Annotated in this window: 53 protein-coding genes (1 of these 53 only partly in view); 24 read left to right on the plus strand and 29 right to left on the minus strand. The window is 61.8% G+C overall.

From position 1 onward, the window contains the following. The 6 genes in view from NKT35_RS17195 to NKT35_RS17220 are tightly spaced (at most 44 nt apart) and all read left to right on the plus strand, a layout consistent with a single transcriptional unit that may run on beyond the window. Positions 1–935 carry the final stretch of a chemotaxis protein CheA gene (locus NKT35_RS17195; RefSeq protein WP_254295254.1) on the plus strand. 1,255 nt of this gene lie to the left of the window's left edge, so 935 of the gene's 2,190 nt are visible here — the last part of the coding sequence; its start codon lies beyond the left edge, outside the window; its stop codon occupies positions 933–935. A gap of 44 nt (positions 936–979) precedes the next feature. Beyond that, positions 980–2,644 (plus strand): methyl-accepting chemotaxis protein, encoded by a 1,665-nt coding sequence (locus NKT35_RS17200; RefSeq protein ID WP_254295256.1) that lies wholly within the window; start codon positions 980–982, stop codon positions 2,642–2,644. Positions 2,645–2,656: 12 nt separating this feature from the next. Next, positions 2,657–3,196 carry a chemotaxis protein CheW gene (locus tag NKT35_RS17205; RefSeq protein ID WP_254295258.1) on the plus strand — a complete coding sequence of 180 codons (540 nt, stop codon included), beginning with the start codon at positions 2,657–2,659 and terminating at the stop codon, positions 3,194–3,196. 17 nt (positions 3,197–3,213) lie between these two features. After that, entirely contained in the window at positions 3,214–4,056 is an 843-nt protein-coding gene (locus NKT35_RS17210) for a CheR family methyltransferase (protein ID WP_254295260.1), read from the plus strand. Continuing rightward, positions 4,053–5,135 (plus strand): protein-glutamate methylesterase/protein-glutamine glutaminase, encoded by a 1,083-nt coding sequence (locus NKT35_RS17215; protein WP_254295262.1) that lies wholly within the window; start codon positions 4,053–4,055, stop codon positions 5,133–5,135. The genes NKT35_RS17210 and NKT35_RS17215 overlap by 4 nt, the downstream gene beginning before the upstream one ends. Before the next feature lie 3 nt (positions 5,136–5,138). After that, positions 5,139–6,347 (plus strand): EAL domain-containing response regulator, encoded by a 1,209-nt coding sequence (locus NKT35_RS17220; protein WP_254295264.1) that lies wholly within the window; start codon positions 5,139–5,141, stop codon positions 6,345–6,347. Positions 6,348–6,404: 57 nt separating this feature from the next. On the opposite strand, the gene sodB is transcribed toward NKT35_RS17220, so the two are convergent. Then, on the minus strand, positions 6,405–6,986 hold the full coding sequence (gene sodB / locus NKT35_RS17225; protein ID WP_254295266.1) for a superoxide dismutase [Fe]: 582 nt from the start codon (positions 6,984–6,986) through the stop codon (positions 6,405–6,407). A 109-nt stretch (positions 6,987–7,095) separates the two neighbouring features. Between sodB and NKT35_RS17230 the strand changes: the two genes are divergently transcribed. Further along, complete coding sequence (locus tag NKT35_RS17230) at positions 7,096–8,271, plus strand: BaiN/RdsA family NAD(P)/FAD-dependent oxidoreductase (RefSeq protein WP_254295268.1); 1,176 nt, start codon at positions 7,096–7,098, stop codon at positions 8,269–8,271. Positions 8,272–8,385: 114 nt separating this feature from the next. Here NKT35_RS17230 and NKT35_RS17235 read toward each other — a convergent pair whose 3' ends face one another. Beyond that, on the minus strand, positions 8,386–9,087 hold the full coding sequence (locus NKT35_RS17235; protein WP_254295270.1) for an aspartate/glutamate racemase family protein: 702 nt from the start codon (positions 9,085–9,087) through the stop codon (positions 8,386–8,388). 179 nt (positions 9,088–9,266) lie between these two features. Between NKT35_RS17235 and dnaB the strand changes: the two genes are divergently transcribed. The 6 genes from dnaB to NKT35_RS17265 all read left to right on the plus strand — a co-directional run bounded on the left by dnaB (position 9,267) and on the right by NKT35_RS17265 (position 16,570). Further along, positions 9,267–10,676 (plus strand): replicative DNA helicase, encoded by a 1,410-nt coding sequence (gene dnaB / locus NKT35_RS17240; protein ID WP_254295272.1) that lies wholly within the window; start codon positions 9,267–9,269, stop codon positions 10,674–10,676. Between the two features lie 13 nt (positions 10,677–10,689). Then, entirely contained in the window at positions 10,690–10,998 is a 309-nt protein-coding gene (locus NKT35_RS17245) for a (2Fe-2S) ferredoxin domain-containing protein (RefSeq protein ID WP_254295274.1), read from the plus strand. After that, positions 10,998–11,606: an alpha/beta hydrolase gene (locus NKT35_RS17250; protein ID WP_254295276.1), complete on the plus strand. Its 609-nt coding sequence runs from the start codon at positions 10,998–11,000 to the stop codon at positions 11,604–11,606. The genes NKT35_RS17245 and NKT35_RS17250 overlap by 1 nt, the downstream gene beginning before the upstream one ends. A gap of 55 nt (positions 11,607–11,661) precedes the next feature. Then, positions 11,662–12,237 (plus strand): HD domain-containing protein, encoded by a 576-nt coding sequence (locus NKT35_RS17255; protein WP_254295278.1) that lies wholly within the window; start codon positions 11,662–11,664, stop codon positions 12,235–12,237. Positions 12,238–12,380: 143 nt separating this feature from the next. Continuing rightward, on the plus strand, positions 12,381–15,461 hold the full coding sequence (locus NKT35_RS17260; RefSeq protein ID WP_254295280.1) for a response regulator: 3,081 nt from the start codon (positions 12,381–12,383) through the stop codon (positions 15,459–15,461). Then, positions 15,458–16,570 carry an HD-GYP domain-containing protein gene (locus NKT35_RS17265; protein WP_254295282.1) on the plus strand — a complete coding sequence of 371 codons (1,113 nt, stop codon included), beginning with the start codon at positions 15,458–15,460 and terminating at the stop codon, positions 16,568–16,570. Before NKT35_RS17260 ends, NKT35_RS17265 begins: the two co-directional genes overlap by 4 nt. Before the next feature lie 8 nt (positions 16,571–16,578). Here the strand turns inward: NKT35_RS17265 and rnk are convergent, their stop codons facing one another. From rnk to NKT35_RS17285, 4 genes are all read right to left on the minus strand, one after another. Beyond that, on the minus strand, positions 16,579–16,983 hold the full coding sequence (gene rnk, locus NKT35_RS17270; protein WP_254295284.1) for a nucleoside diphosphate kinase regulator: 405 nt from the start codon (positions 16,981–16,983) through the stop codon (positions 16,579–16,581). A gap of 171 nt (positions 16,984–17,154) precedes the next feature. Further along, entirely contained in the window at positions 17,155–18,012 is an 858-nt protein-coding gene (locus NKT35_RS17275) for a flagellin N-terminal helical domain-containing protein (protein ID WP_254295286.1), read from the minus strand. A gap of 154 nt (positions 18,013–18,166) precedes the next feature. After that, a complete protein-coding gene (gene map / locus NKT35_RS17280; protein ID WP_254295288.1) occupies positions 18,167–18,964 on the minus strand; it encodes a type I methionyl aminopeptidase in 798 nt (265 codons plus the stop codon). A gap of 76 nt (positions 18,965–19,040) precedes the next feature. Beyond that, positions 19,041–19,820: a response regulator gene (locus NKT35_RS17285; RefSeq protein ID WP_254295290.1), complete on the minus strand. Its 780-nt coding sequence runs from the start codon at positions 19,818–19,820 to the stop codon at positions 19,041–19,043. Positions 19,821–19,964: 144 nt separating this feature from the next. Here NKT35_RS17285 and NKT35_RS17290 point away from each other — a divergent pair, with 144 nt between their 5' ends. Further along, positions 19,965–21,086 (plus strand): response regulator, encoded by a 1,122-nt coding sequence (locus NKT35_RS17290; protein WP_254295292.1) that lies wholly within the window; start codon positions 19,965–19,967, stop codon positions 21,084–21,086. 19 nt (positions 21,087–21,105) lie between these two features. Here the strand turns inward: NKT35_RS17290 and NKT35_RS17295 are convergent, their stop codons facing one another. After that, positions 21,106–22,371: an Hsp70 family protein gene (locus NKT35_RS17295; RefSeq protein WP_254295294.1), complete on the minus strand. Its 1,266-nt coding sequence runs from the start codon at positions 22,369–22,371 to the stop codon at positions 21,106–21,108. A 138-nt stretch (positions 22,372–22,509) separates the two neighbouring features. Here NKT35_RS17295 and NKT35_RS17300 point away from each other — a divergent pair, with 138 nt between their 5' ends. Together NKT35_RS17300 and NKT35_RS17305 are read left to right on the plus strand one after the other, a co-directional pair. Further along, entirely contained in the window at positions 22,510–22,851 is a 342-nt protein-coding gene (locus NKT35_RS17300) for a hypothetical protein (protein ID WP_254295295.1), read from the plus strand. Positions 22,852–23,263: 412 nt separating this feature from the next. Continuing rightward, positions 23,264–23,485, plus strand: a complete 222-nt coding sequence (locus NKT35_RS17305) for a hypothetical protein (RefSeq protein ID WP_254295297.1) — start codon at positions 23,264–23,266, stop codon at positions 23,483–23,485. A 372-nt stretch (positions 23,486–23,857) separates the two neighbouring features. Here NKT35_RS17305 and NKT35_RS17310 read toward each other — a convergent pair whose 3' ends face one another. The 6 genes from NKT35_RS17310 to trxB form a co-directional block, all read right to left on the minus strand. Further along, positions 23,858–25,120, minus strand: coding sequence for a Y-family DNA polymerase (locus NKT35_RS17310; protein ID WP_254295299.1), 1,263 nt, complete (start codon positions 25,118–25,120; stop codon positions 23,858–23,860). Beyond that, entirely contained in the window at positions 25,117–25,542 is a 426-nt protein-coding gene (locus tag NKT35_RS17315) for a LexA family protein (RefSeq protein ID WP_254295301.1), read from the minus strand. Before NKT35_RS17315 ends, NKT35_RS17310 begins: the two co-directional genes overlap by 4 nt. 128 nt (positions 25,543–25,670) lie before the next feature. Next, the gene (locus NKT35_RS17320; RefSeq protein WP_254295303.1) at positions 25,671–27,074 is read right to left on the minus strand and encodes a PhoH family protein; all 1,404 of its coding nucleotides are present in this window, start codon (positions 27,072–27,074) and stop codon (positions 25,671–25,673) included. Between the two features lie 58 nt (positions 27,075–27,132). Then, positions 27,133–27,585: a peroxiredoxin gene (locus NKT35_RS17325; protein WP_254295305.1), complete on the minus strand. Its 453-nt coding sequence runs from the start codon at positions 27,583–27,585 to the stop codon at positions 27,133–27,135. An 80-nt stretch (positions 27,586–27,665) separates the two neighbouring features. Further along, entirely contained in the window at positions 27,666–28,298 is a 633-nt protein-coding gene (locus NKT35_RS17330) for a Smr/MutS family protein (RefSeq protein ID WP_254295307.1), read from the minus strand. Positions 28,299–28,314: 16 nt separating this feature from the next. Continuing rightward, positions 28,315–29,268: a thioredoxin-disulfide reductase gene (gene trxB, locus NKT35_RS17335; RefSeq protein WP_254295309.1), complete on the minus strand. Its 954-nt coding sequence runs from the start codon at positions 29,266–29,268 to the stop codon at positions 28,315–28,317. Between the two features lie 124 nt (positions 29,269–29,392). Here trxB and NKT35_RS17340 point away from each other — a divergent pair, with 124 nt between their 5' ends. Beyond that, positions 29,393–29,581, plus strand: coding sequence for a putative motility protein (locus tag NKT35_RS17340; protein ID WP_254295311.1), 189 nt, complete (start codon positions 29,393–29,395; stop codon positions 29,579–29,581). 120 nt (positions 29,582–29,701) lie between these two features. Then, on the plus strand, positions 29,702–30,481 hold the full coding sequence (locus tag NKT35_RS17345; RefSeq protein WP_254295313.1) for a class I SAM-dependent methyltransferase: 780 nt from the start codon (positions 29,702–29,704) through the stop codon (positions 30,479–30,481). A gap of 32 nt (positions 30,482–30,513) precedes the next feature. Here the strand turns inward: NKT35_RS17345 and NKT35_RS17350 are convergent, their stop codons facing one another. From NKT35_RS17350 to glnE, 13 genes are all read right to left on the minus strand, one after another. Beyond that, positions 30,514–31,506 (minus strand): hypothetical protein, encoded by a 993-nt coding sequence (locus NKT35_RS17350; protein WP_254295315.1) that lies wholly within the window; start codon positions 31,504–31,506, stop codon positions 30,514–30,516. Positions 31,507–32,239: 733 nt separating this feature from the next. Then, positions 32,240–33,181 (minus strand): thioredoxin domain-containing protein, encoded by a 942-nt coding sequence (locus tag NKT35_RS17355; RefSeq protein ID WP_254295317.1) that lies wholly within the window; start codon positions 33,179–33,181, stop codon positions 32,240–32,242. Positions 33,182–33,303: 122 nt separating this feature from the next. Further along, complete coding sequence (locus NKT35_RS17360) at positions 33,304–33,990, minus strand: SOS response-associated peptidase (RefSeq protein ID WP_254295318.1); 687 nt, start codon at positions 33,988–33,990, stop codon at positions 33,304–33,306. A 92-nt stretch (positions 33,991–34,082) separates the two neighbouring features. After that, positions 34,083–34,892, minus strand: coding sequence for a MetQ/NlpA family ABC transporter substrate-binding protein (locus NKT35_RS17365; RefSeq protein WP_254295319.1), 810 nt, complete (start codon positions 34,890–34,892; stop codon positions 34,083–34,085). Between the two features lie 34 nt (positions 34,893–34,926). Next, entirely contained in the window at positions 34,927–35,613 is a 687-nt protein-coding gene (locus NKT35_RS17370; protein WP_254295320.1) for a methionine ABC transporter permease, read from the minus strand. After that, positions 35,614–36,351, minus strand: coding sequence for a methionine ABC transporter ATP-binding protein (locus tag NKT35_RS17375; protein ID WP_254295321.1), 738 nt, complete (start codon positions 36,349–36,351; stop codon positions 35,614–35,616). Between the two features lie 331 nt (positions 36,352–36,682). Continuing rightward, complete coding sequence (locus NKT35_RS17380; protein ID WP_371926374.1) at positions 36,683–37,432, minus strand: endonuclease/exonuclease/phosphatase family protein; 750 nt, start codon at positions 37,430–37,432, stop codon at positions 36,683–36,685. Positions 37,433–37,764: 332 nt separating this feature from the next. Next, positions 37,765–38,457 (minus strand): hypothetical protein, encoded by a 693-nt coding sequence (locus NKT35_RS17385; RefSeq protein WP_254295323.1) that lies wholly within the window; start codon positions 38,455–38,457, stop codon positions 37,765–37,767. A gap of 57 nt (positions 38,458–38,514) precedes the next feature. Continuing rightward, a complete protein-coding gene (locus NKT35_RS17390; protein ID WP_254295324.1) occupies positions 38,515–39,120 on the minus strand; it encodes a TetR/AcrR family transcriptional regulator in 606 nt (201 codons plus the stop codon). Next, complete coding sequence (gene waaF, locus NKT35_RS17395) at positions 39,117–40,160, minus strand: lipopolysaccharide heptosyltransferase II (RefSeq protein WP_254295325.1); 1,044 nt, start codon at positions 40,158–40,160, stop codon at positions 39,117–39,119. The genes NKT35_RS17390 and waaF overlap by 4 nt, the downstream gene beginning before the upstream one ends. Before the next feature lie 116 nt (positions 40,161–40,276). Beyond that, the gene (locus tag NKT35_RS17400; protein WP_254295326.1) at positions 40,277–40,477 is read right to left on the minus strand and encodes a zinc-finger domain-containing protein; all 201 of its coding nucleotides are present in this window, start codon (positions 40,475–40,477) and stop codon (positions 40,277–40,279) included. Between the two features lie 99 nt (positions 40,478–40,576). Then, positions 40,577–41,500, minus strand: coding sequence for a branched-chain amino acid transaminase (locus NKT35_RS17405; RefSeq protein WP_254295327.1), 924 nt, complete (start codon positions 41,498–41,500; stop codon positions 40,577–40,579). 111 nt (positions 41,501–41,611) lie between these two features. Further along, positions 41,612–44,308, minus strand: a complete 2,697-nt coding sequence (gene glnE, locus NKT35_RS17410) for a bifunctional [glutamate--ammonia ligase]-adenylyl-L-tyrosine phosphorylase/[glutamate--ammonia-ligase] adenylyltransferase (protein ID WP_254295328.1) — start codon at positions 44,306–44,308, stop codon at positions 41,612–41,614. 108 nt (positions 44,309–44,416) lie between these two features. Between glnE and NKT35_RS17415 the strand changes: the two genes are divergently transcribed. The 3 genes from NKT35_RS17415 to tldD are packed head-to-tail and all read left to right on the plus strand — an operon-like array spanning position 44,417 to position 50,509. Continuing rightward, positions 44,417–48,250: a YhdP family protein gene (locus tag NKT35_RS17415; protein ID WP_254295334.1), complete on the plus strand. Its 3,834-nt coding sequence runs from the start codon at positions 44,417–44,419 to the stop codon at positions 48,248–48,250. Further along, complete coding sequence (locus tag NKT35_RS17420; protein WP_254295341.1) at positions 48,247–49,056, plus strand: carbon-nitrogen hydrolase family protein; 810 nt, start codon at positions 48,247–48,249, stop codon at positions 49,054–49,056. Before NKT35_RS17415 ends, NKT35_RS17420 begins: the two co-directional genes overlap by 4 nt. Positions 49,057–49,066: 10 nt before the next feature. Next, on the plus strand, positions 49,067–50,509 hold the full coding sequence (gene tldD / locus NKT35_RS17425) for a metalloprotease TldD (RefSeq protein ID WP_254301408.1): 1,443 nt from the start codon (positions 49,067–49,069) through the stop codon (positions 50,507–50,509). Between the two features lie 56 nt (positions 50,510–50,565). Here tldD and NKT35_RS17430 read toward each other — a convergent pair whose 3' ends face one another. Beyond that, on the minus strand, positions 50,566–51,126 hold the full coding sequence (locus NKT35_RS17430) for an ATP phosphoribosyltransferase regulatory subunit (protein WP_254301409.1): 561 nt from the start codon (positions 51,124–51,126) through the stop codon (positions 50,566–50,568). Positions 51,127–51,259: 133 nt separating this feature from the next. Continuing rightward, entirely contained in the window at positions 51,260–52,225 is a 966-nt protein-coding gene (locus NKT35_RS17435; RefSeq protein WP_254293992.1) for an IS1595 family transposase, read from the minus strand. Between the two features lie 438 nt (positions 52,226–52,663). Between NKT35_RS17435 and NKT35_RS17440 the strand changes: the two genes are divergently transcribed. After that, positions 52,664–53,176 (plus strand): PraA/PraB family alkane oxidation protein activator, encoded by a 513-nt coding sequence (locus NKT35_RS17440; protein WP_254295343.1) that lies wholly within the window; start codon positions 52,664–52,666, stop codon positions 53,174–53,176. Between the two features lie 25 nt (positions 53,177–53,201). Here NKT35_RS17440 and NKT35_RS17445 read toward each other — a convergent pair whose 3' ends face one another. Next, positions 53,202–53,585: a P-loop NTPase family protein gene (locus tag NKT35_RS17445; RefSeq protein WP_254295345.1), complete on the minus strand. Its 384-nt coding sequence runs from the start codon at positions 53,583–53,585 to the stop codon at positions 53,202–53,204. Between the two features lie 287 nt (positions 53,586–53,872). Here NKT35_RS17445 and cysC point away from each other — a divergent pair, with 287 nt between their 5' ends. Beyond that, the gene (gene cysC, locus NKT35_RS17450; RefSeq protein ID WP_254295347.1) at positions 53,873–54,568 is read left to right on the plus strand and encodes an adenylyl-sulfate kinase; all 696 of its coding nucleotides are present in this window, start codon (positions 53,873–53,875) and stop codon (positions 54,566–54,568) included. Next, a complete protein-coding gene (locus NKT35_RS17455; RefSeq protein ID WP_254295348.1) occupies positions 54,552–55,628 on the plus strand; it encodes a sulfotransferase family protein in 1,077 nt (358 codons plus the stop codon). Before cysC ends, NKT35_RS17455 begins: the two co-directional genes overlap by 17 nt. Positions 55,629–55,677 lie beyond the last annotated feature (49 nt).

Raw genomic sequence — 55,677 nt, forward strand, 5'->3', positions numbered from 1 at the left:
GCAAGGCTATCCAGCTGGAAGTCTTGGGCGGCGACACTGAAATCGACAAATCCATGGTGGAAAAGCTGACCGACCCCTTGATGCACATCGTCCGCAATGCGGTGGACCATGGACTGGAGTCGGCCGAGAAGCGTTTGGCGGCCGGCAAGCCCGAGCAAGGCACGGTCACGCTGAACGCCTATCACGACGCCGGCTCGGTGGTGGTGGAGGTGCGGGACGACGGCGGCGGCATCAGCCGCGAGAAAGTGCTGGCCAAGGCGGTGGAGCGCGGGCTGGTGGCGGAAGGGCGGCTGCTCAGCGATCAGGACACCTTGCAGCTGATCTTTCTGCCCGGCTTCTCCACCGCGGACAAGGTCAGCGATCTGTCCGGCCGCGGCGTGGGCATGGATGTGGTCAAGCGCAATATCGAGGCGCTGCGAGGCGAGATCGAAATCCATTCTATAGAGGGCAAGGGCTCCACCTTCCGCCTGCGGCTGCCGCTCACGCTGGCCATCATCGACGGCTTCCGGGTGGAGGTGGACGATTCCGCCCTGGTGATGCCGCTGGACATGATGATCGAGTGCGTGGACATGCCGCATGACGCGATGAACCAGCATACCCGGCAGGTGAACCTGCGCGGCGACTGGCTGCCCTTTGTCTCGCTGCGCGAATTGTTTGGGCTGCCGCCGGCACAGGGCGCGGAATATGTGGTGATCGTCCATTACGGCGACAATCGCGCCGGCATCGTGGTGGACCGGTTGATGGGCGAGGTGCAGGCAGTGATCAAGCCCTTGGGCGAGATTTTCAAATCCTTGCGCGGCATCAGCGGCTCTACCATCTTGGGCAACGGCAAGCCGGCGCTGGTGCTGGATATCCCGCAGTTGATCCATCACGCCTGCCGCCGCGAGCGAAGGCTGATACGGCAAAGCGCCGAAGCGGTTTTACAAAAGGGCTGATTGTCTGAGCCTGCTTTCCCTTTTCTTTGCGAATGAGGTTTGCCATGAGCTGGTTTCATACTCTGCAGGTCCGGACCAAGCTGCTGCTGAGTTTCGGCGTATTGATGGTGTTGTTGGTGGCCATGGGGATTGTGGGATATCAGGCCAGCGCGCGGGTAAACGCGGGGCTTGAGGATTTATTCACCAATCAGTTCAGTCCCTTGGTTGGCATCAGCAATGCGCGCGTCTCGGCCATGACGCATAACAGAGCGCTGTATCGGTACTTGGCGGAAATGGACAAGGCCAAGATGGAGGAGGCGGCAACGCATATGGACGGGTATGACAAGGACTTGTTTGCCCAAATGAAAATTGAGCTTAGCTCTACGATGGAGCCTGAGGAGGCGGAGGCGAACCGGCGTTGGCAGACCCAGTGGCCTATTTATCTAAGCGCAGCCAAAGAGGCGATGAAGCTGGCTTATGAGGATAGTGGGAATGGCGAGGGGCGGAGGAAGGCGCTGGATATTGTTCGAAGCAAGGCCAGGCCGGCGTTTGATATCGTTGAGCAGTCACTGGCGACTGTGAAAGAGACCAATGAGAAAGTGGCGGAGCGAACGCATACGCTGGGGCAGGAAACCTATGCCAGCACCACTCGCGAGGTGATCGGCCTGTCCTTGGTGTCTTTGTTCATGTGCGGTCTTTTGTCTCTTTTGGTCACTCGCAGCATTTTGCGGCAGTTGGGCGGAGATCCTTCATACGCGATGCTGGTGGTGTCCAAAGTGGCGGATGGGGACTTGGCGGTGCCGATCAAGTTGCGCGACGGCGATTCGTCCAGCCTATTGTTTTCGATTCGTGAAATGGCCCACCGTTTGTCCGACACCATGTCCGAAGTCAGCTCCATGTCGGAGTCGATAGGCTCCGCCTCCGAGCAGGTGGCCTCTACCGCCAGTTCCCTGGCGCAGACGGCTTCCGAATTGGCGTCCAGCGTGGAGGAAACCAGCGCTTCCGTGGAGGAGATGGCTTCCACCGTCACGCAAAACGCCGACAACGCCCGAGTGACGGACGGCATCGCCACCAAATCGGCCAGCAGCGCCAGCGAAAGCGGCAAGGCGGTAGGCGATATGGTGCATGCGATGAAGGAAATCGCCTCCAAGATCACGGCGATCAACGATATCGCCAACAAAACCGACCTGCTGGCGATCAACGCCGCCATCGAAGCGGCGCGCGCCGGCGAGCACGGCAAGGGCTTCGCCACCGTGGCGGTGGAAGTGCGCAAGTTGGCGGAGCGTTCCCAGGTGGCGGCTAGAGAGATCGGCGATCTGGCCGGGCGTTCGGTCGGCGTGGCGGAAAGGGCCGGCGTGTTGCTGCAGGAAATGCTGCCCGGCATTGATCAGACCGCCTCGCTGGTGCAGGAAATCTCCGCCGCCTCGCGCGAGCAGCGCACCGGCATCGACCAGATCAATACGGCGGTGACCCAGATCAGCACCGGCATGCAGACCTCGGCTTCGTCGGCGGAGGAGCTGAGCTCCACCTCGGAAGAGCTCAGTTCGGCAGCGATGCAGCTGCAAGACTTGATGCAGCAGTTCAAATTGCGCGGAGGCGGGCGCGGTAAGCGCATGCTGTTGCATGCTTCGCATGGCAGCGTCAAGAAAACGGCGGCCAAGATCCACCGGGATTTGGAGGACGATGAGTTCGACGAAGGAGATCTGGATGACAAGTTTTCCAAATATTGAGGAGGATGCGCCATGAAGGAGCGTTCCGATTCGGCGGCCGGCCACGGCGAGAGCAAGTTCCATTGCGTCACCTTCATCCTTGGGCAGGACTTGTTCGGCATCCAGATCAATTTCATCCGCGAGATCATAGAGCTGGACGGCATCACCCAAGTGCCGATGATGCCCAGCTTTGTGCGCGGCATCATCAATCTGCGCGGCTCGGTGGTGCCGGTGATCGATCTGTCCATCCGTTTCGGCCGTGGGCTGACCGAGCTGAAACCATCCACCTGCGTGGCCATCCTGTCCTTGCCGGGGCAGGACAGCGGCTATCACGAAGTGGGGATACTGCTGGACGCGGTATGCGAGGTGCTGGAGATACCCGAGAGCGAGATCGATCCATCGCCGACTTTCGGCGCCAATATCCGCGGCGACTTCATTCAGGGCATCGCCACCATCAACGAGCGCTTCGCCATTTTGCTGAATGTGCAGCAGGCGCTGTCGGTGTCCGAGCTGAGCGCGATGGCGGAAACGGTGGCGCAGCAGCATTTCAACGATGACGCCGAAGTGAGCTGATCAACACGGAGGATGGCGTGCAGCGGCTCGACCCGATATTGAGCGACGAGGAGTTTTCCTGTTTCAAGCAGTTCATTCTGCAGGAAGCGGGCATTGATTTGCCCGCCAGCAAGCGTTCCCTGGTGCAGTCGCGGCTGGCCAAGCGCCTGCGCAATCTGGGCGTCAGCAGTTATGGCGCGTATTGGCAGCTGCTGCGCAAGCCGGAAAGCCATGCCGAGCGGCAGCATGCGATCAATATGCTGTCCACCAACGAAACCTATTTTTTCCGCGAACCGCAACACTTTCAATGGCTGGAGAACCAGGCGCTGGCGATACAGCAGCGCGGCGGCGCGGTGAAGGTGTGGTCCGCGGCCTGCTCATCCGGCGAAGAGCCCTACACCATTGCCATGGTATTGGCGGAAACCTTGGGCATGCGCGGCAACTGGAAGGTTTACGCCACCGATATCAACACCAAGGTCTTGAACCTGGCCAAGCGGGCGGTCTATCCGAAAGAACGGGTCCAGCGCACGCCGCCTTTGTTGTGGCAGAAATACTTCCTGCGCGGACGCGATGAGTATGCCGGCATGGTAAGGGTTCTACCGGAATTGGCGAACCGGGTGGAGTTTTCCAGTTTGAATTTGCTGCATTGCAATCGTTTCGCTCAAACCGATTTCGACATTGTCTTTTTGCGTAATGTTCTGATTTACTTCAATGAAGAGACCAAGCTCGACGTGCTGCGCAAGCTGTGCAGCCGGATGCGCGAGGGCGGTCATTTGTTGATCGGCCATTCTGAATCGCTGCACAAACTGAATTTGCCGCTGGCGCAGGAGGAACCCTCGCGTTATCGACTGATAGGCGGACAAGGGAGGGAGGCGGGATGAGCATCGCGGTGCTGATCGTCGACGACTCGGCGGTGGTGCGGGAGATTCTGACCCAGATGCTGGCCACGGCGCCGGATATCGAGGTGATGGGGGCGTCGCCCGATCCGATCTTCGCCATGAACCGGATGAAGGTGCGCTGGCCGGACGTGATCGTGCTGGATATCGAAATGCCGCGCATGGATGGACTGACCTTCCTGCGCAAGATCATGGATGAGCGGCCGACGCCGGTGATCATCTGCTCCTCGCTGACCGAAAAGGGCGCCCGCATCACCATGGACGCGATGTCGGCGGGGGCGGTGGCGGTGATCACCAAGCCGACGGTGAATTTGAAGTCTTTCCTGCAGGATGCGGCCAAGGATTTGATTCAGGAGGTGCGCGACGCCGCGGGGGCCAGAATGGGCGTGATGAAGAAAATCGCCAGCCATGCGCCGGCGCGCGGCGGCGAACCGGCGCCCAAGCTGACCGCGGACGTGGTGTTGGAGGCGCCTTCCGGCTTGGAGAAGTACCGGACCACGGAAAAAATCATCGCCATCGGCACCTCCACCGGCGGCACCCAGGCGCTGGAGTTTCTGCTGCCCAGGCTGCCGGCCACCTGTCCCGGCGTGGCGGTGGTGCAGCATATGCCGGAGAAGTTCACCGCCTCCTTCGCCGAGCGTTTGAACAAGCTGTGCAAGGTGGAGGTGAAGGAGGCCAGGTCGGGCGATAGGCTGATTTCCGGCGTGGCGCTGATCGCGCCTGGCGGCAAGCATCTCTTGGTCAAGCGCAGCGGCGCCCAGTATATGGCCGAGGTGAAGGATGGGCCGCTGGTGTCGCGGCATCGGCCTTCGGTGGATGTGCTGTTCCGCTCGGTGGCGGTCACCGCCGGCGGCAATGCGGTCGGGGTGATCATGACCGGCATGGGGGATGACGGCGCGCGAGGCATGCGCGAGATGCGGGACGCAGGCGCCCGAACCATTGCTCAGGATGAGGAATCCTGCGTGGTGTTCGGGATGCCGGCGGAAGCGATCAACCATGGCGGCGTGGACGAGGTGATGTCGTTGGAGCGCATCGCCCACACGCTGGCAGGCATCAGGGGTTGAATCATGTTGTATCTGGAGCAGTGGCGGGGCAAGTCGGTGATGGTGGTCGAGGATTCGGCCAGCCATCGGCTGCTCGCCGTGGGCATTTTGCAGGCGCTGGGTTTCGCTCCGGTGTATGAGGCGGAAAACGGCGTGGATGCGCTGGACAAGCTGTCCAAGCTCAGGCGGGTCGATCTGGTGGTGACGGATCTGAACATGCCTATGATGGACGGGGTGAAACTGCTGGAAAACATCGCCGCCCGCCTGCGCGGCAAAGTGCGCTTCGTCGCGGTGATGAGCGGCGTGCCGCGCGATGTGCTGGATACCGTGCAAGGCGTGGTGGATGCCTCGGAGCTGGACCTGCTGGCGGTTTTTCCCAAACCGCTCAAGCAAGAGGAAGTGGAGCGGGTGCTGGACGGCAACAACCCGGAGTGGCAGCTGGAGGGGCCTGCTGGCGCAGCCAGAAGCATCAGCCTGGGAGAGGTGGAAGAGGGGGTGAGGCTGCGCCAATTGGTGCCTTACTTTCAGCCCAAGGTGTCGATCAAGGATAACAAGCTGTTTGGCATGGAGGCGCTGGCGCGCTGGGAGCATCCGCAGTGGGGGGTGCTGTCGCCGGCCGTTTTTGTCCATCATCTGGAAGAAGGCGAGCTGGCGCTGCGTTTCTTCTACCAGTTTCTGCGCGATGTCTGCGCCTCGATGAAGCGTTTTCTGGCGGAAATGCCGGGCCTGCATGCTTCGGTTAACCTGCCGGTTCCCCTGTTGAACGACCCCAATCTGGTGGACGAGATGACCACCATCATCCAGTCCAGCGGCTTGCCTAACGACAGCATTGTGCTGGAAGTGACGGAAACCACCCTGATGTCCAATCTGGCGGCCTCGCTCGGCACTTTGGCCCGCTTGCGGCTGAATGGCTTCGGACTGGCGATGGACGATTACGGCACCGGCTACTCCTCGATGAAGCAATTGTCGCGCAGCCCCTTCACCGAGCTGAAAATAGACAGGGAGTTTGTCCATGACGCGGCCAGCAGCCCCAAAAAGCTGGCCATCCTGACTTCGGCGGTGGCGATGTGCCAGAAGCTGCAATTGCTGTCAGTGGCGGAGGGCGTGGAAACGGAGGCGGACTGGCAGCAATTGGCTGCCTTGGGCTGCGACGTGGCGCAGGGCTATTACCATAGCCGGCCGCTGTCGGCCGAGATGTTCCTGCAGTGGATGCGGGAGAGCGGGCATCTGTGATGCGGCGGCGGAAATGAAAAAGGGGCCTGCGGGCCCCTTTACGCAGCTTGGAAAAGCTTAGGCGGCGAAGTTCTTGGCCGCGAATTCCCAGTTCACCAGCTTCCAGAAGCTATCCAGATAGTTCGGGCGGCTGTTGCGGTAGTCGATATAATACGCGTGTTCCCACACATCACAGGTCAAGAGCGGCTTCTTGTCGGTGGTCAGCGGGGTGGCGGCGTTGCTGGTGGATACCAGGTCCAGGCTGCCGTCGCTGTTCTTCACCAGCCAAGCCCAGCCGGAACCGAAGGTGCCGACGGCGGTCTGGGTGAAGGCTTTCTTGAACTCTTCGAAAGAGCCCCACTTGGCCTTGATGGCGTCAGCCAGCGCGCCGGTCGGTTCGCCGCCGGCGTTCGGGGCCAGGCCGAACCAGTAGAAGGTGTGGTTCCAAACCTGAGCGGCGTTGTTGAAGATGCCGCCGGAAGACTTCTTGACGATCTCTTCCAGGGAGGCGTTTTCGAACTCGGTGCCCTTGATCAGGTTGTTCAGGTTGGTGATGTAGGTCTGATGGTGCTTGCCGTAGTGGAATTCCAGGGTTTCCTTGGAAATGTGCGGAGCCAGGGCGTCCAGCGCGTACGGCAGTTCAGGCAGTTTGTGTTCCATTGTGCTCTCCTTGTTGAGAAAGTGAACCGCATGGCGGCTGCTTTCGATCAAGTTTACTGGAATCTGGCCGGCATGGCTAATAGTTGACTAAAATGATAGGAATAAGCTTTTGCAATTTGATGTTATCGTCATTGGGGCCGGCGCGGCCGGTTTGATGTGCGCGGCCACCGCCGGCCAGCGCGGCCGCAGCGTGCTGTTGCTGGATCATTCCGCCAAGCTGGCCGAGAAAATCCGCATCTCCGGCGGCGGGCGTTGCAACTTTACCAACGTCAATGCCCGCTTTGATTGTTACCTGTCCTCCAACCCCCATTTCTGCCGTTCGGCACTGTCGCAATACACGCCGCGCGACTTCATCGCCATGGTGGAGCGCCACGGCGTCGGCTACCACGAGAAAAAGCTGGGCCAGCTGTTCTGCGACGACGGCAGCGAGCGCATCATCGCCATGCTGGATGAGGAATGCCGGCTGGGCGGCGTGGATCGCCGCATGGAGACCGACGTGCAGGCGGTAAGTCGCCTGGAGGCCGGCGGTTTTGTGGTGGAAACCAGCCGCGGACGTTTTCTCTGCCAGTCGCTGGTGGTCGCCACCGGCGGCCTGTCCATTCCGCAGATCGGCGCCACGCCTTTCGGTTATAAGCTGGCCGAGCAATTCGGGCTGGACGTGACGCCGCTGTCGCCGGCGCTGGTGCCGCTGACCTTCCATGTGGACGATGCCGAAATCTTCTCGCCGCTGGCGGGGGTATCGGTTGACGTGGAGGCGAAGGCCGGCAAGGGCAGCTTCCGCGAAAATGCCTTGTTCACCCATAAGGGCGTGTCCGGCCCGGCCATTCTGCAAGTCTCGTCTTACTGGCAGCCCGGCATGGAGTTGCTGCTGGACCTGTTGCCGGACGCCGATGCGGAAAGCTGGCTGGAAGAGCGGGCGGACAGCGAGCAGCTGATCGCCAATGCGCTGAGCGAGCTGGGCTGGTCGCGCCGCTTCGCCGACGCCTGGCTGGACCGGGTGGGCATGAACAAGCGCCTGAAAGACCTGGGGCCCAAGCAGCGCCGCCAATTGGCGGAGCAACTGCACCGTTGGTGCGTCAAACCCAACGGCACGCAGGGCTATAAAAAGGCCGAGGTGACGCTGGGCGGCGTCGCCACCAAGGCGTTGTCGTCAAAAACCATGATGGCCAACGAGGTGCAGGGTTTGTTCTTTGTCGGCGAGGTGGTGGATGTCACCGGCTGGCTGGGCGGCTACAACTTCCAGTGGGCCTGGTCGTCGGGATTTGTCGCCGGGATGAATTGCTGATTCATCCGGCGGATGCCACGCTTGCGGGATGACCCGCCAACTGTTTGAACCAATGCAGTTGTATCGTGAGCATTAGTGCCGAGATGGCGGATCGCCCCTCTAGGGGCATCCGCCCTACGACAGATGGGTGGCGCGTTCCAGCGCCGCGTCCGCATGCAAGACCGCGGTGTCGTAGACGGGGATGGGGCTGTGCCGCGCTTCAATCAATAGCGGAATTTCGGTGCAGCCCAGCACCACGCCCTCCGCTCCCTGATCGGCCAGACGGGCGATGATGTCCTGATACACGCGGCGCGATTCGTCGCGCAACACGCCGCGGACCAATTCCTCATTGATGATGCGGTGAATGGCCGCTTGTTCCTCCTGCTTGGGAATCAGGCAGTCTATGCCGCGCTTGGCCAGGCCATCCTTGTAGAACGCCTCGCCCATGGTGACGCGGGTGCCGAGCAGGGCGACCGTGCGCTGGCCGGCCTGCCGAATGGCTTCGCTAACCGGTTCCAGTATGTGCAGCAAAGGCAGATCCGTGCCTGCCTGCACTTCATCGAATACCCGGTGCGGCGTGTTGGAGGCGATCAGGCCGAAATCCGCGCCGCGCAGCCGCAGGCTTTCCGCCATTTCAGCGAGCCTGGCCGCGGACAGATCCCAGCGGCCGGCATTGCGCCAGTCATGGAACTGTTTCAGGCAGGCGCTGTGGATCAGGATTTCCGGATAGCCGTCGTCGCCGTGGCGGGCCACATATTGACGGGTGATGCGCAGATAGTAGCTGGCGGTGGATTCCGGGCTGAGTCCGCCTAATATGCCTATGGTTCGATGAGCCATATCGATGGTTCCAATCGCAATGATTTATTTATTTTGAATTTACATCGCGGGGCGGTCAATCATGCCGCTTGATTAATCCGCGCGCCGGCGGCCAGATGCTTGATGAGCGGGCTGGCGTTTCGCGTTAGAATTGCGTTTTGCCTTACGCGCGCCGCGCCGCGCGCATCCTTCGAGTCTACATGACAGAACAGTACGAGAATTTCGACAGCGAGATGGCTGCCATCCGCACGCCGCCGCATTCGGTGGAAGCCGAGCAGTCGGTGCTGGGCGGCCTGCTGCTCGACAACAGCGCCTGGGACAAGATCGCCGACGTGGTGGCCGAGGCCGACTTCTACCGCCATGACCACCGCCTGATCTACCGCCATATCGCCAGGCTGGTGGAGCTGGCGCGTCCGGCCGACGTGGTGACGGTGGCCGAGGCGCTGGACAAGAATGCCGAGCTGACCGAGATCGGCGGTTTGGCCTACCTGGCCACGCTGGCGCAGAACACGCCTTCGGCGGCCAATATCCGCCGCTACGCCGAAATCGTCCGCGAGCGTTCGGTGATGCGCCAGCTGGCCTTGGTCGGCACCGAGATCGCCGAGGCCGCTTACGCGCCGATGGGCCGCGATGCCGCGCAGTTGCTGGACGAGGCCGAGGGCCGCGTGTTCCAGATCGCCGAGTCCACCGCCAAGTCCAAGCAGGGCTTCCTGGAAATGCCGGGCCTGCTGAAAGAGGTGGTGGAGCGCATCGACATGCTCTACAGCCGCGACAATCCGGATGAAGTCACCGGCGTGCCGACCGGCTTCATCGACCTGGACGCCAAAACCTCCGGCCTGCAGCCTGGCGACCTGATCATCGTCGCCGGCCGTCCGTCCATGGGTAAGACCGCCTTCTCGATGAACATCGCCGAGCACGTGGCGGTGGAAACCCACCTGCCGGTGGCGGTGTTCTCGATGGAAATGGGCGGCGCGCAGCTGGTGATGCGTATGCTGGGCTCGGTGGGCCGCCTGGATCAGCACGTGTTGCGCACCGGCAAGCTGGGCGACGAGGACTGGCAAAAGCTGACCTACGCCATCGGCAAGCTGTCCGAAGCGCCGATGTACATCGATGAAACCCCGGCGCTGACCGCGCTGGAAGTGCGCGCCCGCGCCCGCCGGCTGGCCCGCCAACATGGCGGCAAGCTGGGTCTGATCGTGATCGACTACCTGCAGCTGATGTCCGGCTCCGGCCGCGGCGACAACCGCACCGCCGAGCTGGGCGAGATCTCGCGGGGCCTGAAGGGCCTGGCGAAGGAGCTGCAGGTGCCGGTGATCGCGCTGTCGCAGCTATCGCGCGCGGTGGAGCAGCGTCCCAATAAGCGCCCGATGATGTCCGACTTGCGGGAATCCGGCGCCATCGAGCAGGATGCCGACTTGATCGTGTTCATGTATCGCGAAGAGTATTACAGCCCGGAAAACCAGGAAGTGAAGGGCATGGCCGAGGCCATCATCGGCAAGCACCGTAACGGTCCTACCGGCGCGGTGCGGCTGGCCTTCGTCGGCAAATACGCCAAATTCGACAATGCGGCCACCCTCGGCATCAGCGGCTGGGCGGACAGCGATAGCTAAGCGAGACAGACTCATGAGCTTTTTCGACAAGCATGTATTCATTTGCTGCAACCAGCGCGCCGAAGGCGAGAGCTGCTGCAACAACTTCGGCTCCAGCGAGCTGCTGGGCTATATGAAGGACAAGGTCAAGGCCTTGGGCCTGGCTGGCGAGGGCAAGATCCGCGTCAATAAGGCGGGCTGTCTGGGCCGCTGCGACGATGGCCCGGTCATGGTGGTGTATCCGCAAGAGACTTGGTACACCTTCGTCGACAAGGAAGACATCGACGAGATCGTCAGCGAGCACATGGTGCATGGCCGCGTGGTGGAAAGGCTGAAAATCTGATGTTGAAGGCCTTGAACAAGATCCAGATCGCCGGTCCGGTCGGCGCGCTCGACACCATCCATGTCGCGGCGCAGGGCGAGGCGAGCGGCGTCGCGGTGATTTGCCATCCTAACCCGCTGCAGGGCGGCACCCACACCAACAAGGTGGTGCAGACTGCGGCGAAAGCCTTGTCGCAGATGGGTTATGCCTGCTACTGCCCGAATCTGCGCGGCGTGGGCGATAGCGAAGGCGAGCACGACCATGGCCTGGGCGAGGTGGACGACGTCATCGCCGTGGTCGATTACGTCAAGGCGCAGCACCCTGGCCTGCCCTTGGCGCTGGCGGGCTTTTCCTTCGGCGGCTTCGTCGCCGCCCGCGCCCGCGCGCGCATCGAGGCGGACAAGTTGTTGCTGATGGGCGTGGCGGTAGGCAAGTACCCGATCCCCACGCCGGATGTGCCGGCGGACACGCTGCTGATCCACGGTGAAGAGGACGAGGTGATTCCCTTGTCCAGCGTCATGGACTGGGCGCGGCCGCAAAGCCTGCCTGTCTTGGTGCTGCCTGGAGCGGGCCATTTCTTCCATGGCCGGCTGGTGCAGCTGGCGCAAATGATCCAGCGATGCTGGTAAGCATCAAGAGCAGGCCGCGGCCTGCTTTTTTTGTACCCATAGTAAAGAGAAAAAGATGCAGAACATCATTGATTTCGTGCTGGAGATCGACAAGCTCAAGCAGGTGACGCGCAAGACCCGCGTGTTGAACAGCGACCGTTATGAAAACTCGGCCGAACACAGCTGGCAGATCGCGCTGTTGGCGGCCTCCCTGCAGCCTTACGCCACCGAGCCGGTGGACATCGATCGCGTGATCGTCATGTTGCTGGTGCACGATATCGGCGAGATCGAGACCGGCGATACCATCGTCTACGCCGAGGGCGGCTGGGAGGAGCGCAAGGCGCAGGAGCTGGCCTGCGTCACCCGCATTTTCAGCTTGCTGCCGGAGGGGCAGGGCGGGCATTTCCTCGCGCTATGGAAGGAGTTCGAGGCTGGCGAGAGCGCCGACGCGCGCTTCGCCAACGCGGCGGACCGGGCCATGCCGGTTTTGCTCAACCTGGCCAATAGCGGCCAGAGCTGGCGCGAGAACGGCATTCGCCACAAGCAGGTGATCACGCGGGTGGCGCCGCCCATCCAGGATGGCTGTCCGGCCCTGTGGGCTTATCTGGAGGGCCGTCTGCTGGATGCCAAGCAGAAAGGCTGGCTGGCCTGATGGCCGCGCCGCATGGCCATGCGCTATGCGGAACGGCAAGCGGCATGGGGCTTTGCTATGCTGGATGTTGAACAAGGACAATAGCAAGCCCGCCAATCGCGGGATGAGGGAGATTTTCATATCCGCCTCGGGGAGTGTCGCGCATGCAGCTTCCGGAATCCGCTTCCGCCGAAACGTTCGAGTTTCTGTCGACCAAGCAGCCTAGCCGTTCGCAATATCGGCTGGCATTGGGCGTGGCGGTTTTTTCTACGCTTTTTTTCCTGCTGGCCCTGCCTTTCGCCAAAACGCCGCTGGCGAAGGTGTGGGCCTTCATTCCTGTCTATCAGTCGGCCCTGGCGCTGAACGACCTGATCACCGCGATTCTGTTGTTCGGGCAGTTTTCCATTCTGCGGATGCGGGTCTTGCTGCTGCTGGCGGCGGGCTATCTGTTCACCGGCTTGATGGCGGTGGCCCATGCCCTGAGTTTCCCTGGGCTGTTCGCTGAGCACGGCCTGTTCGGCTCCGGTCCGCAGACTACGGCCTGGCTGTATATGCTGTGGCATTCCGGCTTTCCCATCCTGATTGTCATTTATTCCCAGTGCGACAGCTTGCCCCGGCGCGGCAACCGGGTCTGGCTGGCCGTTTTCCTTTGCGTGTCCGCGGTGGCGGCCGCCGTGGCCGCGCTGACGGCGTTGACCACGGCCGGCCATGAGTCGCTGCCTACCATCATGCAGGGCAACCACTACACGCCGCTGATGTTCGGCGTGGTCAGCAGCGTCTGGGGCTGCAGCATGCTGGCCTTGGTCGCCTTGTTGTTGAAGCGGCCGAGAACGGTGCTGGATTTGTGGCTGATGGTGGTGATGTTGGCCTGGATCTATGATATCGCCCTGTCGACGGTGTTCAATGCCGGCCGCTTCGATCTGGGGTTTTATACCGGGCGCATTTACGGCTTGCTGGCCGCCAGCTTCGTGCTGGCGGTGCTGTTGCTGGAAAACGGCATGCTGTACGCGCAGCTGGCCGCGACGGCGAGAGCGCTGGGCCAGGCGCGGGACGCGGCGGAAGACGCGACGCGCGTCAAATCCTTGTTCCTGGCCAATATGAGTCACGAAATCCGCACCCCGATGAATGCCATCATCGGCATGGCTTACTTGGCGCTGCGGACGGAGCTGACCGATCAGCAGCGCGACTACGTGAGCAAGATCCACAACGCCGGCGCGGCGCTGCTGGGCATCATCAACGACATCCTGGATTTCTCCAAAGTGGAGGCGGACAGGGTGGAGCTGGAGAAGGTGCCCTTCCTGCTGGACGATGTGCTCGACAATGTTTCGGCGGTCGTGGCCCAGAAAGCCGCGGACAAAGAATTGGAGCTGCTGTTCGAGGTCGGGCGGGCGGTGCCGGTGGAATTGGTCGGCGATCCGCTGCGGCTGGGGCAAATTCTGATCAACCTGATAGGCAATGCGATCAAGTTCACTGAGAAAGGGCAGGTCGCCTTGATGGTGACGCTGCTGGATCAGGAGGAGGGGCGGGCAAGGCTGCGGTTTGGCGTGCATGACACCGGTCCCGGCATGGATGAAGCGCAGCGCTCCAGGCTGTTCCAGCCGTTTGTGCAGGGCGATGGCTCCACCACGCGCCGCTACGGCGGAACCGGCCTGGGCCTGACCATCGCGCAGCGGCTGGTGGAGCTGATGGGCGGGCGCATCGAGGTGGAATCCTCGCCAGGCTGGGGCAGCACCTTCAGCTTCTCGGCCGAGCTGGGGCTGGCGAGGGAGCGGCAGCCGGGACGCCGCAACATCATGCCGCAAGAGCTGAAAGGCTTGCGAGCGCTGGTGGTGGACGACAATGGCTCCGCGTGCCAGATATTGGCCGAGCAATTGCGCTCGCTCGACTTTACAGTGGAATGCTGCGAGAGCGGCGAAGAAGGGCTGGCTTGTTATAGAGAGGCCGCGCAAGAAAGGCCCTTCGATTTGGTGTGCGTGGACTGGATGATGCCGGGCATGGACGGCATGGAAACCATCCGCGGCCTGCGCGCGCTGAGCCGGAGCGTCCGCATTGTGTTGGTGACGGCGTTCTGCCGCGACGATGTGCGCGGGCTGCTCGAGCGGGCCGGCGGCGATGCCGTATTGTTCAAGCCGGTCAGCCGCTCATCCTTGTTCGATGTGGTGATCCATGCTTTGCAGACGGCAGCCAGCCGCCGTCTGGTGGCGGTGGAGAAGCAGGAGGCCCTGCCGCAATTGCACGGCTTGCGGCTCCTGCTGGCGGAAGACAACAAGATCAATCAGCAGATAGCCATCGAGCTGTTGCAGGGCGCGGGCGCGCAAGTAACGGTGGCGGACAACGGCCAGCAGGCGCTGGACGCGCTGGCGGAGCGCGGGCCAGGCGCATTCCATGCGGTATTGATGGATGTGCAGATGCCGGTGCTGGACGGCGTGGAGGCGACGCGGCTGCTGCGGCTGGATGAGCGCTTTTCCGCATTGCCGGTCATCGCCATGACGGCGGACGCCATGCCGGAGGAAAAGGAGAAATGCCTGCGGTCCGGCATGAACGCGCATATCTCCAAGCCGGTGGATCCGCGGCTATTGCTGGCCACTTTGGCGCACTGGACTCGGGGCGATGAGGTCAAGCCGGTTGAAGCGCCCGAGGCTGAGCCGTTCCCCTTGCCTAGAGTGGCCGGCCTGGATGTGGAGTCGGGTTTGCGGCGCGTGGCGGGAAACCGCAAGCTGTATCTGCACTTGTTGCGGCAGTTCGCGGAGGAGGAGAAGGACGCCCCGATGAATCTGTCGGCGGCCTTGTCCGGCGACGATCTGAGAGAGGCGGAAAGAATCATCCATGGCTACAAGGGCGTGGTGGGCAGCATAGGGTTGATGCAGCAGCACGAAAGGTCCATCGTTTTGGAGAAAGCCATACGCGCGCGCGGCGGGTATCTGGCGCTGCTGCCGGATTTCGAGCGCGGCCATGCCGACTTGATGGCCGATCTGGGCGCGGCGCTGGCCGGTTTCGAGCCGGATGCCGCAGAGGATGGCGGCGATCCTGCCCAGGTCAGCCGCTTGGAGAGTTTGCTGCAGGCCAACGACGGCGAAGCGTTGGGTTTTTTCCTGGATCATGCGCCGGCGATTCGCGCCGCGCTGGGACGCGAGGCCTGCCAGTCGTTCGAGCGGGCGTTGAACAGTTTTGACTTCGTCGAGGCGCTGGCTGTGCTGAATCGGGCGGTCTCTTCGGGGGAAGAGCATGAAAGGAGGGGGCGATGAAAGCAGCTTACGACCCATCCGGGCGGCAGGTGGTGCTGATCGTCGACGACGCGCCTGAAAGCCTGACGCAGCTATATGGTTTGCTTAAGGATCAGTATCGGGTGCTGGTGGCCAATGGCGGCGAGCGGGCGATGCAGATCGCGGCGGGCGATCCCTTGCCGGACCTGGTGCTGCTGGATGTGATGATGCCGGGCATGGGCGGTTTCGAAGTGTGCCGGCGCTTGAAGGCCTATCCTCGCACCGCGGATATTCCCGTCATCTTTCTGACGGCGATGGGCGAAAACGAGGATGAGCAGCAAGGCTTCGATGTCGGCGCCGCCGACTACATCGTCAAGCCGGTCTCTCCGCCTATCGTGCTGGCCCGGGTGCGCACGCACCTGAGGGCCAAGGCCGCCTCAGACTTCCTGGAGGACAAGGCCGCGTTTCTGCAAAGCGAGGTGGAGAGGCGCAGCCGCGAGCTGCAGCTGTCGCAGGATGCCGCCATCGTGGCGCTGGCGTCCCTGGCGGAAACGCGGGATCAGGAAACGGGCAACCATATCCGCCGCACTCAGAATTATGTTCGTCAGCTGGCGATACAGCTGCGGCATCATCCGCGCTTTCGCGAGCAGCTGGACGAGGCCACCATCGACATGCTGTACAAGTCGGCGCCGCTGCACGATATCGGCAAGGTCGGCATTCCGGACCATATCTTGCTGAAGCCGGGCAAGCTGACGCCGGAAGAGTTTGAAATCATGAAAACCCATACCACCTTGGGGCGGGACGCCATCGCCACGGCGGAAAAGATATTGGACGCGCCGAGCAGCTTCCTTCGTTTCGCCCGCGAGATCGCCTATGGCCATCAGGAAAAATGGGATGGCAGCGGCTACCCTCAGGGTTTGGCCGGCGAAGCGATTCCTTTGTCGGCGCGCTTGATGGCGGTGGCCGATGTCTATGACGCGCTGATTTCGCGCCGGGTGTACAAGGACCCGATGGCGCATGCCCTGGCTGTGGACTTGATACGCGAAGGCAGCGGCAGGCATTTCGATCCGGACATCGTAGCGGCTTTTTTGCAGATCGCCGATCAGTTCCACGCCATCGCCGAGCGTTACGCCGACGATGGCGAGGCTTGAGACCGGGCTTAGCGGTGCAGGTCGCCGGAGGCTTCCGGCTGGTAGACCAGTTCCAGAATAGTCAGGTGGGTGAGGCCGGAAGGCGTGGGCCAATCTATGGATTGCCCGACCGACAGCCCGAGCAGGGCGGCGCCTATCGGCGCCAGCACCGAGATGCGGTTTTGTTCGCTGTCCGCGTCGCGCGGGTAGACCAGGGTGAGCTGTTTTTCCTGGTCTTCGCCCAGGCGGATGCGGGCGGTGCTGTTCATGGTAACCACATTGGCGGGCATGGCGTCCGGCTCCAGCACTTCGGCGCGCTCCAGCTCGGCCTCCAGTTGCGCGGCGACCGCGTGGGCGCCATCGCAGGTTTCCAACAGCGTGGCCAAGCGCTCGTAATCCAGCGTGGAAACTGTTATTGCCGGCCGTGTCGTCATCGCATGCTCCTTCAGATAGACAAAGGGCACCGCGAGGGGTGCCCAATACTCGACGCCTCCGCATGAGGCGTGGCTTGATCTTAATGGATATGCGTTGCCGGGGACAATAGTCTATTGGATTTAAATTGCTTAAATAAGTCTTATTTTGTAAACAAATTGTCCTGTGTGGTTTTATCCGAGCAGGGATAGCGCGGCTTGCGGGGCGATATTGGCCTGCGCCTGCGTCAGCGTGCCCGCCTGTCCCAAGATTTGCTGCGAGGCCAGTTGCGCGGTGGCTGCCGCGAAGTCGGTATCGCTGATCCGGCTATTGGCAGCCTGATTGCTGATGTTGGAAGTCTGCAGGTTGTTGATGACGGAATTGAAGCTATTGCTGATGGCGCCCAGCGTGCTGCGTTGAGAGCCTATGGTGCCCAGATCCGCCTGGGTATTCTGTTGCGCCGCCAGCGCGTTGGCCTGTGTGGTGACGTCTATGGTGTTGGTGGCGCCAAGGTTGGCGTTGTAGCCATTCAAGCCGCCGGCGGCGGGGGCGGAGGAGAGATTGATGCCGGGCACGGTCAGCTGGTCGGACGCGGTGCCGTTGGCGCCGACCTGGAAGGTGGTGGCGTTGCCGCCGCTGAGCAGCGGGGTGCCGTTGAATTGCGCGCTTTGAACGATCTGGGAGTTGGATTGCGTGAGCTGGTCCACTTGCTGCTGCAGCGCCTGGCGGTTGCTGCTGTTCAGCGCGCCATCGCCGGCCTGGATCGCCAGCGTCTGGATTTGCTGGGTGTTGTCTTGCAGTTGGCTGAGCGCGGAATCGGCGGTTTGCACCATGGAAATGCCGTCGCTGGTGTTGTTCAAGGCCTGATTGTTGCCATTGATCTGCGCTTGCAGCTGTTGGGAAATGGCCAGATTGGCGGCGTTGTCCGCGGCGCTGTTGAGTTGGGAGCCGGAGGCCAGCTGCGCCAGGATCTGTTTCTTGGCCTGCTGGGTCTTATCGAGCTGATATTGGCCGGACAAGGCGGAAAGGTTGGTGTTGACGGACAGCGCCATGATGTTTCTCCTGCAAACGTACCGCCGGAAGGCAATATTTCCGTTTCAGTTTAGAAACAACGCGTTGCAGGCGCAATGGGGATTTAAAGATCGCAACAATTCTTTGCAAAACGCGCCAGGCCCGCCAGGCAAATCGGCAGGCCCGCGCGGAGGATTACTTGAAGCTGGGCTTCTCCGGGGTGCCGGCGGACTGGGTCAGGATTTCATAACCGGTTTCGGTGACCAGTATGGTGTGCTCCCACTGCGCCGACAGGCTGCGGTCCTTGGTCACCACGGTCCAGCCATCCGCCAGCACGCGCAGATGGCGCTTGCCCTGGTTGATCATCGGCTCGATGGTGAAGATCATGCCGGCCTGGATTTCCAGTCCGGTGCCGGGGCGGCCGTAGTGCAGGATTTGCGGTTCTTCATGGAACTGCTTGCCGATGCCGTGGCCGCAAAACTCTTGCACCACGCTATAGCCCGCCGACTCGGCATGGCTTTGCACCGCGTAGCCGATATCGCCCAGCGTCGCGCCCGGCTTCACTTTTTCTATGCCTTTCCACATGGCTTCGTAGGTGATCTTGCACAGGCGCTTGGCGTGCGGGCTGACCTCGCCGACGAAGAACATGCGGCTGGTGTCGCCGTGATAGCCATCCTTGATCACGGTGATGTCCAGGTTGACGATGTCGCCGTTTTTCAGCGGCTTGTCGTTGGGAATGCCGTGGCAGATGACGTGGTTGACCGAGGTGCAGATGGACTTGGGGTAGGGGGCATGGCCGCCGGGCGCGTAGTTAAGCGGAGCCGGGATGGTGCCTTGTTCCTTGACCATGTAGTCGTGGCACAGCTTGTCGATGGCCTCGGTGGTGATGCCGGGCTTGATGTGCGGGGTGATGAAGTCCAGGACTTCCGAGGCGAGGCGGCCCGCGACGCGCATTTTTTCGATGTCGTTGGCGTCTTTGATATGAATGCTCATGGGATGGCTTGCGTTTTCTGGCGGCTAATGAGACGTAATTCTATCAAAACAAAGGAGGAAGGTCAGCCTGCCCAGCCTAGCCGGAATGCTTGTCCAGCCATTGTTGCAATTGATTGAACAACTCGGCCAGGCTGGCGCGGAACTCGGCGAACCGTTCCTCCAGATCGGGTTCGGCTCCCAGAATGGCGTTTTCCAGCGCCAGGGTGCGCTCGACGAAGGCGGCGTGGACAAAGGTGCCGAGCGAGCCGCGGTATTTGTGCACCAGGCGGGCGGCGGCCTCCAGCTCCCCGTTTTGCCACAGCCGGTGGGCCTGTTCGAAGTCCACGCGGCTATTGGCCATCGCATCGCGCAAGGCGTTCGTCAGTTTGGTCGGGGCGATATCGTGCAAGGCATTCAAGTTGTCTAGACGGAGCAGGCTGGCGGAGAGGGGCGCGGCTGTCGCCGCCGGCGCGGGGGCTGCGGCCCTGCCCCGTATGCTATCGAACACGGCCAGGAGCTTCTCGCCATCGATAGGCTTGCTGAGGAAGCCATTCATGCCGACCTGGATGCAGTGCTGCACCTCGCTGGCCTGATGCGACGCGCTCAGCGCGATGACGGGCGTCGCCAGCTTCAAGGCATGCCGGATGGCGTGCGTGGCGGCATAGCCGTCCATCACCGGCATTTGCAGGTCCATCAGGATCAAATGGTAAGGCTGGCTGGCGTCGCGCAGTTTTTGCAAAGCTTCCGCGCCATGGATGGCGAAATCAAGTTCGATGTCCTGGCCCTCTACCAGGCTGGCCACCACCATATGATTGATGTCGCTGTCGTCAACCAGCAGCACGCTCAGGCGCTTGCCATCGGATCGAGGGTTTGCCATATCGTCTCCATTAGGTGAGCGGCGGGGCGTTTTTGCCATGCCGCCCAGAGCGCGACGAGCTATAGCATTAATACCGACAGGCGCGCGCGGGCGGTTCGCAAGCCGCTGATGCTGAAAGATTAGACAAGCGGAAGGGCGGAATAAATGGGGAAACACAAGATTCTGGTGGTGGATGACGATCCTATTGTGATCCAGATCATGCAAATGCTGTTCGACGAGACGCTGGAGGTGATCTGCGCCAGCAATGGCGACGAGGGCTTGCATGCTGTAGCCGGGCATGGGCCGGACATTGTGCTGCTGGACATCCAGATGGACGGCATGGACGGCTATGAAGCTTGCCGGCGGATCCGTCTGCTGGATCTGGATAGCCAGCCCTATGTGATCTTTGTTTCCGCCCACTGCGATCCGGTGCAGCGGCTGGCGGCCTATAGCGTCGGCGGCGAGGATTTCGTGAGCAAGCCGCTGCAGCCGGAAGAACTGGTGCGCAAGGTGGACCAGGCCCTGCGCCTGCGCCGGGAGATCAATGATTTGCGCAGCCAGGCGCAGGGCGCGATGTCGGTGGCGATGTCGGCGATGACCGACAGCAGCGCGCTGGGCGTGTGTCTGCAATATTTCCGCCAGCTGTTCAGCGTGCCTAACGAGGCGCAACTGATGGAGGTGACGTTGCGGACCATGGACGAGTTCGGCCTCAACGGTGCGGTGCAATTGCGCATGCGGAACGGCGAAACCAAGACGCTGAACTCAGAGAAGAAAATCAACCCGATGGAGATGCTGCTGCTGCAGGATCTATCCGCCGACCGGCAGCATATCGTGTCCTATGGCACCCGCACCGCCTTCAATTACGGCCAGGTCTCCGTGCTGATCAAAAACATGCCGGTGGACGATATCGAACGTTACGGCAAGCTCAAGGATTATCTGGCCCTGGTCGCCGAGGGCGCGGCGGAAAGAATGAACGCGCTGGAAAAGGAAGGCTTGGCCGATATGCTCGCCTTCGCCCGCGGCACGATCAATACGATCAGCCATAGCTATCAGCGGCAACAGGGCGCCACCCGGGCACTGTTCGACAAGATGCGCGAGGAGTTCGAGGACGCGCTGATGTATCTTGGCCTGAGCGAGGCGCAGGAAGGGGCGCTGATCGAAATCATCAGCAAGACCAACCTGGAGGTGGACCAGCTCTACAGCAGCGGCTTGGCCCTGGATGAGCACATGAGCGCGCTGTACGCCAAGCTGGGGGGCGAGGAGCCGACCGGGCAGGATCAGTCTTGATCTCCCGGCCGGCGCCGGGTCAGCCGTAGCGTTTTTTCGCTTCGATGGCCAGGCCGCTGCCGATGCTGCCGAACAGATTGCCTTCCACGTGATGCGCGTTGGGCAGCAAGGCGCGCACGCCCGCGCGCAGCGCCGGCACGCCGCTGGAGCCGCCGGTGAAGAAGACGGTGTCCACGGCGTCGGCTTTCAGGCCGGCGTCCGCCAGCAATTTGCCGACGGTGGCGCGCACCCGGTCCAGCAAGCCCGCGATGCTGTCCTCGAAGTCCAGTCGGCCCAGCTCGCAGCTCAAGCCCTTTTCGATGGGATCCAGCAAGATGCGGTGGCTGTCCTGATCGGACAGCGCGATCTTGGCCGCCTCCACCTCCATGGCCAGCCAGTGGCCAGCCCGCTCTTGGATCAGCTTGAACAAACGGTCCAGTTTCTGCGGCTCGGCGGCGTCGCGATGCACGTCTTGCAGATCCATCCAGGCCTTGCGGGTGTAAGCAAAGTTGATGGTGTGCCAGGTGGCCAGATTGAAATACTGGCTGGACGGCATTTCCGCGTTGTTGCGCAGCCGGGTTTTGAAGCCGAACTGCGGCATCACGCCATGCAGGCTGAGCTGGCGGTCGAAGTCGGTGCCGCCGACGTGCACGCCGCCGGTGGCCAGGATGTCGCCGCGGCGTTCGTCATGGCCGCGCCGCTCCGGCGACAAGCGGATCAAGGTGAAGTCCGAAGTGCCGCCGCCGATGTCGACGATCAGCACCAGCTCTTCCTTCTGGATGTTGGACTCGTAGTCGAAAGCCGCCGCGATGGGTTCCAACTGGAAGGAAATTTCCTTGAAGCCGACCTGGCGGGCGATATCGGCCAGCGTGTCCTCGGCCAGCTTGTCGGCTTGCGGATTGTCGTCGACAAAATACACCGGGCGGCCCAGCACCACTTGCTCGAAATCGCGGCCGGCGCCGGCCTCGGCGCGCAGCTTCAACTCCTGAATGAACAGTTTGAGCAGGTAGCGGAAAGACAGCGCCTTGCCTTGCACCTCGGTCTGGCTGTCTATCAGGCTGGAGCCGAGCAGGCTTTTCAGCGAGCGCATCAAGCGGCCTTCATAGCCTTCCATATACTCCGCCAGCGCGGCGCGGCCGAAGCGGGCGTAGTCTTCCTCATAGTTGAAGAATACCACCGAGGGCAGCGTGATCTTGCCGTCTTCCAGCGCCAGCATGCTGTCCTGGCCCGGGCGCAGCCAGCCCACGGTGGAGTTGGAGGTGCCAAAGTCGATTCCGCAGGCGCGGGCGGCATTTTGGTCATTCACTTGGCATCTCCTTGAAATTAAAAGAGGCGCGATGTTACTGGGAAATGGCGGGAATGGGAAGGGCGGCGGACTTGTTCCGGCTTCTGGGTATAATTATTATGAAATTGTCATCGATATTGGGCGCTTATGAAAACTATCATGACAGCCTTGCTGTCGCGAAAAACACTGAGAGAATTCAATCTGGCCCTGCCGTTCCTGATGTCGATTTTGGCTTGGGCGGGATATTTGCCGGCTTGGCATCTCATGTTGGCGGGTTCCTGGTTGTTCGCCTTGTATGACTTGCAAGTCGTCGAGCCGGGACAGCTGTTTCTGCCTGCCAGATGGCGAAGCGCGATCGGTGTTTTGAGCGGTGGCGCTTACTTGGCGTGCTGGCGCTGGGATAGCTTCCTGGCGTTGGCCTTGGCGGCGATGCTGCCTTGGTTTTTGCGCGACTGGAGCATCGCGCGGGAGGCGCGAACGCAAGCGCGAACCAGCCATTGAGATGTGTGGAGCGCTTGTCAGAGGGCAGGCCGCTGGCCTGGAAAGTCCGCAGCCATGGCCGCTGTAAAAGCCTGAAGGATGCATGTTCAGCGTTTGGATGACGGTTCATCTCCATTCTTGGGGCGCTATGCATCGTCAGCTAACCGCGAACGAATGTTCGCAGACGGCGGCACGGCTGTCCGCCGGGGTCTGGGCGGATGGTATGAATCAAGCCGGCGCGAGCAAGATCATGTGGCGTACTGATTTCATTAGGGGTGCAAGCGCGCAAGACGGCCTCGCGCACCGAAAGCGGGGCCGGGCGGCAAGCTTGGCCGGAAAGCGCGGGAAACCTCATCTATGCTGTAAAGGCTGTCGCGTATTTTGTCGGGCGAATGGCTGGGCGATTGGGGCGGCGGCATGGGGGAGGGGTGCGATGAAGATAGACGATTTCAATGTGGTGGCCGACCTTATCGGCATGAAAAAACGGTCGCGCGAGGCAGTGTGGTTGATGGAGGTCGAAGGGATGACGGGCTACTTTGCCGCGAAGCAGATGGATTTGAGCGAGTCCACCGTGTCGCGGGCGCATGCTCGCTTCCGTCGCGCGTTGCGTCAGCTGAATGCCTTGGCTGGGCATTTGCCCTTGCCCTTGCATTAGGCTGGAGATTCCCTTATATCGGGCCAGCCGTTTGGCTGGCTTTGTTTTTTGCGGCGCGGCGGAGCCTTGGGCCGCTAATCAGGCGTCTTCCTCTTCCGTAAACCATGTGCTGTTTGCGCCGGCGGGCCTCGGCTCTGGTCTTCCGGTGGGTTTTGTCAGCCGGACGGTTAAGAGGCGGCAGAGGCGAAAGGCGCTGGAATCCGCGCCTGGGTTTAGGCAAGTTTCGCGTTCCGGCCCGAGAGAGACGTTTGCAGATTGCGATGGCGATTTCGAATTTCTCGCCCGATGGCGGATATGTGATGCCGCTTGCGCGACGAACTGGTGAGTCTCAGCCGGAGCGTGGCGCTGCGGGCTGGCGGATGTTCGTCGCGCTTACCTGACTTCAAGCAACTGTCGGATGTCTGTGGTGTAGCAGGGCGAGCGCTGGTCCTTGCGCATTTCCCAGTCCGCGGTCAGCGCCTCGCTGGCCAGCTTGATCTTGCCGCGGCCATGCGCTTGGTTGATGGCGTCCAGCGTTTTCATCAATTGCGCCCGGCGCGGATCGACGGGCTCGGAGAAAAGGTCGGTCTGGCGCAGCGCGCGCGGGGCTAGCTCGAGCAAAACAATGCCGGCTTTCAGGTAGCGGCGGCCGGGGCGGAAAATCTGGCGCAGGCCGTTGAGCGCGGCGCGGGTCAGCGCCAAGGTGTCATCGGTGGCGGGGCTCAACGGGATGACGGTGTAGCCCCGATAAGGATCTTCCTGGTGCGGGCTGGTGCGGATGCTGATTGCGATCAGACTGGCTACGCTTTGCTGGGCGCGCAGTTTCTCCGCCGCGTGGGCGACATGGAAGCTGACGGCCGAGGCCAGCGTTTCCAGCCGGGCGGCTTTTTCGCCGAAAGAGCGGCTGGAGATGATCTGCTGCCGCGGCGGCGCGATGTCCGCCAAGGCGAGGCAGCTGACGCCGGCCAGCTCGCGCGCGGTGCGCTCCAGCGTGACGCCGAAACTGCGCTGTATCAGTCTGGGGTCGGCCCGCTTCAGTTCCAGCGCGCTGGTGATTTCCAGCTCTTCCGCCAGCCTGGGAGCCAGGCGCGGGCCCACGCCCCAGACTTTGCCGACGGGGATGGCGGCCAGCAGCGCGTCGATTTCGGGTTCCGGCCGGCCTTCCCAGCTGAAAACGCCGCCGTGCTCGGCATGTTTTTTGGCAAGGTGGTTGGCCAGCTTGGCCAGCGTTTTGCTGGGGCCGATGCCGACGCAGGCGGGGATGCCTATCCGCCGCCAGATGTTTTCGCGCATCGCTCTGGCGCGTTCTTGCTTGTCTTCCAGTCCGTCCAGTTGCAAGAAACATTCGTCAATCGAATAGATTTCCTGCCGCGGCGCGAAGTCGGCCAGGATGGCCATCATGCGCCGGCTCATGTCGCCGTATAGCGCGTAATTGCTGGAAAAGACGGTTACGCCGTATTCGCGGCATTGGTCGGCGATTTCGAAATAAGGACCGAACATTTTCAGACCCAGCGCCTTGGCCTCGGCGCTGGCCGCCACCACGCAGCCGTCGTTGTTGCTGAGCACGACGATGGGTTTGCCTATCAGGTCGGGCCGGAACACCCGCTCGCAGCTGGCGTAAAAAGAATTCCCGTCGACCAGGGCGAAGGCGCTCATCGGAATTTCTTCACGCAGGCGGTGACGACGCCCCAGATCAGCCATTCCTGGCCCTCTGCGGGGTAAAGCGTGGGGTAGGCGGGGTTTTCCGCTTGCAAGGCGTGCCAGCCTCGTTCCATGCGCAAGCGTTTGACGGTGAACTCGCCGTCCACCGCGGCCACCACGATGTCGCCGTGGAGCGGCGTCAGCCCCTTGTCCACGATCAGCAGGTCGCCTTCGTCTATGCCTGCGCCAGACATGGAATCGCCCGCCACCCGGACCATGAAGGTGGCTTGCGGGTCTTGCACCAGATGGGCGTACAAGTCTATGGGTTCATGGGCATAGCCTTCCGCCGGAGAAGGGAAGCCGGCGCGAACGCTGGCATCGACCAGCGGCAAGGTCTGGCTTTGATGTGGCGGAAGGAGGCGGGCGGGGTGGAGCATGATAGGATTTTTGAAATTGTACTAATTCAAGATACGCTATCGCGGCGAGAAAGGCAAATGCCGGCGATGGCGCGGCGCGGTCAAGAAAAACGGCGCCGCGATGGGCGCCGTTGCGGAGCGGGCAGACGTTACAGCACTTCGCCGGCGTAATCGGCCAGCCGCGAGCGTTCGCCGCGCTGCAGCGTGATGTGGGCCGAGTGGCCCCAGCCCTTGAAGCGGTCCACCACATAGGTCAGGCCGGAGCTGCCTTCCGTCAGATAGGGGGTGTCGATCTGGCTGACGTTGCCCAGGCATACCACCTTGGTGCCGGGGCCGGCGCGGGTGACTAGGGTTTTCATCTGCTTGGGCGTCAGGTTTTGCGCCTCGTCTATGATCAGATACTTGTTGAGGAAGGTGCGGCCGCGCATGAAGTTGAGGCTTTTCACCTTGATGCGGCTGCGGATCAGGTCGCGCGTCGCCGCGCGGCCCCAGTCGCCGCCGTCGTCGTCGCTCTTGTTCAGCACATCGAGGTTGTCTTCCAGCGCGCCCATCCACGGCGCCATCTTTTCCTCTTCGGTGCCGGGCAGAAAGCCGATGTCCTCGCCCACCGGCACGGTGACGCGGGTCATGATGATTTCGGAGTACAGCTTCTGCTCCAGCGTCATCGCCAGGCCCGCCGCCAGCGTCAGCAGCGTTTTGCCGGTGCCGGCCTGGCCCAGCAGGGTGACGAAGTCGATGTCCGGGTTCATCAGCATGTTCAACGCGAAGTTCTGTTCGCGGTTGCGCGCGGTGATGCCCCAGACGTTGTTCTTGTTGTGGCTGTAGTCTTTCAGCGTTTCCAGCACCGCGCTCTTGCCTTCTTGCTGGATGACGCGGGCCTGGAAGGGTTTGTCGCCTTCCTGCCATAGCAGTTGGTTGACGTAGAGGGCGGTCATGTCCGGACCGGTGAGCTGATAGTAGCTGCGGCCGTGGTCTTGCCAGGACTTGATGTCCTTGCTGTTGCGCTCCCAGAAGTTCTGGTCGATTTCGCGGGTGCCGGTATACAGCACGTCGGTGTCTTCCAGCACCTTGTCGTTGAAGTAGTCTTCGGCCTCCAGGCCCAGCGCGCGGGCCTTGATGCGCATATTGATGTCTTTGGACACCAGGATGACCGAGCGGCCTTCGTGATAGCCCTTGAGCGCCATCACGATGCCGAGAATCTGGTTGTCGGCCTTGCCTACCGGCAGCGAGGAGGGCAGCGTGCCGTTGATGGCCTGGGTCTGCAGGATCAGCTTGCCGCTGGCGGCGTCGCGGCTGGCGCGTTTGAGGGGGATGCCTTCGGCGATGTTGAGTTCGTTGCCGCTGATGATTTCATCGAGGAAGCGGCTGGCTTGGCGGGCGTTGCGGGCGACTTCGGACATGCCCTTCTTGTGGGTGTCCAATTCTTCCAGCGTGATGATGGGGATGAACACATCGTGTTCTTCAAAGCGGTACAGACAGGTGGGGTCGTGCAACAGTACATTGGTATCCAGAACGAACAGCTTGCACGCGGTGGTCTTTTTGCGGCCGGCCATGATGTGGTCCCCTTGTTCATGTTGTGGCCCGGCCGGTCGGCCGGGCAGGTACAGCCCTTTACAGCGTTTTGACGTACGCCAGAACCTCCTCCGCGTGACCGGGCACTTTGACGCCGCGCCATTCGCGCGCCACATTGCCTTGTTTGTCGATGACGAAAGTGCTGCGCTCTATGCCGCGCACCTGTTTGCCGTACATGTTTTTCATCTTGATGACGCCAAACAGATTGCAGGCGGTTTCCTCGCCGTCGGACAGCAGCTCGAACGGCAACTCCAGTTTGGCCTTGAAGTTGTGGTGGGATTTCAGGCTGTCGCGGGAGATGCCGACGATCTCGGCGCCCAGGGCGGCGAACTCCGCGTGCAGATCGCGGAAAGCCATGCTCTCATTGGTGCAGCCGGGCGTGTTGTCCTTGGGATAGAAGTAGATCACCAGCGGTTTGCGGCTGGCGGCAAGCGTGAAATCGGCGCCGGCGGTGCCGGGCAGGGTGAAGTCGGGGCAGGGTGTGCCTGTCATGCATTGCTCCTCAATAGGTGCAGGGGGTGCAGGGGTCCGCCTTGTTTTGAGCTTAGCGGATTCGCCCTATGGTTGTCACGTTATCCTTGGTCTTGAAATTCCGCCGGCGGACGACGCAGCAGCACCAGCAGCGAGCCGCCGTCGACGCCGGGTTCGGCTTCGCAGAAGGCCAGCACGTCGGGGTGGTGTTGCAGCCAGCTGCGCACCAGCTTTTTCAAGACCGGTTCGCCTTGAGGCGAGCCGAATCCTTTGCCATGGATCACCTTGACGCATTGGCCGCGTTGCCGGGCGCGATGGATGAACAGCGATAGCGCGTCCTGCGCCTGGTGGCGGTCATAGCCGTGCAGGTCCAGCTTGGCGCATACCGGCCAATTGCCCTGGCGCAGCCGTTTCAGCGTGGCGTGCGGCATGCCGGCGCGCGCGAACTGGTGCGGCAGCTCGGGCGGTTCGAACCAGCCTATCGCATGCTGCAGGATTTCTTGCTGAACAGAGGCGCGCAGCGCCGGACCCTGGCTGGGTTTGCGCGGACGCGGCTTGGGCTTGGGGAGCTCGTGATGGTGGCGGCTGTCGGTTCTCAGCGGCTTGACGTCGCGAAACAGCTGGCGGAAGTCGAGTTCCTCGGGCGCAGCGGGCTGCGGCGGCGCCGCCTTTTCAGGGGCGGGCTGCCGCAGCGTCTGGCGAAGTCCCTTCAAAGAATCCTTGAAGGTCTTCATGATGCCGGTTCCGGGCTTACTTCAGGCTGTCGAGGTAGCGCTCGGCGTCCAGGGCTGCCTGGCAGCCGGAGGCGGCGCTGGTGACGGCCTGGCGGTAGATGTGGTCTTGCACGTCGCCGGCGGCGAATACGCCCTCAATGCTGGTGGCGGTGGCATTGCCTTCGCGGCCGCTCTTGGTGATCAGGTAACCGGTGCTGTCCATTTCCAGCTGGCCCTTGAAGATGTCGGTATTGGGCTTGTGGCCGATGGCGATGAACACGCCGGTCAGCGCCAGCTCTTCGCTGCCGCCGGCGTTCAGCTTGACGCGCACGCCGGTCACGCCGGTGTTGTCGCCCAGCACTTCGTCCAGCGTGGCGTTCAGCTTCAGGCTGATCTTGCCTTCTGCGACGCGGCTCATCAGCTTGTCGACCAGGATTTTCTCGGCGCGGAAGGTGTCGCGGCGGTGGATCAGGGTGACGTGCTTGGCGATATTGGCCAGGTACAGCGCCTCTTCCACGGCGGTGTTGCCGCCGCCGACTACCGCCACATCCTGGTTGCGATAGAAGAAGCCGTCGCAGGTGGCGCAGGCGGACACGCCCTTGCCGGAGAAGGCTTCTTCCGACGGCAGGCCCAGGTATTGCGCGGAGGCGCCGGTGGCGATGATCAGCGCGTCGCAGGTGTACTCGCCGGCGTCGCCGACCAGGCGGATCGGCTTCTCGTTCAGGTGGGTGGTGTGGATGTGGTCGAACAGGATTTCAGTGCCGAAGCGCTCGGCGTGCTGCTGGAAGCGCTGCATCAGTTCCGGACCCATCACGCCGGCGGCGTCGGCCGGCCAGTTGTCCACGTCGGTGGTGGTCATCAGCTGGCCGCCTTGGGCCATGCCGGTGATCAGGACCGGCTTCAGATTGGCGCGGGCGGCGTAAACGGCGGCGGTGTAGCCGGCGGGGCCGGAGCCAAGAATCAGCAGAGGGTTGTGACGGGTTGCGCTCATTGTGTGTTTTCCTGTCATCGAAAAGGTGGGGGTGGCGCGTATTTTAGCAGTTTTGCTGTGACAGCAGGCCGCGAGGCGGTTAGACTGCAAGTAGTAACGCATGAATGAGCTAGGAGGTGGGGGCATGGACGCAGTAAGTCAAGTCGGCGCGCAAGGCGTCAGTACCAATCTGCAGGCGACCGTATTGAAAAAGGCGATGCAGGCGGATGCCGCATCCACGCTCACGCTGTTGCAAGGCGTGGATCAATCCTCAGCGCAAATCCAGGCTTCCAATCCGGCGCATCTGGGTCAAAACCTCGACGTGCGCGCCTGAGCTGTTCTTTAACATGCATGCGAGCGAAAGCGGCCTTCGGCCGCTTTTGTCGTTTTTGCATGCCCCAAAATTGAAACTCATTTATCATATTTGGTGGGCGTGTCATGGGGGGGGCGCAAAATGGTTGCCATTCGAGATGAGGCGGAGCAGGGCTTTGGCAAGGAAGCGCAGGCCTATGCGCGCGGCCGGCCGGAGTATCCGGAAGGTTTGAGAGGTTGGCTGAGCGACACGCTGGGCGTGGCCGAAGGACGCGTCGCGCTGGATCTGGGCGCGGGCACCGGCAAATTCACCCGGCTGCTTGTCGATGCCGGAGCGACGGTGCTGGCGGTGGAGCCGGTGGAGAATATGCGCGAGCAATTGCGGCAGCGCCTACCCATGGTGGAGGCTTTGGCCGGCAGCGCCGAGACGATTCCGCTGCCGGATCAATCGGTGGATGTGGTGGCCTGCGCGCAGGCTTTCCATTGGTTTGCCAACGACAAGGCGCTGGCGGAAATTCATAGGGTGTTGAAGCCGGGCGGGCGCCTGGGCCTGGTGTGGAATGTCCGCGACGAGTCTTATGACTGGGTGCGCAAGATCAGCGAATTGATGACGCCGCTGGAGGGCGATACGCCGCGCTTTCATTCCGGCGAGTGGCGGCGGCCCTTTGGCGAAAACTGCGGTTTTTCGCCGTTGGCCTTCGCGGTATTGACGCATAGCCATGTCGGCGCGCCGCAGCAGGTCATCATTGATCGTTTTCGCTCGGTCAGCTTCATCGCCGCCTTGCCGGATGCGGACAAGCAAGGCTTTCTGGATCAACTGCAGGCATTGATCGACAGCCATCCCGCATTGCAAGGGCGCGCTGAACTGGCCTTTCCATATCGAACCGAGGCTTATTGCTGCGTGCGTTTGTCGAATAAATAAAGGCGGCCTCGGCCGCCTTTGCCATTCGGCGCTCAGTAACTGATGGCAGTCGCTGTCGGGTTGGCGGTGGCATTCACATTGCAGCCCACTTGCTGCAGGACGTTGGCTTGCCAGCCTAAGCCAGACGGTTGCGTGATCTGCCGCTTGTTCACGTCAAACAGCTGAACATTGTTGAAACTCATCGCGCCGTCGGCCGGATAGTCCTGGCAACTGGCCACGCCATATACTTCCAGCACGCCGCCGAAAGCCCAGTTGAAGGTCTGGCCATAGTTGCCGGTCTGGTTCAGCGGGCTCTCCACGTTCAGGGTGGCGTCGCGGGTATTGATGTTCCATGAGCCGCAGGTTTTCGTTCCAGCCTTGCAGTTGTTTTGCACCGTGCCGACGATCTGGTCGCCGCTGTTCACCGTTTGCGGCGAGCTGTGGTTGACGGTGCCGTCCTGGCAGCAGTTCCAGCTGGCTATGGTCCAGGCGCTGTCGCCAAAGGCGTTCCAGCCCAGCACCGGCTGCAGGATGCTTTGCACATTGTTGTGATCCTGCAGGCCGGGGAAGAAGTAAACCACCTGGCCGTCATTGCTGCTTGGCGCGGCGGGTACGATCCAGCTGGCGTTGATGCCGCCATAGGCCGAACTGGTGATCAACTCGCTGTCCGCCACCCAGCCGCTGACGCCATCATCCTGCGTGGACGCTGAAGGGGTCTTGCCGGCGGCTTGGCGATCCTGAGGCCCGATTTTCTGGCCGCTCAGGCTGTAACGAGCATGCGCGCAGCGGGCGCCGGCGCGGACGCTGCCATTGGCGGCCTGGATTTTGCCTAGCGGCAATAACTTTTCTCCAGCAGAAATTTCCTGCACGCAGCTGGGGTGGAAGTAGCCGAATGGCGTGACGACATAGTCGCCAGGCACCTTGGCGGGATGGCTGGGCGTAGCCGCCGCGGCGGTAAGATTGGCCGCCGGCGCGTGGCCGGAAGCGAGTAGGGCGATGCAAAGCAAAAGGGGTTGGATCAGATTTCTGCCAGTCAGGATGGCCATGCTTGCTCCTTGGAGTGAGATGGGGGGGGAATTCCTGATGCGTTGATCCTGGCGGGTGCGCGGCGCGCGGACTGCGCCGCGCTTGAAATTGAGTGTAATTGACCCTGCCGTCTAGGAACCTGGTCCTTTTGATAGTTGTGGCCCGTATGGCATGCGATGCTGTTTATCCATATGAAAATGCCTGCCTTCTCGTTGAGAAGACAGGCCTGGTCTTATTTGTGAGGCCTACGCCCTTTTCTATATGCTAAGCACCCGGATGTGCCGAGAAGTGCACCTGCGATGGCTAGCAACAGGGGCGTCAGCGCATGGCGAATTGTTTCATCCAGCGTGTGAGTCCATTGTTGGATTCGACCTGCCCACTCTGCTGCTAGGATTAATAGCAGAAAACTGGCGACCACACTGATCAATACGACCAATAGATTACGCAATTTGCTTCATTCGCAATGGTTGCCCAGATAAGCAGCACCCGCGCCCAGTAGGCCTGACAGCGCCGCGAACCCCGCAAGGGCAGGAGTCGCGGGGGTTGGAATGGCGGCGGCTCCACCTGCGACAGCTGCTGCCGCACCTAGTCCAATGCCGACATCATTTAAAGACGTGCAGATTGCGCGAGCGGATCCACCCAGCAAGGCTATTTCAGAAGTTTGCAATTCACGCATGATTTTTCCTTTGTTTAGATTGAGCTATTTCAGATAGAGGGTTAGCTCTTACCCTATATTCGGGTTCAAGTAAGGCTTTAATCATCTGGATCTAGTAGATTGGCGGCTAAGCTGAGAAGAATCCGGATTTTTCCAATGCCATGGCTGACAGGGGATAGCAGGTTGAGAGTGCTGCCATGGAGCAAGATGGCAGAGGGGGTGCCTGCAGCCTTTAAGTGTCGGTACACCGTCATCTTCTCGTCTTCGAGAGAATAGATGCCGGGAAGGGATGCATTGGCTATAGATTCAGGCATTTCTTTTGTCCCATTACTGATTAGCACAATAGGAAAATCGATACCGAACCCATGAATGAATTTGGCGATGTATGCCAGTGCGCGTTTGCAATGGGGGCAATCACTGGCCAAGAAGACCAGCATAAGCGGTTTGTCCGGAATCGCAGCTTCTTCGAGGCGAACATGAGTGTTTTGATAGCGTCCAAGTACTAGGCCTGGGCTCAGCGAGTCTGTTGGTCTATTTGAGGCCGCCGGTTCTGGAGTTTGTTGTTGCGCTGGGGCCAAGGAGGCGATGGCGGCTATTGTGGCTAGAAGATAAAAGAACAGCATGACAGGCCAGCTTGAAGTGGGCTGCAGTTGTGGTTCTGCCTTCCAGTTCAGATAGAGGATGAGCGTAGCGCAGATGGCTAGCCATGCCCGGAGCGCATGAGCGGCGATCCGACTGGCTGGTGTGAAGCGGCCCAGGCAATTGCAATGTTTCCCGGCAAATGTGCCCAGCAAGGCGACCAGCAAGGCGAAGGTTGCGGCTATAGCTTGTAGCCAACCTAGTTGGGCGGTCGCCATCGAGGCGGCGATCGCAAGCTGCAGCCAGCCAAAATATCGGGATTGTGCTGCTTTCACCAAAATCGATTGGGGATGGTCTGGTTTAGGACTCAGTCCCAGCGGCAGAATGGAAAGGGCTGAAAGCCAGGAGGTCAAGAACAGCGAGCCAAAAGCAAGGGCGTGGGTGAAAGAGAGGTAGTCCATGACTATATGGGCTTGAAATATTTAATACCTACATTCAATCATATGTCCATGGCATTTAAAATTCGAAATTAGAAAAACCTAATCGCTTTAAAATATGGTTTTATCAAGATGCGTAAAGGGCTTCATGTTTCATGGTCATCGAATAAGTCGCGGATTGTGCTTGGGGACCGATTATTGACCAATGGCTCGGCGCGCGCGCTCATCAGTTGATGGGGGAAGCCAGCCAGCATCGCGCGCGCCAGTTCGGGATCGCGGCAGGTCAGCCAATCATGCCAGTGTTCCCGCGGGATGATGACGAGGCTGCGCTTTTCATCGCCGGGCCGGTGCATGCGCTGCATCAAAGGGTGATGGTCGGCGTTGATGGTGATTTGGGTAAAGCTGTAACTGGCCGAGCCATCCGCTTCTTGCCAGCGCCGCCATAGCCCGGCGACGGCGAAAGGCGCGTCGTCCCGCATGCCTATGCGGGTGCGCACCGCCCGGCCGCTTTCATAGCAGGGTTCGTAGAAACCCTGCATCGGCACCAGGCAGAGCTGGCAGTTGCGCCAGGCGTCTCGATAGCTGCGCAATTGGCCTACGGTTTCGGCCCTGGCGTTCATGGTGGTCAGCCGCGCGTCTTTTGACTGATGGCGGGCGGGAATGAAGCCGTAGCTGGCCAGGAAGCCGAAGGCGCCGTCGCCGTCGCCGTTGTCGATGATGATGGGCGCGAGCTTGTCCTGCCAGCATTGCTCTGGCCAATCGCCTTCGGGCGCGATCAGGCCGAATTGGCGCTCCAGTTGCAGCGGCGTGGGGGAGTGGAAGTTGACGCACATGGCGCGATTATAAAGCCGTCGGCGCCGAAATAAAAAAAGGAGGGCCGCAGCCCTCCGTCAAGTCTTGTAGCCAGGAGTGTTACAAGAAAAACTCAGTTCCAGTTCTGCGGCAGCTTGTAGCCGGCGAACTTTTGTTTGGTGTAGGACTTGAACGCCGGCGAGTTGTAGGCGGCAATCACATCCTTGGCCCACGGTTTGGCGGCATCGGCGGCGCGCACCACGCCCCAGTTCACGTAGGCGTAGCTCTTCTCCTGATAAACAGCGTCGGTCAGCTTGATGCCGGAGCTGGTGGCGTAGTTGCCGTTGATCACGGCGAAGTCCACATCGCTGCGGGAGCGCGGCAGCTGAGCAGCCTCCAGCGGCACGATCTTCACTTTCTTCAGGTTGTCGGCGATGTCGCGCTCGGAAGCGGTCAGCGGGTTGACGCCCGGCTTCAGCTTCACCCAGCCCAGATCGCTCAGCATCACCAGCGCGCGGGCGAAGTTGGACGGATCGTTAGGCGCGGCGATGGTCACACCCGGCTTGGCGTCCTTCAGCGACTTCAGCTTGCCCGGATAGATGCCCAGCGGAGCGGTCGGCACCTGGAACGCTTCCTTCAGCGACAGCTTGTGTTCTTTGGCGAAGTTGTCGAGGTAGGGCTTGTGCTGGAACACGTTCACGTCCAGCGAGCCTTCTTGCAGCGCCAGGTTGGGGCGCACATAGTCGGTGAACTCCACCAGCTTGACCGAGTAGCCTTGCTTTTCCAGCTGCGGCTTGATCGATTGCTTGACCATGTCGCCGAAGTCGCCGACGGTGGTGCCGATGACGATTTCCTTCTTGGCCGGGTCGGCGGCCAGAACATGGCCGGCCAACGCCAGGCCCACTACGGATGCAGCAACTGCCTTGATGACGAATCTACGCATTTTTCTCTCCTTTAAATTCTGCGTGTCTTGAAAATCAACGTTTGTCGAGCTTGGCCGCCAGGCGGTTGCCCAGCAGCTGGATGATTTGCACCAGCACCACCAACAGCAGCACCATGGCCACCATCACGTCGGTCTGGAAGCGGTAGTAGCCGTAGCGGATGGCCAGGTCGCCGATGCCGCCGCCGCCCACCACGCCGGCCACCGCGGTGTAGCTGAGGAAGCTGATGGTCAGGATGGTGAGGCTGGAAATCAGGCCGGAGCGCGCTTCATTGATCAACACCTTGAAGATGATCTGCAGCGGGCTCGCGCCCATCGCTTCGGCCGCTTCCACCACGCCGCGGGGGATTTCGCGCAGCGTCTGCTCCACCAGTCTGGCAAAGTAGGGAATGGCGGCGAAGGCCAGCGGCACCGACGCGGCCACCGGGCCTATGGTGCTGCCGACGATCACGCGGGTCAGCGGCACCAGCGACACCATCAGGATAATGAAGGGGAAGGAGCGCACCAGGTTTACCAGCCAACTGAGCACGCCGTTGACGGCGCGGTTGGCGAACATCTGGCCTTGCTGCGACAGATACAGGATCACGCCCAGCGGGCCGCCGAACAGGATGGCGGCGGCGAGGCCCAGGCCCAGCATCAGGCCGGTTTCCTTGATCGCCTGCCAGATTTCCGGCGCCATCGATTGCAGGTTTTGCAGCGCTTCGTTCAGGGTTGCGGCATCCATTTACGCGGCCTCCAGCAGCGAGCGGGCCAGATCGGAGTCGGCTTCCACTTCTCGGTTGTTCACATCGACCACTTCCACGACTTGGCCTTGGTCCAGCACCGCGGCGCGATGGCAGATGCTGCGCACCACGTGCATTTCGTGGGTGACGATGACGATGGTGACGCCGAAGCGCGCGTTGATGTCCTGCAGGCAATCCAGGATGGACTGGGTGGTTTTCGGGTCCAGCGCCGAAGTCGGCTCGTCGGCCAGAATCACATGCGGGCGGGGCGCCAAGGCGCGGGCGATGCCGACGCGCTGCTTCTGGCCGCCGGACAGCTGGGCCGGGTAGTGGTTGGCGCGGTCTTCCAGGCCGACCACGGCCAGGCACTCGGCCACGCGTTTTTCGATGTCGGCTTGGCTCCAGCCGGCGATTTCCAGCGGGAAGGCGATATTGCCGGCCACGGTGCGGTTGGTCAGCAGATTGAACTGCTGAAACACCATGCCGATGTTTTGGCGGGCGGCGCGGAGTTGTTTGGCGGACAGGCTGGTCAGGTCCTGGCCGTCGACGATGACGGCGCCGGCGTCCGGGCGCTCCAGCAGATTGATCAGGCGCAGCAACGTGGATTTGCCGGCGCCGGAAAAGCCGATCAGTCCGAAGACTTCGCCTTCGCGGATGGACAAAGAGGTTTCCGCCACGGCGTCGAACCAGCCGCCTTCAGGGCGGCGAAACCGTTTGCGGATATTTTGCAGATGAATCATTCCAAACACTCCCAAAGCATAAAGCCCACCGATTGTTGCGGCGGGCTTTGGCTGTGGAAATCTTCGGGTGGTCCCTTGGATCATGTAGACAGATTCGGTGATGCTGGGTCTGTCTACCCACGCTTTAGCTGTTTTACGCCCGCAAGCTGTGTTCAAATCGGCGATAAATTTGATTGAGATTGAACATGCTTTTTCGCTTAGCGTCAACCACCTTTTGAAAAATTATATAAAACTGTCGCCATATTGCAAAAAGTGCTTTGTGATATAGTCGGGCGATATTTTTTAATATTATTTTGTTATTTGGAGGGGTTGCGAGGCGGAAACATCCAAGTCACAGGGGGCTGAGCTCGGCGCGCAAGGGAAGGTGGTCTGACAGCATGGACCAAGGTTTCCCGCGCAAGATTTCCGCTTTTTCCACCTTCAGGCCGCGAATATAGATGCGATCCAGCGTCAACATGGGCAGGCGCGCCGGAAAGCTGGCGGCGTGGCTGCCATGCAGCTGCAGAAACACTTCTTGCAAGCCTAGCTCTCTTTCCAGCAGGGCGCTGGCCTCGCCGCGCCAGTCGTTGAAATCGCCGGCCAGAATCAGCGGCGCGTGTTCTGAAATCGCCGCCTGCACATAGTCCGCCAGACCTCGATATTGCTTGCGCCGGTCGAAAGCCAGCAGATTGAAATGGCCGCACAGGGCCACCACCGGTTGCTGCCAGCCATCCGGCTGCAGCTGGCATTGCAGCACGCCGCGGCTTTCGAAGCGGTTGACCGAGATGTTGCGGTTGCACCATTCCTTCACCTTGAAGCGCGTCAGCAAGGCATTGCCGTGATGGCCATGATCATAGCTGGCGTTCAGCCCATATACCGCATGATGCGCCAGCCGGTCGGCCAGGACGCGATGCTGCGCTTGCGCGGGCCAGTGGCGGTGCCGCAGGGCTCGCTCAAGATTGCGGCCTTGCACCTCTTGCAAAAACACCATGTCGGGGGATAGTTCCGCCAGCGCCTCGCCCATGTCGTTTAACCGAAGATGGCGGTTCATCGGCGACATTCCTTTGTGAATGTTGTAGGTTATGATGGATATGGAGTTCATTTTCAACCCATAATCTAGATGGATTCTCGTTGCTTTTGGCTTAAGGGCGACGTGTCTGCTTGGCCATCATGGGCCTGATGCATAGCTGGATCTTGGGCGGAGTTTGGCTGTTACATAACAATAATCCAGGAAGGAGAGGGCAGCCACACCGGCGAAGTCCGTTATTTGCGAATCGTAGGCAGTGCTTAGGCCGAAGGCGCTGAATCTGAATCGTGGTTTGGCTGTGTGTGTATTGAAGTGGTTTTGGTTCGGGGGAACTGCGGCGTGGCTCAAACAATAACGGCCATCCACTGGATGGCCGCTTTGATGGGAGCTTGTTCTGCTTTTCCGAATCAGGCGGTGGCGGAAAGCGTGGTGCTGGAGACGCTGGGTTGCAGCAGCGACTGGTTGGCTTGGTATTGCGCGACAGCCAATTGGCCGCTGTTGCCGCGGCGCTGCGCTTGTTCGACAGGCTGAGTGGCCTGCGTAGCTTGCGACGTGGCTGTTTGCGCCGGAGTGGGCGTTTGCGGCGCGGCCTGCTGGGTTGCAGTGGCGGCAGGCGTGGCTAGCTGAGCGTTTTGAGCCGTGTTGGCGGATTGGCCGTTGGCGGCTTGGCCGCCTTGCGGGGGCGTAGCCGCTTGAGCCGTGGTATTGGCGGCTGCACTCTGCTGAGTGTTGTTGCCATTCACGCCTGGCGCTGCCGCGGCTGCGACGGCGGGCTGAGGCGCAGTCGCTAGCGTGTCAGTCGGCGTGGCTGCGGCCTGCTGGTTGGCTTGAGCCGCGGCCGCTGTCTGCGCCGTGGCCTGTTGAGTCTGCGTTGTCTGTTGAGTTTGCGCGGTCTGGCTGGCAGTCAGCTGTTGCTGCAGCTGCTGTTCGACGCGAGCCGAGTCGGGGTTCTGCCGTACCGCAGTGACTGTTTGCGGTTGGCTGGTGGCTTGCTGCGGCGCTGGCTGGGCGTTGTCCAGCGACGACTGCACCTGCCGGGTGTTTTGCCCGGCATAGAGCGGTTGCGTCGTTGTATAGCCGACACTGGCGATGTTTGCCATGGCTATGGTCCCATTGGTCCTATATCGTTGATATTAGACTACTTTCCAGACGAAGGTTCAACTGTTTGCTGTACTTTCGAGCAGGACCAGCCGCAGCATGTTGTTTGCCAGTTCATCCACCGTCAGGCCGCCGTCGCGTTTGAACCATTGCACGGTCCAGTGCAGGCTGCCCAGCAAGGTGCGTCGCAGCAACCGGGTGTCTTGTTTGACCAGGCCGGCGGCCGCGGCTTCATCCAGCACCTGTTGCCATAAGGCTTCATAACGGTCACGCAATATCACCAGGCCCGGCTTGGCGGCCTCCGAGACGCTGCGCCATTCGTAAAGCATCACCTCCAATGCCGCTTGATTGTCGCCAAGCAAGGAGTTCAGGTGGACGCGGAACAGCGCGGCCAGTTTGTCTTGAAGGCTGCTTGCTTGAGCGAGCGCCTCCGCCAGTTGTTCCGTGGTGCTGGCGATGCCCAGCGCCATCACCGCGACCAGAATCTCTTCCTTGGTGCGGAAGTGGTAGAACAGGCTGCCGGATTGCATGCCGACGGCGCTGCCGAGGTCGCGGACCGTGGTGCGTTCGTAGCCCTGGTCGCGAAACAGGATGGCGGCGGCGCGGATCAGCGCCATGCGGCGGCTGTTTTCTTCTGGCGGTTGCGGGGCTTCCGAGGCGTTCATTCGGTCTCCGCGGCGGAGTGGGGTTTGGCAGCCAATAGCTGGCGGGCGGCCTGCCAGGCCATCTCGGGCTGCAGGTTTTCCAGGCAGTGGGTGTGGCCGTAAGGACAGACCCGTTCGAAGCAGGGGCTGCAGTCCAGGTTCAGCGATACGATGGCGGCGCGATCCGACAGCGGCGGCGTGAAATCGGGGCTGGAAGAGCCGTACAGCGCCACGATAGGTTTGTCCAGCGCCGCTGCGACGTGCATCAGCCCGGAGTCGTTGCAGACGGCCAGGTCCACCCAGCCCATCAGGTCGATGGCTTCTTCCAGGCCGGTCGCGCCGCATAGGTTGAGGGTCTTGCCTTCGGCTAGGCGCGCGATGTCCTCGCCGATTTCCTTGTCTTTGGGCGAGCCAAACAGCCAGACGCTGTAGCCGGCCTCGTCAAAACGTTTCGCCAGCTCGGCGAAGTGCCGCGCCGGCCAGCGCTTGGCCGGGCCGTATTCCGCGCCGGGGCAGAAGGCGATGGCGGGGCGGCTCAGGTCCAGGCCCAGTTTGGCGGCCAGCGCCTGGAGGGCGCTGCCGTCCGCCTGCAACTGCGGGTGGGGGATGGGGCGCAGGACTGGGCAGTTTTTGTCCTCGCCCAAGGCGCAGAAGCGCTCCACCATCATCGGCAAGGCTTGTTCATCCAGCTCGCGGGCATCGTTCAGCAAGCCGTAGCGCGATTCGCCCAGAAAGCCGGTGCGCAGCGGGATGCCGGCGAGTAGCGGAATCAACGCCGATTTCAGCGAATTGGGCAGCACGATCACTTGGTCGAACTTTTCCCTCGCCAGCAGGCGCGCGATTTTCCAGCGCTCCATCAGGCGCAGCGCGCCGTGGCCGAAGGGGTTGAGGTGCGATTTGGCCACTTCCGGCATGCGCGCCAGCAAGGGCAAGGTCCAGGCGGGGGCGAATACATGCAGCTCCAGGCCGGGATGGCGCTGGTGCAGGCGGCGGTAAAGCGGTTGAGCCATCACGCTGTCGCCGACCCAGGAGGGGCCGATGACCAGGATTTTCTTCTTCATTGGGGATGCTTCCATTTCCAAATGACAGCCGGCTGCGGAAACCGGCTCGCATTTGGCGGCGCAAGCAAAAAAGGCGTGGCCGCGGCCACACCCTCTTGCTCGGGAACCGCCTGGACTCAGTGGTGATGGCCGACGGGGCCGATCAACTTGTACTGGGTGCCGCAGTAAGGACAGAGCGCTTCGCCGGTCTTGTGAACCGGCAGATAGACGCGCGGGTGCGAGTTCCAGGCCTTCATGTCCGGCATCGGGCAGTGCAGCGGCAGGTCGTGCTGGGTGACTTCGATATAGCGTTCGGTATTTTCTTTCAGTTCGGCCATTGTCATTCCTTGTTGCGGCGGCGGGGTCTCCGAAATGCGCAGGCCAGCAGGACCGTTGCCGGTTCGCTGCTGGCGCGCGCAGGGCGGATATTACCCGTTTTATTTCACATATGTGAGCCAATGCTCGTGTTCTGCGTCCTGACCCTTGACGATGCTGAAGTAACGCTTCTGGATTTCGGCGGTGATGGCGCCGCGGGAACCGTTGCCGATCGGGCGGCGGTCTAGTTCGCGGATCGGCGTCACTTCGGCGGCGGTGCCGGTGAAGAAGGCTTCGTCGGCGCTGTAGACTTCATCGCGGGTGATGCGCTTTTCTACCAGCTGCAGGCCCATTTCGTGGGCGATCTGCACCACGGTGTCGCGGGTGATGCCTTCCAACGCGCTGGTCAGGTCCGGAGTATATAGCTTGCCCTTGCGGACGATGAAGATGTTTTCGCCCGAACCTTCGGCCACGAAACCGTCCACGTCCAAGAGCAGGGCTTCGTCATAGCCGTCCGCCGTGGCCTCGTTATTGGCCAGGATGGAGTTCATGTAGTTGCCGTTGGCCTTGGCCTTGCACATGGTGATGTTGACGTGATGGCGGGTGAAAGAGCTGGTCTTCACGCGGATGCCTTTTTCCAGGCCTTCTTCGCCCAGATAGGCGCCCCAGGGCCAGGCGGCCACGATTACCTGCACATCGTTCTTCATCGGCGCCACGCCCAGCTTGCCGGAGCCGTAGAAGGCCATCGGGCGGAAGTAGCAGGACTTCAGACCATTGGCCTTGACCACGTCCAGGTGGGCCTGGTTGATCTGTTCCGGCGTGAAGGGCAGGGCCATGCCCAGGATCTTGGCGGAGCGGAACAGGCGCTCGGTGTGGTCCTGCAGGCGGAAAATGGCCGGACCCTTGGCGGTTTCGTAGGCACGCACGCCTTCGAACACGCCCATGCCATAGTGCAGGGTGTGGGTCAGGACGTGGGTGGTGGCGTCGCGCCAGTCCACCAGTTTGCCGTCATACCAGATATATCCGTCACGATCAGCCATCGACATCTTGGTTCTCTCCTGTGTTGTGCTTGTTGCGGACCGCCGCGCCATATGTCCCGGCGGCAGCCCGGTATCTGGCCAGTGTATAACGCAGTCGCGCCGCTTGTGAACCCGTTGTCAGGAAAAATCGAGCGCTTGCTCGAAAACCTGTTGCCATAGCAGCCGCCCGGAGCGGTAGGCGTCTGACAAGGCCTGGTCCACCTCCACCGATTGCTTGTCGTTCAGTCGGGCAGCGTGTTGCAGCCTGCGGAACAATCGATACGAAGCGCGCGCCTCTTCGGCCAGCTGGCGGTCTATCAGGCCGGCATCCGCCGCTACCGCCAGCAGGGCGATGTTGCCGGTGTTGCCGGTCATGGACGGCAACGAAGCGGCATGCGCCAGGATCAGGTATTGGACGATGAATTCGATGTCGATGATGCCGCCGCGGGCGTTTTTCACATCCTCGTCGCGGGCCGGATGCGTTTCCAGCATTCTTTGGCGCATGGCCTGCACTTCATCGCGCAGCTTGGCGGCGTCGCGCGCCAGGGTGAGGATGGCGTGGCGTTCGGTTTCGAACTGTTCGCCTATGGCTGTGTCGCCGGCCACGAAGCGGGCGCGGGTCAGCGCCTGATGCTCCCAGACCCAGGCCTGCTTTTCCTGATATTGGCGGAAGGCGGACACCGAGCTCACCAGCAGGCCGCTGGCGCCGTTGGGACGCAACCGCAGATCGATGTCGTACAGCACGCCGGCGGCGGTGGCGCTGGTCAGCCAGGTGGACAGCTTGCGCGCCAGCCGCGAATACAAATCCGGCGCGTCCGGGTGGGGATCGTCATACAGAAAGATGATGTCGAGGTCCGAAGCGTAGCCCAGTTCCTTGCCGCCCAGCTTGCCGTAGCCGATCACGGCGAAGCGCGGCGTATCGGTGTGGCGGGACGGGATATCCCGCCAGGCGTGGCGGACGGCGCTCTCCAGCACCAGGTCGGCCAGCAGCGACAGTTGGTCGGATAGCGCTTCCACCGTCCACATGCCGGCCAGGTCTTGCGCCACCAGCCGGAAGCTTTGCGCATGCTGGAAGTGGCGCAGGGCGTCCATCTGCGCCTCCACGTCGCCGGCGGCCTGCTGCATCTGCGTTTCCAATTGCGCCGCCAATTGCGGCCACTCCGGCGCGGCGTAAAGCACGCGCACGTCCAGGAGCTCGTCCAGCAAAATGGGATGGCGGCTGAGATAGGCCGAGACCCAGGCGCTGGCGGAATACAAAGAGGCCAGCCGTTGCAGCGTTTGCGGATACTCGGTCAGGAGGGCGAGATAAGACGCCCGGCGGCTGATGGCTTCCATCAGGCCGATGATGCGGGACAGCGTGTCGTCGGCATTAGGGAATTTCGAGGCGACTTCGATCAGCGCCGGCATCAGCGCGTCCAGTTTTTTGCGGCTGGACAGCGGCATCTGCAGGTAGCGCTGGCTTTGGGCCAGGCCTTTCAGTTGCCGCGAGGTTCCGGCGGGGTCGGCGTAACCCAGCTCGGCCAAGCGCGCCTCCGGCGGCTGGTCGGCGATGTCCTGCCACATATCGGACAGCGGGTGTTCGGCGTGTTCGTCTGTGGGGAGAATGAACACCTGCTCGAAATGGCGGCTGACCTTGCCGCGGTGGACGGCCAGCGCCTGCAGGAAGGCTTCCCAGTCGGCAAAGCCCATGCTGGCGGCGATCTTGCGCTGATTTTCCGCATCGGCGGGCAGGGTCTGGGTTTGCTGGTCGTCCAGATACTGCAGGCGATGCTCCAGCTTGCGCAGGAAGGCATAGCCATCCTGCAGCTCCGCGGCCGCGAACGGCTCCAGCAGGCGCATCTGGCCTAGCCGGGTCAGGGTGGCGCGCGTGCCGCGCAGCTGCAGCGTCTTGTCCCGGCCGCCGCGGATCAGCTGGAACACCTGGGCGATGAATTCGGCTTCGCGGATGCCGCCGGGACCGAGCTTGATATTGTCCGCCATGTCGCGGCGGGCGACTTCGCGGCGGATCTGCGCGTGCAGGTCGCGCATCGCGCCGTAGGCGTTGTAGTCCAGATATTTGCGATACACGAAGGGGCGCACCAGCTGGCCGAGGCCGTCGGCATCGCCGGTCAGCGCCTTGGCCTTGATCCAGGCGTAGCGTTCCCATTCGCGGCCCTGGCTCAGCAGGTAGTTTTCCAGCGCGGCGAAGCTCATCACCAGCGGGCCGGAGTCGCCATAGGGCCGCAGCCGCATGTCGACGCGGAATACCTGGCCGTCGGCGGTGAGATCGTTGAGCAGCGCGATCAGCCGCTTGCCGACCTGGGTGAAGTACTCGTGATTGCTGATGCTTTTGCCGCCCTGGCCGGCGCCGTCGGTTTCGCCGCCTTCCGGGTAGATGAAGATCAGGTCGATGTCGGAGCTGACGTTGAGTTCGCCGCCGCCCAGCTTGCCCATGCCGATGACGATCAGCTTCTGCTCCTCGCCGCTGTCTTCGCCTATCGGGCGGCCGTAATGCGCCAGCGAGGCGACGGCGCTGCTCAGCGCCTGGCGGACGGCGAATTCGGCGAACTGGCTGATGACGGAGACCACCTCGTCCAGCGGCGCCAGGCCTTCCAGATCGCGGCAGATCAGTCTGGCCATCACCGCCTGGCGCAAGCGGCGGAGCGCTGGCGCCAGCAGCTCTTGGGTGGCCAGCGCGGGCCAATCGGCGAAGGCCTGCATCTCGTCTATGGAGAAGGGGCGGTCCAGTCCGGTCTGCAGCCTTTCGCCTTCTTCAGGGCGGGCGGCGAGCAAGCGGCGCAAATAGTTTGAAAACTCGCTGCTGCGGGCAATGGCAGCGCTATGGTTTGCTGGCATAATAGCTCCGAACGGTTTGACGCGGCTGTCCTGAGGCCGCGCAGGGGGCGGCTGAGGCCGGTTTCATCGCCGTATTTTCCATCGTGTCATTGTAACGGTTTGCCTTCGTTGAAAAAGCCCCTGTCGCTGTTGTCGCATATCCATGTGCTGCGCGTTCTCAAGCGCGGTTTGCTGTTCTTGGCCGTCGTGGCCGGACTGACCGTCGTCTTGCTGTCCGCCGCCTTCGCCGGCTTCACTTTCTGGTTATTGCCCAATCTGGATCAGTATCGCCCTCGCCTGGAAAGCGAGCTGACCGCCGCGCTGGGGCATAAGGTCAGCATCGCGCGGCTGGCGGGACACTGGGAAGATGTGGGGCCGCAGTTCGATCTGCAGGGCGTCTCCATCGCCAACCCGGCGTCCGGGCAGGCGCTCACTTTGAGCGCGGTATCGATCCAGCCTTCGTGGACCTCGCTGCTGGCGTGGGAGCCGCGGCTGGTGGTTCGCGTGGAGGGCCCGGCGGTGGAGCTGCGGCGCACCGCCGACAATATTGTCCTCCTCAATGGTTTCGATATCAGCAGCGGGCCGTCTTCCGACAATGCCTTGGGCGATTGGCTGCTGAGACAGCCTGTTTTGGAAATCCGCAATGCCAGCCTGGGCTGGCAGGATGACAGGTTGGGTTTGCCGCGGCTGGATTTGAAGCAGGGCCGGCTGTTGCTGGAGCGCGGCCTGCTGGGACACCGCCTGCAGTTGTCCGGCTTGCCTGCCGCCACGCTGGGCAAGGGCTTTGAGCTGAGCGCCAGTTGGCGGGGCGGCGGCATCCAGCATTGGCAGCAATGGTCGGGTTCGATCAAAGTGGCTTTGAATGGTGCGCGGGCGGACGTCTGGTCGCGCTATCTGCGTCAAATGGGCGCCCTGCGCAGCGGCGAAGGCGACGGCACGCTCGAGATGTCTTTTGCCGATGGCGCGGTGCGCAGCTTGTCCGCCGATGTCAATGTCCGCAATGCCGCGTACACCCCGCCCAGCTCGCGCGAGCTGGTTTTGCCGCAATTGCAGGGCAAGCTGCAGTTGGACCGGGAGTCTGATGGCTCCTACCGCATCGCCGCCAGCGATCTGACGCTGGCCAGCGTGACGGGCTTGGCTTTCGACAAGTCGTCGATCAAGGGGCGATGGCTGCCCGGCGCGAAAGGCGAGGGCGAGCTGACCTTGGACAATGTCGATGTCGGCCATCTGACGCCTTTCATCCATGCCTTGGGCGTGGACGCCAATCCCTTGTTCGCGCGCTTTTCTCCGCAGGGCGAATTGCATCAGGTGACGCTGTCCTGGAAAGGGCCGGCGGAGTCGCCGCGAAGCTACCAGCTGGCCTCCCGTTTCCATCAGCTGGGCTGGCAGCCTTTCGATGATCTGCCCGGCGTTTCCGGCGTCAGCGGCAGCATCGCCTTCAGCGAAGCCGGCGGCAGCCTGAAGCTGGACAGCGGCAAGGGCGAGGTGGTGTATCCGGCGGTGTTCGCGCAGACCCTGGCATTCGATCATCTTGGCGCGGATGTGGCCTGGACGCAGGGGGGCAAGGGCCTGGAGATCGCCTTCAAGCGCGTGGATTTCTCCAACGCCGATTTGAACGGCAAGCTGGATGGCGTGTATCGCTATTCCGGCAGCGGCGCCGGCGCGGTGGATTTGAACGCCGCGGTCGACAGCGTCAAGGCGGAACGGGTGCCGGCCTATCTGCCGCATCAAGTCGGCGAGCACACCATGCGCTGGCTGCGGCAGGCGCTGCGCGATGGCCGAGCGAACAATGTGAAAATGAAGCTGGCCGGCGATCTGGAGCAATTTCCTTTCGAGGGCGGCAAGGGCGGACTGTTTCAGGTCGAGGCCGATGTCGAGGGCGTGAGGCTGGCCTACCAGCCTGGCTGGCCGACCATAGACGATATCGACGCCAAACTGGTGTTCCACAATGAGACGATGCGGGTAGAGGGCAAGCGCGCCAGTACCCTGGGCGTGCCCTTGCGCAATGTGGTGGCCGAGATCGATAAGCTGGGCGCCGACGCGCCGCTGTTGACCATAGACGGCGGCGCCGACGACGAATTGGCCAGGATGCTGGATTTTACCGTCAAGAGTCCGGTGGATGGCTGGCTGGGCGGCTTCACCGGCGGCGTCAAGGCCGACGGCAAGGCGGCGCTGAAGCTGCATCTGGCGATTCCGCTGGCCGGCGAGGAGCCGGTCAGGGTGAGGGGCGACATCGACTTCCGGCGCAACAAGCTGCAATTCATCCATTTGCCCCTGCCGGAGCTGGATCAGGCGCAGGGGCGCTTGACCTTCACCGAGCGCGGGGTGGACAGCAATGGCGTGAGCCTGCATGCCTTCGGCGGGCCTTTCCATCTGAGCGCGCATACCGGGGCTGACAAACGGATGCGTTTCGCCATCGCCGGAGACGCGGATATCCAGCCGGTGCTGCAGCGTTACGTGCCGCCGCTGGCTGCGCTGGCGACGGGACGGTCGCGCTTCCAGGGACAGTTCGTGATCAAGGACGGGCTGGAAAGCCTGCAATTGGGCTCCAGTCTGCAAGGCGTCGCTTTGCAAGCTCCAACGCCATTGGGCAAGGCGGCGGGCGCGGACATGCCGCTGCAGATTCTGCTCAAGCCCGCGCCGGCGAGGTTTGGCCAAGCCATGCGCCTGGATTTCGAATTGGGGCCGCAACTGTCCGGCAAGCTGCGCTTGGGCGCGAACGGCGGCCTGGAAACGGGCGCGCTGGGCCTGGGCCGCGCGGCTGGGGAGTGGCCGGGCAACGGCATGGCGGTGAGGATCGCCCAGCCCAGCATCAAGCTGGACGAGTGGCTGGCGTGGCAGTCGGCTCTGCCGGCGCAAGGCGGCGATGCGATGCCGACGGTGCTGGCGGAGGTGGAAACGCCTTTGCTGCAGCTGGGCGGTTTCTCGCTGCATCAAGTCAGCGCCGCGCTCAATAACAGGCAGCAGGCCGATGCGTGGGCGCTTAAACTGAATTCGCGCGAAGCGGAAGGCGAGGGCAGTTATCAGGCGGCAGACGGCGGGCTGGTGCAGGCGAACCTGTCGCGGCTGGCGTTGAATTGGCCTTTGCAGGATGGCAAGGGCGGGCTGGGCGAGGTCAAGATGAAAACCTTGCCGGCGATGAAGGTGAAGGTCGCCAATCTGTCGCTGCAGGGGCAGGCCATCGGCAAGCTGGAGATGACGGCGCGGCGCGACGGCGATCTGTGGCTGATGAATCCGCTGCGGCTGGATGCCGGCGACGGCGTGCTGACCGGCAGCATAAGGGCGGACGACGCCGGGGCCGGCAATGTGGAGGCCAGTTTTCATTTGGATGTATCCAATGCCGGCAAATTGTTGGCTCGCCTCGGCCAGGGCGATGTGTTCCGCAATGGCCAGGGGCAGTTGTCCGGAAAACTGAGCTGGCCGGGCGAGCTGGGCGATTTGGACGCCGCCAAGCTGTCCGGCGATCTGGACCTGGATTTCCGCAACGGCCGCTTCGCCAAAGTGGATGTCGGCGCGGCGCGGCTGCTGGGGGTGCTCAGCTTGCAATCGCTGCCGCGGCGCATCCGCCTGGATTTCACCGATGTCTTCAGCGATGGCTTCGCTTTTGATACGCTGAAAGGCGAAGCCAGCGCCAAAAACGGCGTGTTCCGCTCGGATAGAGTGGAAATGAAGAGCCCGGCGGCGGAGGTGACGATATCGGGCAGCGTGGATCTGGGCAAGGAGACCCAGTCGCTCAAGGTGCATGTGGTGCCGCATCTGGCGGAAAGCGTGGCCTTGGCGGCCGGCGCCGCGTTGTTGAATCCTGTGGTAGGCATCGCCACCTTGGCGGCGCAGAAAGTGCTGCAGGATCCCGTAGGCAAGATTCTGTCGCTGGACTATGCGGTCAGCGGCTCCTTGAAAGAGCCGCAAGTCGCCCGCATCAATGTTGGACCGCCGGTCAATATCAAGGGGAAGAAACCATGAAGCAGAAGTTTGTCGCCGCCGCGGTGCAAATGGTGTCCGGCTGCGATGTGGACGCGAATCTGGCGCGCGCGGATCAATTGCTGGCCGAGGCGGCGCGGCATGGCGCGCAATTGGCGGCCTTGCCGGAATATTTTTGCCTGATGGGCGCCAAGGATACCGACAAGGTCGCGGCGCGCGAAGCCTTCGGCAACGGCCCTATCCAGCAGGCGCTGGCCGATATGGCGCGTCGCCACAAACTCTGGCTGCTGGGCGGCACGGCGCCGCTGGCTGGGCCGGAACCGGATAAAGTGCTGAACAGCAGCCTGCTGTTCAGCCCGGCCGGAGAAGTGTGCGCCCGCTATGACAAAATCCACCTGTTCGGCTTCAGCGGCCAGGGCGAGAGTTATTGCGAGTCCAATACCATCACGCCGGGCGATACCCCCATCAAGGCGGAAACGCCTTTGGCCGACATCGCGCTGGGCATTTGCTACGATCTCCGCTTTCCTGAGCAGTTTCGCTTGCTGTCGCCCTTCGATCTGTTGATTTTGCCGGCGGCCTTTACCGCGACCACCGGCGAGGCCCACTGGGAGCCGCTGCTCAGAACGCGCGCGATCGAGAACCAATGCTATGTGCTGGCCACCGCGCAAGGCGGGCTGCATGAAAACGGCCGCCGCACCCACGGCCACTCCATGATCATCGATCCGTGGGGACGCATCGTCGCCGAGCTGCCGCAAGGCGAAGGCGTGATCACGGCCGAAATCGACCCCGAACTCATACACTCAGTGCGAGACCGCCTGCCGGCGCTGTCGCACCGGGTCATACGCTGAAAGAGACATGATGCAAGACGCCTTCACCATCGCAGATGACTTATTGCTCAAGCCTTATGGGCTGGACGAATCCGCCATCGAACAAACGCTGGCGCGGATGCGCCATCACGACATCGACTACGCCGATCTGTATTTCCAGTACACCCGCAATGAGGGCTGGCATCTGGAAGAGGGCATCGTCAAATCCGGCAGTTTCAGCATCGATCAGGGCGTAGGCGTGCGCGCCGTGGCGGGCGACAAGACCGCCTTCGCCTACTCGGACGCCATCGGCCAAGAGGCGCTGAACCATGCGGCCGACGCGGTGCGCGCCATCGGCCAGACCGGCGGCGACGGCAGCGTGGGCGCGGTGGAGACTCGAGTCGCCAAGCCGCTGTATCCGGCCATCGATCCCTGTCACAGCATGGAATCCGCCGCCAAGGTGGCGCTGCTGGAAAAGGTGGAGCGCCTGGCCAAGGCCATGGATCCGCGAGTGATTCAGGTGATGGCGGGCCTGGCCACCGAATACGACGTGGTCTACGTGGCGCGCCACGACGGCGTGCGCGCCGCCGATGTGCGCCCGCTGTCGCGGGTGTCGGTGATGGTGATCGCCGAGCAGAACGGCCGGCGCGAGCAAGGCTCCTCCGGCGGCGGCGGCCGATTCGATCTGAGCTATTTCGACGACGCCATGGTGGAGAAGTACACCCGCGAGGCGGTGAAGCAGGCGCTGACCAATCTGGAAGCGCGTCCTGCGCCGGCAGGCCAGATGACGGTGGTGTTGGGGCCGGGCTGGCCGGGCGTGCTGCTGCATGAGGCTATCGGCCATGGCCTGGAAGGCGACTTCAACCGCAAAGGCACCTCGGCCTTCTCCGGCATGGTGGGCCAGCGAGTGGCGGCGCCGGGCGTGACCGTGGTGGACGACGGTGTGATGGAGGGCCGCCGCGGCGCGCTGGCCATCGACGACGAAGGCAATCCGACCCAGCGCACGGTGCTGATCGAGGACGGCATTCTCAAGGGCTATATGCAGGATGCGATGAACTCGCGGCTGATGCAGGTGGCCAGCACCGGCAATGGCCGGCGCGAGTCCTACGCCAGCATTCCGATGCCGCGGATGACCAACACCTATATGTTGGCCGGCCAGCATGATCCGGGCGAGATCATCGCCTCGGTGAAGGATGGTTTGTACGCGGTGAATTTCGGCGGCGGCCAGGTGGACATCACCAATGGCAAATTCGTGTTTTCCGCTTCCGAAGCGTGGCGGATCGAGAATGGCAAGCTGACCTATCCGGTCAAGGGCGCCACGCTGATCGGCAGCGGTCCGGAAGTGCTGAACTATGTTTCCATGGTCGGCAATGATCTGGCGCTGGATCAGGGCGTGGGCGTCTGCGGCAAAGAAGGCCAGAGCGTGCCGGTAGGCGTGGGCCAGCCCACGCTGCGCATCGATGGCGGCCTGACGGTCGGCGGCACCGGCGGCTGATCTGCGATTGGGGCCGGGCGTCGCCGCCCGGCCTTGGCCATTCCCGCTACGCGGGTTCAATCAAGCGCAATGCCTTGCGCCTCCAGGGCCAGCGCCAGGCGCTCCAGCCCGATGCCGAAACCCGCGCCTTCCCGATAAGGGCCGCCGCCGGCCAGTTGCTTTTGCGCGCCAAGCTCCGGCGCCCGCATCTCGAATCCCTCTCCGTCCAGGTAGTAGCTAAGCCCGCGCCGCGCGGCGCAGTCCAATTCATAGCGCAGTCCCAAACTGTCCAGAAAGCCGCGGCATATCGCTATGCTGCGCGCCAGGCCTTCTGACGGCGATGGGCTCAGGATTTCGAATCCCAGCTGGGTGAATTCCCGGTATCGTCCCGCTTGCGGCCGTTCATAACGGTAGCAGCGGGCGATGTAGAAGAAAGCGGCTTCGCGCCGGCCATCCAGAAACGTCTTGCATCGTTCCTGAAACAAGGCGGTGGCTTCCGGGATCAGGCAGCAGGGGCGGCCTTTCCGATCGGGGAAAGCCCACATTTGGTCGAGAATTTCGCTGCCGCCGGTTTTGGAGATGAAAGTGTCCTGGCTCCAAAGCGCGGGCAGGATGGCTTCTTCGGCCCCTGCGTCAATGAAGCCAGCTCCGGAACAGGTTCTCCAGCTTGCGGATAGTCGCGGCCTGCCGGCCAAGGATGATGCGGGTGCCTCGGATCATAGTCATGCAATTCTCCTTAAGAGTGCCATTTGTCGTGGGCAATAAAAAAGGCTATGTCCCAATAATGTGTTGCAAGGGACGACCCACTGCCTCCTGCAAGCAGTGGCAAGGCTGCATGGTTTGCTGATAGCGCTCCAGCATCCGTCGCCACCCCAGATAGTTTTCAAGGTATTTGGTGGCAACCCCGTGGAATCGAGCCATCCAAAGCTTCAAGCGGCTATGGTAGGCATTCACATGCTGGATATGGAACGCCCCCTCGCGTACCCGCTGTCCCGTCTTGGCATGCACGACTCGATGGGTAATGCCATGCTGCCTGGCAAAGGTCGAGTACACCGCTGCGCCGTCCGAACACAGGATGGCGTCGCTATCCACCAACGGGGCTAAAGCCGCTTCCACATGAGCGCCATTGAGCTTCTTCAACTTGAAGTCCGCTATATGTCCCTCTCGGTCCTGCACCACCATGATGGGAATCTGATCCGGCCCGGTTCCCCGTGTTTGGCTGACGCCACCCCGCTGGCGCGGCGCGCGGGGGAGGCACCGCTGCCCTTTGAATGATTCCAGAATGAAGGTTTCATCTACTTCGACGATGCCTCGGGCTTGCGCCGCCAGATGGTCTGATGCGCGATGCAAGAAGCGATGCCGCCATAGGAAAGCCGTGTTCTTGCTGATGCCGCATGCACGAGCGGCTGCTCGCACGGTCAAGCCATCCTGCAGTGCTTGGGCGTAGCTCAGCCAGCGATCGGCCTTGCGCAATTTGGCTAATGGACTGCCCGACAAGGCATTGCAGGTCCGGTGGCACTGTTTGCAGCGATAACGCCGCAGGCCTCGGCTCCAGCCCCATAACGCCAACTGGTTGGCCTCGGCCTGGCAGTGTGGGCAAGCCGTCAGGTCAGGCAAGGCGTCCTGAATGGCGTCATGGTGAGTGGGATGTTTAAGCGCAGAAGACAGCAAGCTCCTCTGTTTGAGCGTGAGCTGATCCAGTTGGGCAAGAAAACGCTGAAAACTCTGGGCATCCATGGCGCGACTCCCGGTCTGCTACTGTATTCAGCATAGCTCCCAACACGGAATTGGGACATAGCCATAAAAAAGGCGCCTTGCGGCGCCTGTTTGGGTGGCTGATCAATGAGATCAGCTATCGCATCCCTCTGTATCAATCGCCATGCCATCCGCGGCGCCAATTGGCCTGCCGTGGTGGTGATGGTGTCGAAGAGCGGAGAGGATTTCCATCATTCCAATGTACTTAATTTGTAACGGTCGCGTCAAGCAGACCTTGTCCTGCCCTTGTGGCCAGTGCGCGGGCATGCTTTGCATGATCTTGGTCAAATCCAGTCTTTTGATGCCAATTCAATATTTGCTCAAGCTTGATGGGGCTGGACTTGCCGCGGTTTGGCAGTTTCAAAGCGAAATTAAGCGAGCGCATCAATCCAAACCAAAATCATAAGGTGGCATTCCAAGATGAAAAAAATAGAAAAGATTCTGGCTGTCGGTATTTTCGCCTTGGCTGCCGGCATGTCGTTGCCGGCTTCCGCTGTGACCATCACGCCGCCCGGCCCCAATGGCGCGGCGGCTCCGTTCACGGCGGTTGGTCCGGCGGTAGTCGGCAAGTCCGGCGTGGAGGTGGATTGCACCGTGACCTTCAGCGGCACGGTGGATGGCGGCGGCAACATCCTGATCAGCAACGTGGTTTTCAAGGGCATTCCCGTGTGCAGGATGATCAAGGCCAGCGCCACGCCGGACACGCCCTGGGTGGGCAAGGTGCTGGCCACCGATCAACTGTCTTTCGACAATGCCTCGGTGAGCGTCAATACACCCATACTCGGCGGTTTATGCGGTCCCAGCCAGGTTGGCGGCAAGATTGTAGATAGCGGCAGCCAAACATCCATAGTGCTGAGCAATGCTCCGCTGAGTGGCGGCTGCTCGATTTCCGCGACCGTCAGCACCACGCCGTATATGCATGTAAGCCCATGATCGCGAGAAGGGCTGCGTTGCCCCGCTAGTACGCCGCAAGCCTGGCATCAAGCCAGGCTTGCGTCTGCTCCTCGCTTTGCAGCCGGGTCTTCTCGCCGGAGAACGCGTCGAATAATCCCAGATGGCCCGCCCGGGAACACGATCCGGATCGCGCATCGTATTCCGAGGCCCAGGCCAGCAAGGCCGCCGCGGCATCGGAATCTTGCGTTCTATCCAGGTGGGCGCCGCCGGCGAGGCGTTTGATGAGCCTGACGCGGCAAACGGGCCAGGGCAGATCCAGCCAGACCAGGCTCTGGGCATGGGGGAGGAAGGATTGCGCCAGTTGGCCGAAGACGCCCTCCACGATCCAGTCGGCCGCGCTCAGCGCCACGGCGACCATGTCCTGTTGTTCCGCAACAGGTCTGGGCATGGAATCCGCCGTCCTGCCAGAACAAGGTGGTCCAGGTGCGTGATGGGGAGGCCGGCGGCGGCGGCCAGCCGAGATGCCAACCAGGTTTTGCCGCTGCCGCTATTGCCGATAATCAGGGTCCGCATGGTTTGACCGTAAAACTGCTGGCGATATTTCATTTGCATGCCGCGGTAAATCCATGGCATGGCTATGCGGCCGTCGTTATGAAAATCAAAATACGTACAAATGCTAGGTCTGTACTTTTGACTAGATAACTATCCAATTAGCCACTATTTCTTAATAAGGTGTTGAAAAAGCAAGAAAATGGTCAGTGGGGTGGCGAGATGGAGCGTTTGCCGATTGAGTCGAGTGCGCCTAAGCATATTTTCAAAAGCAGCAGCCGGGTAAGCAGCGCTTGCCGCCAAGCCTTGTTCGGCCATGAGGCCCTGACGATCTGGATGACCGGGCTGAGCGGCGCGGGGAAATCCACCATCGCCTACGCGCTGGAGAGGCGGCTGATTGACGACGGCTTTTCGGCGGTGGCGCTGGACGGCGACAATCTGCGCCATGGCCTGAACCGCGATCTGGGTTTTTCCCATCAGGATCGCAGCGAGAATATCCGCAGATTGGCGGAAGTGGCGGGGTTGATGAACGACGCGGGGTTGATCGTCATCGTCGCTTGCATTTCCCCGCTGCGCGAGGACAGAGAGCGCGCGCGCGGCATCGTGGGGGAAACGCGGTTCGCGGAAGTATATGTCAGCACCTCGCTGGCGGTGTGCGAGCAAAGAGACTGCAAAGGCTTGTACGCCAAGGCGAGGTCAGGCGAAATCGTTCAATTCACCGGCATTTCCGCGCCGTACGAAGCGCCGGATCATGCCGCCTTGACCGTGGATACCTCGCTGATGGCGCTGAGGGAGTCCGTGGATCTGCTGACGAGAATGACCCAGCACTGTTGCGGTTTGTTCAATCTTGCCGTGGAGCGAGATCATGATTTCCAGATATGAAGGCGATCGTCCTTTACCCGTGCTGATGATTCCGCTGCGCCGCTGCGGCAGCCACGCTTTGCGGCTGCGCTTGAACTTCAGCCGAGACTTTTATTCGCCTTATCCTTTGCATCTGGTGGATTTCGTCCCGCTGCTTCCGCTGTACGGCGATTTGAGCGAGGACCGGAACTACTTTCAGCTGGTGGTGGACGTGGTGGGCCTGCAGGCCGTGAGCATGGTCAAGTGGCCGGATGCGGTGTTTGATCCCGTGGAAATCTTCGAGGCCTTGGCCGGCCAGCCGCGCAGCGTGCACAGGATTGCCTGGGAGCTGTTGTTCCGCGCGGGTGAGAGGCAAGGCGCGCGCGTGGTGATGGATAAATCTTTGGATAACGTCCATTACGCCGACGAGTTGTTGCAGCTGTTTCCCCAGATGAGGTTTCTCAATGTGGTGCGAGACCCGCGCGCGCAAGTCGCCTCGATCAATCGCGCCATCATCCACGACTTCGACACCGCGCTGAATCTCAAGACTTGGGTGGCGGCCTATCAGGCGGCGGATCATTTGCTGACGCGCTATCCGGACAAAGTGCTGACCATCCGCTACGAAGACTTTCTGCAGGATCAGGAGCGCGCGCTGAGGCAGATCTGCGATTTCTTCGGCTTGGTCTTCTTGCCGCAGATGCTGGATATCCGCAGCTCCGCCGAGGCGGCGCAGATCGCCAACTTGTCGGCGCTGTGGTCATCCAATTATTTTCCGCCGATAGCCGCGCATGCGGACAAGTTCAGGCAGCAGCTGTCGATGCGCGAGATCGAATTGATAGAAACCGCATGCCAGGACTATATGCAGCGCTACGGCTATACCATGATGACGCCGGCGCAGCTGCCTTTGTCCGATGAGTTGCTCGCCTCCGCGCTGGAGCGGTCCCGCAGCGCGCGGGAGCAGGCGTGGCGCGATTTGAAAACCAATAATTACCGCGACTATATCTTGAGACGCGGCCGGGCCGACTATCTGGAGAATCTGAGTCGACGTTTGCAGCGCGACGCTCAAGGCGAAGGCCTGACGCAATCGACGGCGGTGGAGTAGCGCCGGGCGGGATGGCGATGGGAGGTGCGCTTGCGCGCTTAAATTTCTC

This window comes from Chromobacterium sp. IIBBL 290-4, from assembly GCF_024207115.1.
Lineage (GTDB): Bacteria > Pseudomonadota > Gammaproteobacteria > Burkholderiales > Chromobacteriaceae > Chromobacterium.

Excerpts from the sequence above, each read along its gene's own strand:
- NKT35_RS17325 (WP_254295305.1), bottom strand. The coding sequence starts at position 27,585 with ATGACAGGCACACCCTGCCCCGACTTCACCCTGCCCGGCACCGCCGGC.
- NKT35_RS17250 (WP_254295276.1), top strand. The coding sequence starts at position 10,998 with ATGTTGAAGGCCTTGAACAAGATCCAGATCGCCGGTCCGGTCGGCGCG.
- NKT35_RS17370 (WP_254295320.1), bottom strand. The coding sequence starts at position 35,613 with ATGGATGCCGCAACCCTGAACGAAGCGCTGCAAAACCTGCAATCGATG.
- NKT35_RS17405 (WP_254295327.1), bottom strand. The coding sequence starts at position 41,500 with ATGTCGATGGCTGATCGTGACGGATATATCTGGTATGACGGCAAACTG.
- NKT35_RS17205 (WP_254295258.1), top strand. The coding sequence starts at position 2,657 with ATGAAGGAGCGTTCCGATTCGGCGGCCGGCCACGGCGAGAGCAAGTTC.
- NKT35_RS17315 (WP_254295301.1), bottom strand. The coding sequence starts at position 25,542 with ATGCTCCACCCCGCCCGCCTCCTTCCGCCACATCAAAGCCAGACCTTG.
- NKT35_RS17290 (WP_254295292.1), top strand. The coding sequence starts at position 19,965 with ATGGGGAAACACAAGATTCTGGTGGTGGATGACGATCCTATTGTGATC.
- NKT35_RS17200 (WP_254295256.1), top strand. The coding sequence starts at position 980 with ATGAGCTGGTTTCATACTCTGCAGGTCCGGACCAAGCTGCTGCTGAGT.
- NKT35_RS17440 (WP_254295343.1), top strand. The coding sequence starts at position 52,664 with ATGAAAAAAATAGAAAAGATTCTGGCTGTCGGTATTTTCGCCTTGGCT.
- NKT35_RS17305 (WP_254295297.1), top strand. The coding sequence starts at position 23,264 with ATGAAGATAGACGATTTCAATGTGGTGGCCGACCTTATCGGCATGAAA.
- trxB (WP_254295309.1), bottom strand. The coding sequence starts at position 29,268 with ATGAGCGCAACCCGTCACAACCCTCTGCTGATTCTTGGCTCCGGCCCC.
- rnk (WP_254295284.1), bottom strand. The coding sequence starts at position 16,983 with ATGACGACACGGCCGGCAATAACAGTTTCCACGCTGGATTACGAGCGC.
- waaF (WP_254295325.1), bottom strand. The coding sequence starts at position 40,160 with ATGAAGAAGAAAATCCTGGTCATCGGCCCCTCCTGGGTCGGCGACAGC.
- sodB (WP_254295266.1), bottom strand. The coding sequence starts at position 6,986 with ATGGAACACAAACTGCCTGAACTGCCGTACGCGCTGGACGCCCTGGCT.
- NKT35_RS17235 (WP_254295270.1), bottom strand. The coding sequence starts at position 9,087 with ATGGCTCATCGAACCATAGGCATATTAGGCGGACTCAGCCCGGAATCC.
- NKT35_RS17385 (WP_254295323.1), bottom strand. The coding sequence starts at position 38,457 with ATGGCAAACATCGCCAGTGTCGGCTATACAACGACGCAACCGCTCTAT.
- NKT35_RS17285 (WP_254295290.1), bottom strand. The coding sequence starts at position 19,820 with ATGGCAAACCCTCGATCCGATGGCAAGCGCCTGAGCGTGCTGCTGGTT.
- NKT35_RS17265 (WP_254295282.1), top strand. The coding sequence starts at position 15,458 with ATGAAAGCAGCTTACGACCCATCCGGGCGGCAGGTGGTGCTGATCGTC.
- NKT35_RS17445 (WP_254295345.1), bottom strand. The coding sequence starts at position 53,585 with ATGCCCAGACCTGTTGCGGAACAACAGGACATGGTCGCCGTGGCGCTG.
- NKT35_RS17330 (WP_254295307.1), bottom strand. The coding sequence starts at position 28,298 with ATGAAGACCTTCAAGGATTCTTTGAAGGGACTTCGCCAGACGCTGCGG.
- NKT35_RS17260 (WP_254295280.1), top strand. The coding sequence starts at position 12,381 with ATGCAGCTTCCGGAATCCGCTTCCGCCGAAACGTTCGAGTTTCTGTCG.
- NKT35_RS17310 (WP_254295299.1), bottom strand. The coding sequence starts at position 25,120 with ATGAGCGCCTTCGCCCTGGTCGACGGGAATTCTTTTTACGCCAGCTGC.
- NKT35_RS17365 (WP_254295319.1), bottom strand. The coding sequence starts at position 34,892 with ATGCGTAGATTCGTCATCAAGGCAGTTGCTGCATCCGTAGTGGGCCTG.
- dnaB (WP_254295272.1), top strand. The coding sequence starts at position 9,267 with ATGACAGAACAGTACGAGAATTTCGACAGCGAGATGGCTGCCATCCGC.
- tldD (WP_254301408.1), top strand. The coding sequence starts at position 49,067 with ATGCAAGACGCCTTCACCATCGCAGATGACTTATTGCTCAAGCCTTAT.
- NKT35_RS17380 (WP_371926374.1), bottom strand. The coding sequence starts at position 37,432 with ATGAACTCCATATCCATCATAACCTACAACATTCACAAAGGAATGTCG.
- NKT35_RS17375 (WP_254295321.1), bottom strand. The coding sequence starts at position 36,351 with ATGATTCATCTGCAAAATATCCGCAAACGGTTTCGCCGCCCTGAAGGC.
- NKT35_RS17360 (WP_254295318.1), bottom strand. The coding sequence starts at position 33,990 with ATGTGCGTCAACTTCCACTCCCCCACGCCGCTGCAACTGGAGCGCCAA.
- NKT35_RS17355 (WP_254295317.1), bottom strand. The coding sequence starts at position 33,181 with ATGGACTACCTCTCTTTCACCCACGCCCTTGCTTTTGGCTCGCTGTTC.
- NKT35_RS17390 (WP_254295324.1), bottom strand. The coding sequence starts at position 39,120 with ATGAACGCCTCGGAAGCCCCGCAACCGCCAGAAGAAAACAGCCGCCGC.
- NKT35_RS17345 (WP_254295313.1), top strand. The coding sequence starts at position 29,702 with ATGGTTGCCATTCGAGATGAGGCGGAGCAGGGCTTTGGCAAGGAAGCG.
- NKT35_RS17275 (WP_254295286.1), bottom strand. The coding sequence starts at position 18,012 with ATGGCGCTGTCCGTCAACACCAACCTTTCCGCCTTGTCCGGCCAATAT.
- NKT35_RS17400 (WP_254295326.1), bottom strand. The coding sequence starts at position 40,477 with ATGGCCGAACTGAAAGAAAATACCGAACGCTATATCGAAGTCACCCAG.
- NKT35_RS17435 (WP_254293992.1), bottom strand. The coding sequence starts at position 52,225 with ATGGATGCCCAGAGTTTTCAGCGTTTTCTTGCCCAACTGGATCAGCTC.
- NKT35_RS17220 (WP_254295264.1), top strand. The coding sequence starts at position 5,139 with ATGTTGTATCTGGAGCAGTGGCGGGGCAAGTCGGTGATGGTGGTCGAG.
- NKT35_RS17245 (WP_254295274.1), top strand. The coding sequence starts at position 10,690 with ATGAGCTTTTTCGACAAGCATGTATTCATTTGCTGCAACCAGCGCGCC.
- glnE (WP_254295328.1), bottom strand. The coding sequence starts at position 44,308 with ATGCCAGCAAACCATAGCGCTGCCATTGCCCGCAGCAGCGAGTTTTCA.
- NKT35_RS17215 (WP_254295262.1), top strand. The coding sequence starts at position 4,053 with ATGAGCATCGCGGTGCTGATCGTCGACGACTCGGCGGTGGTGCGGGAG.
- NKT35_RS17255 (WP_254295278.1), top strand. The coding sequence starts at position 11,662 with ATGCAGAACATCATTGATTTCGTGCTGGAGATCGACAAGCTCAAGCAG.
- NKT35_RS17455 (WP_254295348.1), top strand. The coding sequence starts at position 54,552 with ATGATTTCCAGATATGAAGGCGATCGTCCTTTACCCGTGCTGATGATT.
- NKT35_RS17350 (WP_254295315.1), bottom strand. The coding sequence starts at position 31,506 with ATGGCCATCCTGACTGGCAGAAATCTGATCCAACCCCTTTTGCTTTGC.
- map (WP_254295288.1), bottom strand. The coding sequence starts at position 18,964 with ATGAGCATTCATATCAAAGACGCCAACGACATCGAAAAAATGCGCGTC.
- NKT35_RS17300 (WP_254295295.1), top strand. The coding sequence starts at position 22,510 with ATGACAGCCTTGCTGTCGCGAAAAACACTGAGAGAATTCAATCTGGCC.
- NKT35_RS17420 (WP_254295341.1), top strand. The coding sequence starts at position 48,247 with ATGAAGCAGAAGTTTGTCGCCGCCGCGGTGCAAATGGTGTCCGGCTGC.
- NKT35_RS17320 (WP_254295303.1), bottom strand. The coding sequence starts at position 27,074 with ATGGCCGGCCGCAAAAAGACCACCGCGTGCAAGCTGTTCGTTCTGGAT.
- NKT35_RS17340 (WP_254295311.1), top strand. The coding sequence starts at position 29,393 with ATGGACGCAGTAAGTCAAGTCGGCGCGCAAGGCGTCAGTACCAATCTG.